The sequence below is a fragment of the Phycisphaerae bacterium genome (assembly GCA_018003015.1).
Lineage (GTDB): Bacteria > Planctomycetota > Phycisphaerae > UBA1845 > PWPN01 > JAGNEZ01.
Window position 1 is genome coordinate 1 of sequence record JAGNEZ010000056.1, and the last position, 41,462, is coordinate 41,462.

General features: G+C 63.6%; 28 protein-coding genes. 20 read left to right on the forward strand and 8 right to left on the reverse strand.

The annotated features are described in order from the left end of the window. Positions 1-430: 430 nt before the first annotated feature. The 4 genes from KA354_19385 (at position 431) to KA354_19400 (ending at position 8,152) form a co-directional block, all read left to right on the forward strand. Positions 431-5,200, forward strand: a complete 4,770-nt coding sequence (locus KA354_19385; GenBank protein MBP7936810.1) for a lamin tail domain-containing protein — start codon at positions 431-433, stop codon at positions 5,198-5,200. A gap of 329 nt (positions 5,201-5,529) precedes the next feature. Continuing rightward, positions 5,530-6,531: an energy-coupling factor ABC transporter permease gene (locus tag KA354_19390; GenBank protein MBP7936811.1), complete on the forward strand. Its 1,002-nt coding sequence runs from the start codon at positions 5,530-5,532 to the stop codon at positions 6,529-6,531. Between the two features lie 72 nt (positions 6,532-6,603). Continuing rightward, positions 6,604-7,350 (forward strand): cobalt ECF transporter T component CbiQ, encoded by a 747-nt coding sequence (gene cbiQ / locus KA354_19395; protein ID MBP7936812.1) that lies wholly within the window; start codon positions 6,604-6,606, stop codon positions 7,348-7,350. A 79-nt stretch (positions 7,351-7,429) separates the two neighbouring features. Next, positions 7,430-8,152 (forward strand): ABC transporter ATP-binding protein, encoded by a 723-nt coding sequence (locus KA354_19400; GenBank protein MBP7936813.1) that lies wholly within the window; start codon positions 7,430-7,432, stop codon positions 8,150-8,152. A 33-nt stretch (positions 8,153-8,185) separates the two neighbouring features. Here KA354_19400 and KA354_19405 read toward each other — a convergent pair whose 3' ends face one another. The 4 genes from KA354_19405 to KA354_19420 all read right to left on the reverse strand — a co-directional run bounded on the left by KA354_19405 (position 8,186) and on the right by KA354_19420 (position 16,121). Next, positions 8,186-11,716, reverse strand: a complete 3,531-nt coding sequence (locus tag KA354_19405; GenBank protein MBP7936814.1) for a response regulator — start codon at positions 11,714-11,716, stop codon at positions 8,186-8,188. A 451-nt stretch (positions 11,717-12,167) separates the two neighbouring features. Beyond that, a complete protein-coding gene (locus KA354_19410; GenBank protein MBP7936815.1) occupies positions 12,168-12,674 on the reverse strand; it encodes a cytochrome c in 507 nt (168 codons plus the stop codon). Between the two features lie 150 nt (positions 12,675-12,824). Next, positions 12,825-14,405: a DUF1080 domain-containing protein gene (locus tag KA354_19415; protein ID MBP7936816.1), complete on the reverse strand. Its 1,581-nt coding sequence runs from the start codon at positions 14,403-14,405 to the stop codon at positions 12,825-12,827. Between the two features lie 633 nt (positions 14,406-15,038). After that, a complete protein-coding gene (locus KA354_19420) occupies positions 15,039-16,121 on the reverse strand; it encodes an alpha/beta hydrolase (protein ID MBP7936817.1) in 1,083 nt (360 codons plus the stop codon). A gap of 324 nt (positions 16,122-16,445) precedes the next feature. Here KA354_19420 and KA354_19425 point away from each other — a divergent pair, with 324 nt between their 5' ends. Continuing rightward, positions 16,446-18,047 (forward strand): amino acid permease, encoded by a 1,602-nt coding sequence (locus KA354_19425; GenBank protein ID MBP7936818.1) that lies wholly within the window; start codon positions 16,446-16,448, stop codon positions 18,045-18,047. A 65-nt stretch (positions 18,048-18,112) separates the two neighbouring features. Here KA354_19425 and KA354_19430 read toward each other — a convergent pair whose 3' ends face one another. Further along, positions 18,113-19,120, reverse strand: coding sequence for a TerC family protein (locus tag KA354_19430; protein ID MBP7936819.1), 1,008 nt, complete (start codon positions 19,118-19,120; stop codon positions 18,113-18,115). 433 nt (positions 19,121-19,553) lie between these two features. Here KA354_19430 and groL (KA354_19435) point away from each other — a divergent pair, with 433 nt between their 5' ends. The 11 genes from groL (KA354_19435) to KA354_19485 all read left to right on the forward strand — a co-directional run bounded on the left by groL (KA354_19435) (position 19,554) and on the right by KA354_19485 (position 31,641). Continuing rightward, positions 19,554-21,221 carry a chaperonin GroEL gene (gene groL / locus KA354_19435; protein ID MBP7936820.1) on the forward strand — a complete coding sequence of 556 codons (1,668 nt, stop codon included), beginning with the start codon at positions 19,554-19,556 and terminating at the stop codon, positions 21,219-21,221. Positions 21,222-21,309: 88 nt separating this feature from the next. After that, on the forward strand, positions 21,310-21,609 hold the full coding sequence (gene groES / locus KA354_19440; GenBank protein MBP7936821.1) for a co-chaperone GroES: 300 nt from the start codon (positions 21,310-21,312) through the stop codon (positions 21,607-21,609). 54 nt (positions 21,610-21,663) lie between these two features. Beyond that, positions 21,664-23,277, forward strand: a complete 1,614-nt coding sequence (gene groL / locus KA354_19445; GenBank protein MBP7936822.1) for a chaperonin GroEL — start codon at positions 21,664-21,666, stop codon at positions 23,275-23,277. Positions 23,278-23,479: 202 nt separating this feature from the next. Next, positions 23,480-24,634 carry a molecular chaperone DnaJ gene (dnaJ, locus tag KA354_19450; protein MBP7936823.1) on the forward strand — a complete coding sequence of 385 codons (1,155 nt, stop codon included), beginning with the start codon at positions 23,480-23,482 and terminating at the stop codon, positions 24,632-24,634. 6 nt (positions 24,635-24,640) lie between these two features. After that, complete coding sequence (grpE, locus tag KA354_19455) at positions 24,641-25,273, forward strand: nucleotide exchange factor GrpE (GenBank protein MBP7936824.1); 633 nt, start codon at positions 24,641-24,643, stop codon at positions 25,271-25,273. A gap of 10 nt (positions 25,274-25,283) precedes the next feature. After that, positions 25,284-25,619, forward strand: coding sequence for a zinc ribbon domain-containing protein (locus tag KA354_19460; protein ID MBP7936825.1), 336 nt, complete (start codon positions 25,284-25,286; stop codon positions 25,617-25,619). 33 nt (positions 25,620-25,652) lie between these two features. Continuing rightward, complete coding sequence (gene yacG / locus KA354_19465; protein ID MBP7936826.1) at positions 25,653-25,856, forward strand: DNA gyrase inhibitor YacG; 204 nt, start codon at positions 25,653-25,655, stop codon at positions 25,854-25,856. 210 nt (positions 25,857-26,066) lie between these two features. Beyond that, positions 26,067-27,995 (forward strand): hypothetical protein, encoded by a 1,929-nt coding sequence (locus KA354_19470; protein ID MBP7936827.1) that lies wholly within the window; start codon positions 26,067-26,069, stop codon positions 27,993-27,995. Positions 27,996-28,134: 139 nt separating this feature from the next. Further along, a complete protein-coding gene (locus KA354_19475; protein MBP7936828.1) occupies positions 28,135-28,824 on the forward strand; it encodes a hypothetical protein in 690 nt (229 codons plus the stop codon). Then, positions 28,811-29,734 (forward strand): hypothetical protein, encoded by a 924-nt coding sequence (locus KA354_19480; GenBank protein MBP7936829.1) that lies wholly within the window; start codon positions 28,811-28,813, stop codon positions 29,732-29,734. Before KA354_19475 ends, KA354_19480 begins: the two co-directional genes overlap by 14 nt. A gap of 35 nt (positions 29,735-29,769) precedes the next feature. Continuing rightward, positions 29,770-31,641 carry an RDD family protein gene (locus tag KA354_19485; GenBank protein ID MBP7936830.1) on the forward strand — a complete coding sequence of 624 codons (1,872 nt, stop codon included), beginning with the start codon at positions 29,770-29,772 and terminating at the stop codon, positions 31,639-31,641. A 185-nt stretch (positions 31,642-31,826) separates the two neighbouring features. Here the strand turns inward: KA354_19485 and KA354_19490 are convergent, their stop codons facing one another. Beyond that, positions 31,827-32,822, reverse strand: coding sequence for an N-acetylmuramoyl-L-alanine amidase (locus KA354_19490; GenBank protein MBP7936831.1), 996 nt, complete (start codon positions 32,820-32,822; stop codon positions 31,827-31,829). Between the two features lie 159 nt (positions 32,823-32,981). On the opposite strand from KA354_19490, the gene KA354_19495 reads away from it, so the two are divergent. Further along, the gene (locus KA354_19495) at positions 32,982-35,168 is read left to right on the forward strand and encodes a PQQ-binding-like beta-propeller repeat protein (GenBank protein MBP7936832.1); all 2,187 of its coding nucleotides are present in this window, start codon (positions 32,982-32,984) and stop codon (positions 35,166-35,168) included. 47 nt (positions 35,169-35,215) lie between these two features. Next, positions 35,216-36,055 (forward strand): sugar phosphate isomerase/epimerase, encoded by an 840-nt coding sequence (locus tag KA354_19500; GenBank protein ID MBP7936833.1) that lies wholly within the window; start codon positions 35,216-35,218, stop codon positions 36,053-36,055. A 171-nt stretch (positions 36,056-36,226) separates the two neighbouring features. Here the strand turns inward: KA354_19500 and KA354_19505 are convergent, their stop codons facing one another. Further along, complete coding sequence (locus KA354_19505) at positions 36,227-37,066, reverse strand: ABC transporter substrate-binding protein (protein ID MBP7936834.1); 840 nt, start codon at positions 37,064-37,066, stop codon at positions 36,227-36,229. Positions 37,067-37,135: 69 nt separating this feature from the next. Next, the gene (gene acpS / locus KA354_19510; GenBank protein MBP7936835.1) at positions 37,136-37,540 is read right to left on the reverse strand and encodes a holo-ACP synthase; all 405 of its coding nucleotides are present in this window, start codon (positions 37,538-37,540) and stop codon (positions 37,136-37,138) included. Positions 37,541-38,326: 786 nt separating this feature from the next. On the opposite strand from acpS, the gene KA354_19515 reads away from it, so the two are divergent. Then, a complete protein-coding gene (locus KA354_19515) occupies positions 38,327-40,459 on the forward strand; it encodes a UvrD-helicase domain-containing protein (protein MBP7936836.1) in 2,133 nt (710 codons plus the stop codon). A 3-nt stretch (positions 40,460-40,462) separates the two neighbouring features. After that, positions 40,463-41,443: a hypothetical protein gene (locus tag KA354_19520; protein MBP7936837.1), complete on the forward strand. Its 981-nt coding sequence runs from the start codon at positions 40,463-40,465 to the stop codon at positions 41,441-41,443. Positions 41,444-41,462 lie beyond the last annotated feature (19 nt).

The following is a 41,462-nucleotide window of genomic DNA, read 5'->3' on the forward strand; positions in this document are numbered from 1 at the left end:
TATGGTGAAATACTCGCTGTTGAGTCTAGTGCACTACTAACAGACGGAAGGCGCCGACCCTGTCGGGCGTGTGGAATCTCCGCCGCGGGTGTTAAGCCCGCAGGGTTCCGTGGGAATCAAGGCTAGTCTGATAATGAAGATGGACCGATCGTGAGTTCGGGCAGGCAGTTGATTTGCCGATACTATCCCAGGCCTGCAATGGTCCCCCGGGCCCTTCATCACGGTCCCGCAGGTGGTTATAATAACAGTGGTGCGGGGGGTCGGCTTGCCGGCCCGGCCGCTCAGGGCTACCTCAACAGAGTCGCGGGTGGCGCCTCTCGGCGGGGAACGGACTGAATGGCAGTTATCCAGTACCTGACCACCGCGCTGGTCGCCCCGTTCAAAAAGCGTTCGAATACCTCAGATCCGTCCGAGGGAAGGAGTTGTCACCGTGGTGCATTCGTCAAACTGGGTGAGATGGGGGATGGCCGTGCTGCTCGCCTTGTGCGGCTACGCTCCCTCGCGGGTCCAGGCTGAGTCCTGTGGGTGTCGCGCCAGTGACTTCGATGACGACTTGGACGTGGACCAATCCGACTTCGCCCATCTCCAGATGTGCCTGACGGGCTATTCGGTTCTCAGCGACTCCGCTTGTGCCGACGCCGATTTGGATGGCAACAACTTGGTCAATGCCGAGGATCTGCGGGCCTTCATCGCGTGCATGAGCGGGCCAGGGGTCGTACCCCAGGGTGGCGCCCTCGACAATTTCTTCATCAGTGAGTTTATTGCCTCCAACGGAACCGGTCTTGTGGACGAAGACGGGGAGCATTCCGACTGGATCGAGATCTACAATCCCTGCATTCCTGGCGCCAACCTTGAGGGCTGGTATCTGACCGACGACGCCACGAATCTGACCAAGTGGCGGTTTCCCTCCGTGATTGTGGGCAAGAACAAGTTCCTGATTATCTTCGCTTCGGGGAAGAACCGAAAAGACCCAAACGGCAAGCTGCATACGAACTTCAAACTGGCCAACGAGGGGGAATATCTGGCCCTCGTCGCCCCCGACGGCGAGACCGTGGTGCAGGCATTCCAGCCAACCTATCCGGAGCAGTTGCCCAACGTCGCCTACGGCCTGGCCCAGGCCGCTTCGAAGTCGATTCAGAGCCGGTCCGAAGTAAAATACCATGTTCCGACCTCCGGCGACTCGAGCCTTGGAACCAGCTGGACCTCGCCCGATTTCGTTGACTCGACGTGGCAGGACGGAATCTCCGGCCTGGGCTTCAGCTCCGTGGCTCCTGCATTCAAGGTTGATGTCTACAAGGCGAACATCTCGACCTGCGACATGGCCACGGCCAAAGGCGTGATCACCAATACCTCGCAGCAGGAATGGGCCGCGACCGGCACCTCCCCGATCATCGATTTCTTCAACAGCGGCGGCGCCGGGAACTACAGCAATAACCTCGCCTTCCCGGGCATGGAGAACGGCGCCGACGTGGAAAACTACGTCGTGCAGGTCACCGGCACCATCGTTATTCCGTCCATGGGTGAGTGGACCTTCGGCGTCAACAGTGACGATGGGTTCGAACTGACCCTGACCCGGGCGGGCACCGTCTTCGAGACCTCCTTCCCCGAGCCGCGATCCACTAGCGATACACTCGCGGTCTTCGAGATTACCGAGGTGGGGACCTACAACGTGAACCTGGTCTTCTACGAATGCGGGGGCGGTTCGGCCCTGGAGTTCTTCGCTGCCCCGGGCTCCTATGAGAGCTTCAACGCCGAAGCCTTCGATCTCGTGGGCGATACGGCCAGCGGCGGCCTGGCGGTCGGCGTTCTCGGCGGCGACATTGCGACTGACATCGGCGCGGAGATGCGCGACGTCAATTCGTCGGTCTGGGTCCGGGTCCCGTTCCAGGTCGACTCTCCGACGTCATACGAGTTCATGGCCTTGAGAATGAAGTACGAGGATGGCTACGTGGCCTACCTGAACGGGAGGGAGATTGCCCGCCGAAACAGCCCCGGCACTTTGGCGTGGAACTCGGCTGCCGCTTCCGACCGGTCCATCACCGAAGCGGCCGAGTACGAGGAGATCGACGTCACCACCTTCATGCGCCATCTGGTCCCAGGACAGAACCTGCTGGCGGTTCATGGACTCAATGATGCGGCCAACGACCCCGACTTCCTCGTGCTGCCCGAACTGGTCTTGGGCAACAACGTACTGTTGGCCCAGTATCTCTCCCCCCCGACGCCGGGAACATTCAACGTCGCCGGAGACGTCGATTTTGTCCGCTCGCTCGCGTTCAGCACGGAACACGGTTTCTTCAACACCCCGTTCCAGCTGGCCATCACTACACCGACGCCCGACGTGGAAATCCGCTACACGCTCGACGGTTCCACACCCACCGAGTCCAACGGCACAGTCTACACCGGCCCGATCACGATCAGCCAGACCAGCGTGGTCCGGGCGGCCGGCTTCAAGCTGGGCTACATCACCTCCCGGGTCACGACCCGGACCTACCTGTTCCTCGCCGACGTGGTCCAGCAATCGCCGAGCGAGCAGGCGCCCGGTCCAAACTGGCCGGCGCCGGGAAGCTCAGTCAACGGCCAGGACATGGACTACGGCATGGATCCGACGATCCTGAATGACGCTCGTTACGCGAACCTGGTCGATGACGCCCTCCTGGCTATTCCGACCATTTCCATGGTCACGGATCTGGCCAATCTGTTCAGTTCCACCAAGGGGATCTACGTCAACGCCGGCGGTGACGGGCAGGCCTGGGAGCGCCCGGCCTCGCTCGAGCTGATCCATCCCGACGGTACCGAGGGCTTCCAGATCGATGCCGGGGTGCGCATCCGCGGCGGCTACAGCCGAAGCGGTAGCAACCCCAAGCATGCCTTCCGGTTCTTCTTCCGTTCCGAGTACGGATCGGGCAAGCTGGCCTATCCGCTCTTCGGGGACGAAGGCGCTGCTGAGTTCGACAAGATCGACCTGGCTACGGCCCAGAACTACTCGTGGAGCTTTGAGTACGGCACCAAGAACACGTTCCTGAGGGATTTCTTCTCCCGAGATACCCAGCGCGACATGGGCAAGCCCTACGCCCGCGGGCGCTACTATCACTTGTATATCAACGGCGTCTACTGGGGACTTTTCTACACCGACGAGCGCTGCGAGGCCGATTACGCGGCCACCTATTTCGGCGGCACCGACAACGATTACGACGTGATCAAGGTCGCGCCCGACAATGGTTACACCATCTATGCGACCGACGGCGATGTGAACGCCTACCACGAACTCTGGCTGATGTGCGGAGAAACCGGATCGAGCTCAGGTTACTACCCCACGGTCTCCAACGAGACGTACCAGCAGATTCGCGGCTGCAATCCTGACGGCACACGCAACCCCGCGTACAAGGTCCGGGTCGACATTGACAACCTCATCGATTACATCCTGTGCACGATCTTCGTGGCCGATCCGGACGGGCCGGCCGCCTGGGGCGGTGATTTCCCGAACAACTTCTTCGCCATCGGGGATCGCGCCGGGCTGATGGGCTTCCGATTCTTCCGTCACGACGCCGAGCATTCGATGGGGTGCTCGACCGGCGATCCGAACGAGCAGCGTACAGGTCCCTATATCGCCGGTTGGACGTTTGATCGCTTCAACCCGTGGCGCATTCACCAGGACCTGATCACTTGCACGGACTACCGCATCCGGTTCTCCGATCGCGTCTACCAGACGATGTTCGACAACGGCCCTCTGACCACCCAGAACAACCTCAATCGCCTCATCGCCCGTCGCGACCAGATCGATCTGGCGGTCGTCGCGGAATCGGCCCGCTGGGGCGATTCCAAGGGTGAACCGCCGCGCAACAGGATCGATACCTGGCTCCCGGCAGTCAACTGGATCCTGAACAACTACCTCCCGAACCGTACCAGCGTCGTTGCCCAGCAACTTCGCAACAAGGGCTGGTTCAAGGATCCGCCAACGACGAGCGTTGCCGGCGGGAGCATACCCGTCGGTACCGAGGTCGTCCTTTCGAACACGAGTAGCCCGGGAACGATCTACTATACGCTCGATGGCATCGATCCTCGGCTGCCCGGTGGGGCGGTCGCACCAACCGCGCGCACCTATCAGCCAACGACGACTTCGGTCACACTCGTCCCGAAAGGTGCCCGGTGGAAATACCTGGACAACGGCTCTGACCAGGGCACGGCGTGGTACGCGAAGACGTTCGACGACAGCGCGTGGAAAGGACCACAGGCCGCTCGCCTGGGCTACGGAAACGACGGCGAGACCTCGCCCAAGCTCTCCTATGGACCGAGCGCCAGTAACAAGTACATGACCTACTACTTCCGAAGTACATTCGCCGTGGGCGACACGTCGAACATCACCGAGCTCAAGCTGAGACTGCTTCGCGATGATGGAGCGATGGTCTACATCAACGGCACCAGAGTCCCGACCCCGCACTCGGTGGACAATATGCCCGATACCTGGAACTATCTGACCAGGGCCTCCTCCGCCGGCGAGGAGCAGACCTACTACGAGGCCAGTGTCAGCCCGACAATGCTCATTCCGAACACCACCAACACCATCGCGGTCGAGGTCCACCAGGTTGACCCTACGAGCACGGATCTCGGCTTCGACCTCGAACTCGTCGCCACCAAGGTCAGCACCACCTCGGACAAGATCATCATCAACACCAACACGCGGCTGATCGCCCGCGTCCTCAACGGTGCGGAATGGAGCGCCGCCAAGGTGGCCGATTACATGGTCGGGCCCGCCAACCTCTACATCAACGAGCTCATGGCCGACAACAAGGTCACGCTTGAGGATCCCGACGAAGCCGGGGAGTTCCCCGACTGGTTCGAGGTCTATAATCCCAACCCCTTCCCAGTGAGCATGGGCGGTATGTATGTGACCGATATGCTCGGGTCACCGACCATGTGGAAGCTCCCGAATGATGTCATCATCCAGCCGGGCGAGTTCCTCGTCTTCTACGCGGATGAGGACACGGCCCAGGGGTCCACCCACGTCGGCTTCAAGCTGAGCAACAACGGTGAAGCGGTTGGCCTGTATGACCGCGACGGCGTGACCCCCATCGATACCGTCAGCTTCGGCGTTCAGCTCAAGGACGTGTCCTACGGCCGCTATCCCGATGCGACCGGCGGCTGGGGGAAGATGGCCACACCGACGCCCTGGGGCCCCAACTCGACCCTCGTGGGCCAGTGATCAGAACCGGGGTCGCCGTCCGTCGCCCAGTCGCGCGGGCCTGAAGTCAATCCTGGACAACCCCTCGCCCCGGTTGGGGGAGAAGGGCTGTTTTGTCGGCGCTTGTCGTGCGACCGCGAGTGGGGTCGGGGAACACACACCGGCCAGGCGAGTGACGGTTCGGCCGTTCACGAGTTTTTGGAGTGTGCGAGCGCTGCGGGGCGGGAGCGTTCGCAGCGTTGCCGGTTCGGCGAACGAACGGTCTCCCGAGGACCACACGCCGGTTTTGCCTGCTGGCCGGCTTGTGTATTACAATGCTGCCGGTCGTAATACGACCTGGAGCGACCCCGATGCTGGCAATGCACATGGCCAATGAGCTGCTGACGCCCGGGGTGGCCCTGCTATTCATGGTCGTCTCGGCGGGCGTGCTCATGCTGGCATCGGCTCGCGTGGGGGCGTCCGTTCAGCAGGACAGGATCCCGCTGATGGGCGTGCTCGGAGCGTTCGTTTTCGCCGCCCAGATGATCAACTTCCCGATCCTCCCGGGCACCAGCGGACATTTTGGCGGCGGCGTGCTCCTGGCCATTCTCCTTGGTCCGCATGCGGCCACGCTGGTCATGACCTCCATTCTCATCGTGCAGTGCCTCATCTTCCAGGACGGCGGTCTGCTGGCCCTGGGAACGAATGTCTTCAACCTCGGGATCGCGCCTGCCTACCTCGGCTATGCCCTGTTCCACCTGCTGGCCGGTCCGCGGCCCTCCGGCGGCCGACTCTACGCGAGCGTCTTTGTCGCCACGCTGGTCGGTATGGTGGCCGGCGCGGCCATGGTGCCGGTCGAGGTTCGACTCAGCGGTCTCTTCGTGGCTCCAATGCACGAGTTCCTGTTGGCGATGATCGGGCTGCACCTGCTGGTCGGCTTGGGAGAGGCGATCATCACCTTCCTGGTCATCGGCTATGTGGTACGCGTACGACCCGGATTGCTCGGCCCGGTGGCCGATCGCGTCTCGGCCGCCACCGGCAAGATCGGTCTGAAGGGGGTGCTGGCATCGTTCGTCGTGGTGGCCCTCCTGTTGGGTGGCGTGGTGGCCCACTGGGCGAGCGAGGCACCGGATGCCCTCGAGTCCATCACCGCGGCCGGAGGCCACCGGTCGGCGATGGTGGCGGCGAATGAGAACGAGACGATATCCAGGGCGACCGCGTGGCAGGAAAGGACCGCCCCGCTGCCCGACTACCGGTGGACAAGCCTGAGTGGGGTCGCAGGAACGGCGGTGACGCTGGCCATGGTGTGGCTCGTTGGACGAGGGCTGGCGCGGCGGAGGAAAGAGGCTGAGGGAGTTGCAAGTCGTGAGTGATGGGTGTCGTGCTGAGTTGAAGGTGCTGGGTGCTGGTTGCTGAGTGCCGACCGCTGACCGCTTCTATCATCCATGCATCACCACTACATAGACCGGTTCGCCTACCAGGACTCGCCGATCCACCGGCTGGACGCCCGCGCCAAGATCCTGGCCGTGCTGGTTTACAGCACGGTTCTGATCTCGCTGCCCCGGTATGTGATCCCGTCGGCGTGGTACGCCGTGTTGCCATTTGCCATGCTGGTTTGGGCGGGCGTGCCGCTGCGCTTCGTGGCCAAGCACACCCTCCTGGTGTCGCCTTTCGTGGTTTGCCTGGTGGCGTTCGCCCCGGTTTTCGACCGCTCCCCGGTGCGACTCGACGGAACATGGACGGTGGCCGGCGGTTGGGTGGCGGCCGCATCCATCCTGGTGCGGTTCGTGTTGGGCATGGCGGCGCTGATCGCCCTGGCGAGTACGACACGGTTCCCCGATTTGCTCCGCGGTCTGCGCCGGCTGGGTGTTCCGCACATCCTCGTTCTGCAACTGCAGTTCCTGTACCGCTACCTGTTCCTGCTGCTGGACCAGGCCATGCACCTGCGACAAGCTCGAACGGCCCGCGATGCGGGAAAGGGACCGCTCGCCTGGCGATGGCGAGGCGGCGCCGGGCAGATCGGCATGCTCTTTGTCCGTACCCTTGAACAGGCCGACCGGACGCACATGGCCATGCTCGCCCGGGGCTATGACGGGACGATCCAGATGGTCCGGCCGGGGCGCTGGCGACAGCATGACTGGGCCTTCCTGCTGGCGACGATCGTGTATGTCACGGTGCTGCGTTGGTGGTGATGGACCCGTTCACCCCCGAGCGGAGAACCGGAATGGAGGAAGTTGTCGTTGAGCTGCAGCTTCGGCGGGGAGGCCGGTGATGCCTGAGTATCTGCTCGCGGCGGAGAGCCTGTCCTACCGCTATGATGACGGCACCTGCGCCTTGGACCGGGTCGATCTCGGCATTGCTCCGGGCGAGAAGCTCGGACTGATCGGACCCAACGGTTCGGGCAAGAGCACCCTGCTGCTTTGCTTGGGCGGGCTGCTCACCGGTCAGGGAGCGGTGAAACTGGACGGCCGTCCACTGACCCGCTCGGATTTCAAGGCCTCCCGCGGGCGAATCGGGCTGATCTTCCAGAGCCCCGACGACCAGCTCTTCATGCCGACGTTGGAGGAGGATCTGGCGTTCGGACCGATCAATCAGGGGCTTGACCAACACGCCGCCCACGAACGCGTCCATCAGGTAGCCGACCGGATGGGCCTGGACGCCATGCTCGGGAGGGCCCCGCACCACTTGTCCATGGGTCAGAAGCGAAACGCCGCCATCGCGGCCGTCCTGGCCATGAGACCCGCGATCCTGCTGATGGATGAACCATCCAGCAATCTGGACCCTCGATCGCGGCGAAGACTGATCGAAGTCCTGGCCGATCTCGATACGGCCATGTTGATCGCCTCCCACGATCTGGCCCTGGTGGGCCGCCTCTGCCGGAAAGTCATGCTCATCGACGAGGGCCGGATGGTAGCTGACGGCTCGACGACCGAGATCCTCGGCAACGCCGAACTGATGGAAAGCCATGGATTGGAGCGGTGGACGACGCGGTAGGCGGTTGGCCGGTCGTGGATCTCGGCCTGGTGGTCATCCTCTTCGTGCGGCACTGGAAAGCTCCCCTTGGCCGGGGCGGGGACCGTCTCCCCTGGCCGCGACGGCCTGCCGCCAGAGTATCGCGGTCTTCTCAATCAGCTTGACCCGGTCGATCGGCTTGCTGACGTAGTCGTTGCAGCCGGCACGGATGCACTTCTCCCGGTCGGTGGCCATAGCGTGAGCGGTGAGGGCGATGATCGGTCCGGTGTGCCCGTGATCGCGCAGCCGGTGAGTGGCTTCGTAGCCGTCCATGATCGGCATCTGCATGTCCATGAGAACCACGTCGAACGGCTTGCCGCTGTTCCCGGCTGCGAGAGCCGCATCAATCGCCAGCCGCCCGTTCTCGACTACGGTGGTACTGGCCCCCGCCTTGTGGAGGATGTGGGAGATCAGGCGTTGGTTGTCCGGGCCGTCCTCGGCGATGAGAATCCTGCAGTCTCGCAGCGAATGGCTCCGGGCTTCATACTGGGCCCGTCGCTCCTCGGCGGTGACCACCGTGGCCGAGGCCGGATCGGCGATCATCCGGACCCCCTCGAGCGGACCCGTGGCAACACTGACCCGAAACTGAGTCCCAACCCCAGGCTGGCTTTCGACCACGACCAGGTCGCCGCCGAGCATCTCAGCCAGACGTTTGCTGATCGTCAGCCCCAGTCCGGTACCCCCGTACCGCCGCGTGGTCGAACTGTCCGCCTGCGTGAAGGGGTGAAACAGCCGGCTGACCTCCTCGGCGGACATGCCGATGCCGGTGTCGAACAAGTCGAACTGCAGCAGGGGAACAGTGTGTTCGCTGTCCATGCCGATGACCAGCCGCACGTGGCCGAACTCGGTGAATTTGATGGCGTTGCCCGCAATGTTGATCAGGATCTGACGCAGACGGATGGGGTCGGTCTGGATCATCTCCGGGATCGCACCGGCAAACTCGACCTCGAGCGAGAGCCCCTTGGCATTGGCCCTGACCCGCAGCAGCGAGATGACCTCGGCGACGATCTGGCAAGGCGAGCAAGACGCGTACTCAATACTCATCTTCCCGGCCTCGATCTTCGACAGATCCAGGATGTCGTTGATGACGCCGAGCAGATACTCACCGTTGCGGCGGATTGTCTTGAGGGCCTCGACCCGCTCCGGCGGCGCATCGGCCAGACTCCCGTTGTCCAGCAGGATTTCTGTGAAGCCGAGAATGGACGTCATCGGCGTACGTATCTCGTGGCTCATATTGGCCAGGAAATCACTCTTGGAACGACTGGCCGCCTCCGCCTCTCGGGTGGCCCGCTGGAGGTCGGCCTCGGTTCGCTTCCGCTCGGCATTGGTCAGAACCTGGGCGATCTGGTCGGCCATGACCCCCACGAAGACCGTCTCGTCACTGTGCCATTGGCGCTTCGGCCCGGTATGCCCGCACACCAGCGCCCCAACCGCCTTGCCTCCGGCACGGATGGCCCCACTGAGAAGCGACGTGATCCCGTGAGGAATCAGAATCGCCTCAGCGAGTTCCCGGGTCCGAGAGTCCATCAGCGCGTCGACCGCGTCAATCGCCCGGGCGGAACGGAGCACATCGACCATGCGCCTGTATTGATCCGCGCGCAATTCCTCGCCTTTCAGGTGGGCGCGGTGATCACGATCGAACAGATCGTGACATACGATTCGCTTCTGATCGTCGCTCAGAATCCAGACGCTCACACGGGAGACGCTGAGGGTGTCAGCGGTCAGCTCGGTGATCGCCTGGACGGCACCCGCGAAGTCGCCCCTGGTGACCGCTGCATGATTGACGATCCGAACAGTCGCGGCCTGCTGGGCTTGGATCCGGTCCAGCCGTGCGGCCTGTTCATCCTCGGCTTGCTTGCGAAGCGTGATGTTCGTCGCGATGCCAACGAACTGACTGATCGGCTGGTCGTCATGGCGGACGGGACTGAGGACGATCTGCCAGACCGTCCCGTTCCCGTCCGGCTGCACATACCCGGCCTCGAGAGAGACTCTCTCGCCGAGCAGGACTCGTCGAACGCCCTCCTCGACCACCGGCCGGGAGCGCTCGGCCCACAGGCCGGCGAACGGTCTGCCCAGCGTCTCGGCTTCCACCAGGCCCAGGGCAGTCAGACCGTTCCCGTTGATCGTCAGACACTGTCCCTGGCCGTCGACCAGGAAGACACCGTTGGGCGAGCCCTCCACCAGGCTTCGGTGGCGGCGATCCGAAGCCCCAACCGCCAGTGCGGTATCCCGCGCATGCTGCTGGGCAACAAAGCGGCCGACTAACATGATCGCGATCAACAAGGTCGCGCCCATTGGAGTCAACCGGCCCTTGATGACGCTCCCTTGCCATGCACGAGCGTCCCAGTTGATTTCCACGACGAACGGCTCAGGCCCGCCATCGGTCCAGTCGGAGAAAGGCACCCACGCGGTCGCCCAAACGCCCTCTCGGCCCGGTACGGGCTCGACGACGGACGGTTGATGCGATTCAAACGTACCCTCGAGTTGAGCGGATGCGGGTGAACAGACGCTTCCGGCCGGGCAACCACCTTCCGCAGAAGCCGGCTCAGAGTCAGCCAAGACCACGACCCGGCCACCCCTTCGCGAGAGCAGGCGAATCAAAGGGCAGCCGGAACTCGCTTCACGCAACAGCGCCAGCTGCTGCTTGGCAACGGCGAAGTCCGGGAGTGCGAAATCGGCGGGAGTGCCGGTGAGATGGCGGATCTTGCCGCGGTCAAGTGCGGCCGCCACCAGTCTCCCCCGGTTGACTATGTCGTCGCACATCGATTGGCGGATTCGGATCTCCACGAGATGCGCACCGATCCAGCCGGCGACCAGGATCAGACTCAGTTCCAGGCCAAGCCAGGATCGACAAGCTCGCCCGATCCGGTCACGCGGCGCATCCTGGTCCATACAACGCAGATAGTGCCGCCAGATCGCCGCGACGACCAGAACGGCCAGCATGGCCCTCACCGCCTGAATCGGTATCCCCACCGTCTCCAGAAACGCAGCTTCGTTGAGGACGGTGGCGGGCAGGAATCCGACCCGGGGCGTCGCGAGAACCGAGGTGATGGCCAACGCACCTACGCCCAATCCGGCACCGGCCAGCCAACGACTTCGGGCACCGGCCCTGCCGGTCTCCTGGGCAAGTGCCAGGGCAGCCCACAGCCCGCCAATCATGTCGAGGGCGTAGCGGGTGGAACAACGCAGACCCGCCGGGCCAGCCACAACGCCAGAGAGGGCCAAGGCAATCAGGGGGATGAGCACCCACTGTCCCGGACGGCGGCCGGTCGAGGTCGCCCAGGACGCTCGGCCAAACTCGGTCAGCGACAGACCCGCAGCCAGTGACGTCACCACGACGACGAGCAGGAGCGACGCATTCCTGTCCGCCCCAAAGATCAGCAACTCACTCCAATGCTGCAGCCCGGTGGCCAGGCCGTACACGGCCAGCCAGATCCAGGCCAGACCGGAGGCAGCCCGGCGGTGCAAGGCCAGGCAAAGGCACGCCAGCAGCATCTGGGACAGGCCGTGGACAAAGTGGATGTAATCCAGCTCTGTCGTGAACACCCGCGACATCCTCCAGTCACCTTGAAGCCAAAACGCTCGATGGGGAATTTGCACCCCGACGTTCTGTGATCGGTCAGTTCGCAGCCTCCATTGACGATTACCGCCCGCGATTTCATGGCTGCAAACGCGAGACGGCAACGGGCCGGGACGGGACGCGGTCTGGTAACCGAGCAACGCCCGATATAGCCGGCTTGGCTGGAGTGACTCGTCAGGGGGGTGGCCATACGGCTGGTCAAAGACCCATGCCTTCATCCGCAGCAAATATGCTCTCGGCGAGCCGTGGCCGTACTCGTCGGGCGGAGGAATATGACCGGCACAGCGGCCTGGTAGCTGCCGCTCGCTGCGGGGACGATAACTGTGATTCCCCGGCCGACCGGCACCGAGTGGCAATCATGCCGGCCCCAGATGGATAGCCAGGTTGGGACGCAACATCTGGCAGCGTTCCGCTGGCTCAAGGACGGAACAGCGTGTGGCAGGCGTTGCAGGTGGACTGCACGCGCTCGAGAGAACGCTTGGCCTCCGGGAAGTTCTTGTGCTTGGCCGCCTCCCCGACCGCGTTGGCCTGATCACGGAACTTGTCGACCAGACTCAAGTAAGTGGCCCGATCATTGGCGCTCAGGTTCAGGTCCTTACTGATCTCGGCCATACCGGAACTGGCCTGGGCCATGTTCGTTGCGACCTCGGAGAGCTGATCGGCGCGCCGCTGCTCTTCAACCGCACCCTGCTCAGATTCGGAGAGCGGATCGAAGGTGAGCTTGTGCATGAGATCCTTCAGCCGCTGGTTCTGTATGGCGTGCATGGCCGGCTTGCCGGTGTCCGCCAGACGCCGCTGATACCGTTGCTCCGCAGTCGGCCCGCATGAGGCGAGCGCCAGCACGATCAGCGCAAAACCGCCAACGCCGGCGGTAATCAGGGTGCGGCGGATGATCCGACGGGGAGACGGGAAGACCTCACGCATGATCTGCTCCTCCAACCTGAGTCCCTAGAGATGACCCTGCCTGGCAACGACGCCAAGTTCCGTGTGGGCAGGTTATTCCATCCATCCTCAGGATTCAAGCGGTTCCCGGCTCCGGGCGTCGAATTCTGCTTGCCTGAAGCCATGCCGGGATCAGCGAGATCGCCACCGGTCAAGCAACTTGCTGACCGAATTCTTGTCGAAGTCCTTGGGCTGCGGCTTGTCGAGCCCGGCCTCAAGCTGCTCGAAGGTCGGCGTCTTGGACGGTACTCCGTCGGCGGGGACTTCCAGACCCGCGACCCAGGCAACCGCGTTGAGCACGATCTTGCGGTAGTCGTCGTTCGCCCAGTTCCAATGGATATGCCCGCCGGTGAAGCCGAATCCCCGCCCACCGCCGGGTCGTTCGAAGACCCATGCCGTGTGCTCGGGCATGCCCTTGCGGGCTCGGACGTGCTGGTTTCCGCTGTGAAAGCCATCTGGCCGCTCGCGGGTGGCGTCCGGTGGAAGGGCCGTGAGAATCGGAGTGACCTCTTTCATGTCCTCCGGAAACCGCATGTGATAGTACCACTCGTCATCGATCGCGAACGGCCGGACACCGCGGGCGACGGGATGTCTTGGAAACTCCTTGTACTCGGCCGTCCAGAAGGGATTGACCGACCAGAAACCTTCGAAGTAGCCCCCGATCCACTTGAGAAAGCGGTCCCCGGCTTCGCCCTTGGGGACCTCGACCGCGTAGTGAAGACAGGCGAGGTTGACGCCCTTGTCGATCAGTGCCTGGACCTCCTTGAGATGAGGGATGATGGGTTGCCCGCCGCCACCGTCGGCGTAGATGACCACAGCGTTGGCATTGTCGAAAGCCGTCGGCTCTTTGGGCCAACCGTTGTGGTAGACCGTGGCCAGGATGCCAGGCATGTTCTCGTTGAGCAGCTTGGCCAACAACGCGCAGCCGGCGTTGTGTTCGTGTTCGCCATAGCCGTGACTGGACGGGCCGGCGACGAAAACGACTTTCCTCCTACCCTCCAGGGGAAGCCGTTTCAGCAAAACCTTGCGGAACTGGACTTTCATTGGCGGACCGGCGTGGAGCTGCAGAGCGATGATGCCGCTGAACCTCCTCATCTCTCTGTCCTCGTCGGTGGTATCGGACATGACCTGTCCGTTGATCTCGTGGATGAGCCGGTTGCCGCAGGCCACGATCCGGTAGAGGTTCCAGTCCTCCTTCTTGATCCGTTCACCGAGTTTGGCCCGGTCACCGACTTGGCCAGTGACCTTCGGTTTGTGGTCTGCGCCGATCACGACCTTGTCGCCCCGCGGGGCGATGATGCCGCGGTCGCGCTCGGCGTAGTGGGCCCCCGTCCATTCATTGGCTGCGTCCACGTCCGCCTGGTAGCCGCCGACCACCCACTTGCCGACCTGGGGCATCTCGAAACTGCGATACTGGACGCCGCTGTTCCCGCCGAAGATGCGGAACTCGAGCCTGAGTTCGAAGTCATCAACCAGGCCACCTCGCCAGATGAGGAAGGTGTTCAGCTTGATCGGCTTGTCGGCCGTGGTCTGCCCCGTGATGGCTTCGTCCTCAACCCGCCAGAGGTCGGGATCACCATCCCAGCCGGCTAGTGTCTTGCCGTCGAAGATCGGCTTGAAGCCGTCATCCCCCGCCGCAGCTGCTGGGGCAGGGAATACGCTCAGCACGACGAGGCCGCAAAGTACTTTCAGGGCGAGAATCCTTGGGGACATCCGACACCTCCCTCGGGGTATTGGGGGACACACGACCGATATCGCACCATAAGCGTAGCGTCCGCCTGGTGAGGACGCAAAGAAGTGTTTTGGGGAAACCACGCCTTCACGATGCCATGACGACGAAGCCCTGAGTTGACCTTAAGTCATTTATTTGAAGTGTTTTACATGTTCTTGATGCGGCCGTCGCCCATCCCTCCCCTTCGTCCGGCAGCACGACGGACGCCTGCAATATCGGGCGGACAGGGTGGGTGGCCCCCCGATTCGCGCGGCTCGGCCAATGACCACCGAGAAAACGCCGGACGACGAGGATAGGATTGATTAAGTCGCCGATGGGGGGGGGAAAGATGAGTCGTTTCATTCCATCAAATGTCATTGCTCACGCCGTCTGCCAGGCCGTCCGAATGACTCCCGAAGACCCCATGCCCACGGATCCCGCTGTCCACCTGTTTCGTCTCACCTATGGACTCACCGAATACGAACGCCTCGAAGTCATGCGCATGGTACGGTGCATGATGGCATCCAGTAGATCCTCCAAGATCTGACCAACAGACAGACCGCGACGACCGGCTGCTCCGAGACGAATTTCGGTGGCTGGTTTTCTCTACCTTACCTCACAGTCCCCGGCATCGATCAAGGTTCTGCCGCCCGGCTCTCGGGAGCTGTCGTGTTCGACTCGCCGGGTCGGCCGGTTTCCTCCGCCGGAGCCGTGGCCCCCGCCGGGAGCGGGAGATGCCGGGCAAGAAACTGATCGATCTTGTACCAGCAGTAATCGCTCACGCTCTGAGCAAGATCCATGGTGTGCGGCCATCCCGCGAGACGCACATATTCACAGGGAACATCGAGCTCCTTCAGCCTTGTCGCCAGGGCGTCGGCTTGCTCGATGGGCACGGTATCGTCGATCGTGCCGTGCAGAATGAGCGTCGGCGGAGCATCCCTGGTCAGGTGGGTGAGCGGCGACGCTTGCCGGTACATCGCCTGAGCCTCCTGGTATTGCCTGCCGCCCATGAAGCTGACAACCACGGGCTGCGAGCGGGCGAACGGAGTGGTCAGGTCAGTGGGCCCGTAGAAGTTGATCACTGCTTGGACCCGACTGCTCGCTCGGGAATTCTCCCCGTCGCCTTCCAGCTCTGCGACCTTGGGTGAGTAACCCAGCATCATGGCCAAATGCCCCCCGGCCGATCCGCCCATGGCTGCAATCCTGTCCGGATCCACGTGCAGGACGTTCGCGTTGGCCCGCAACCAGCGCACCGCGCACTTGACGTCGTGCACGGCCGCCGGGTAGGGGGCCTGGCCCGAGAGCCGATAGGAGACAGTCGCGGCCACGTAGCCTCGCTCCGCAAGCTTGATGCAGTAGGGTCGATAGACGGAACGATGCCCGCTCTTCCAGGCCCCGCCGTGGATCAGCAGAATCGCGGGTACATTCCTCTCCAGTTTCCGTGGTTGGTAGAGATCGAGCTTCAACGAAATGTCGCCGACGCGGCCGTACTCCACGTCGGGCTTGACGACGACGTTGGCCGGCGTCAGCGCCAAGAGGTTGATGAGTCTGACTTCCCCGCGCCCGATGGCCGCCTTCACCTCTTCGGTCGAGGCATAGCCCTTGGGAGGCGCCGGAGCCGATGTGGTCAGGGGGCGAGCCACCAGGCAGGTGGAGCCGGCAAGAACGATCCAACTGACCAAGCACAAACGCCGTGAAAGAGGCCGAGACGCGAGCATGGTGGCGATCCTCCTCGCTGGACTCCGTCTGGGAGACACAGCTACCCATACGCGAGAAAGGGCCACCCGTCCAGCGGCGCAGGCCTTCCGCTCTGACGTTTGGATGCACGCCGCAGGACCCAGTCGTTCCGGCACAGTCCTCCCCATGAGCAAGATCCTCCCATCCTGCCCAATCGAGTCACGCCCGGAACAGGCCACCAGCCGGGTGAACAGCAGGCCGCCGAGCACCCTTCCGGCCATGACCCGATTCGTGGATGCCCACGATTCTCGATTGGGCCGCAACCACCACTTGCATTCCAACCCACCAGGGCCCAAGATGTCGCCATGAGCCAGTTCTTTGCCAGGAAACCGCTTCAGATGCTGATGGACGAGATGGCCGGCGAACACCGCCTCCGGCGAGTGTTGGGCCCCATTCAGCTCACTTTCCTGGGTATCGGCTGTATCATCGGGACCGGCATCTTCGTGCTGACCGGCGTGGCCGCTCATGATAAAGCCGGACCGGCCCTGATGCTGTCCTTCGCCGTGGCGGGAATGGCCTGCATCTTCGCGGCACTGTGCTATGCGGAATTCGCCTCCATGATCCCGGTAGCCGGCTCCGCGTACACCTACGCCTACGCTACCCTCGGCGAACTGCTGGCCTGGATCATCGGCTGGGACCTGATCCTGGAGTACGGAGTGGCCTCGGCCGCCGTGGCCAACGGATGGTCGCATTACTTCCAGCAGTTCATCGGGATGTTCGGCCTCCATCTCCCATCTTTCCTGACCGTCGCTCCCTTTGATTTCAGTCCGGAGACCGGTCTGCCCCAGATGACCCGCAGCCTCATCGATTTCCCCGCCATGTTCATCGTGGTGGCCATGACGATCCTCCTGGTCATCGGGATCCGGGAAAGCGCGGGTTTCAACGCGATCATGGTGATCATCAAGCTGGCGGTTGTTCTTCTGGTCATTGTGGTTGGCTGGTCTTTCGTGAAACCGGAGAACTGGCAGCCATTCGCTCCGTACGGCTACGGCGGACTGAGCTTCTTCGGTACCACGGTCTGGGGCGACGTGAGCAGGGGCGGCGAGCCGATGGGGATGATGGCCGGAGCCGCAACCATCTTCTTCGCCTACATCGGCTTCGACGCGGTCTCGACGCAGGCGGAGGAGGCCCGTAATCCGCGGCGAGATGTCCCCATCGGCATCATCGCCTCGCTGATCGTGTGTACCGTCTTGTACATCGGGGTGGCCGCCGTGCTGACCGGCATGGTGCGCTACGACCAGATCGAGATCAACGCCCCGGTGGCGGCGGCTTTCAAGCACGTCGGGTTGCGCTGGGCGGAGTTCGTGATCTCGCTCGGCGCCCTGGCCGGCATCACCTCGGTCTTGCTGGTGCTCATGCTCAGTCAGCCGCGGGTGCTGCTGGCCATGGCCCGCGATCGGCTCCTGCCGCCGGCCTTCTTCGCGGCGGTGCATCCCCGGTTCCGGACGCCGTGGAAATCCAGCATCGTCACCGGCATCTTCGTCGGACTGATGGCCGCCGTTCTGCCCCTGCGGATTCTGGCTGAACTGGTCAATATCGGGACGCTTCTGGCCTTCACCATCGTGTGTGCGGCCGTTCTGATCATGCGCAAGACCCAGCCGAACGCCGAGCGGCCGTTTCGAGTGCCGTTCGCCCCCGTCGTCCCTGTGCTGGGCATGATCATGTGCCTGCTGCTGATGTTCTCGCTGCCTTGGCAGAATTGGGTGCGGTTGGGCGTCTGGCTGGCGGTTGGCTTCATCATCTACTTCGGATACGGCCGCTACCGCAGTGTCCTCGCGCCCAACCTCGAGCGGCTCATCGGAACACAGGGGGTCTCAGGTAGCGGTTTCCCGGTCGCCGAGATCGAGCAGCCAACCGAAGATCCTCCCCCCGGCCCCGCAGATGGCCCCCAGCCCCCACAAGCATGATCAGGGTCGTCGCCCGGGTACCTTCCCCAGGTCCCGATCAACCCTGGTGATGCCCGCACGTGACCTCAGACATGGGTGCCGGGGTCGTCCGAGCCCTGGTGACCCAAAGGCAATGGGGCCGGCCGCTGCTCGCTCAGCAGCGAAGCGGCAATCCCCACGACCAGGGCTCCACCGATGATCGCCAGCGAAGCCCCGGTCGGGATCTCGTACAGATCGGTCAGCAGCATCTTCACGCCGATGTAGGCCAGCAGAAACACCAGACTGCTCTTGAGATACCGGAACTTGTGCATCAGGCCCGCCAGGGCGAAGTACAGCGACCGCAGGCACAGGATCGCAAAGATATTCGAGGTGAAGACGATGAACGGGTCTCGGGTGATCGCGAAGATCGCGGGGATCGAGTCGATCGCGAAGAGAACGTCCGTGCTCTCGATGACCAGCAGGCAAACGAACATCGGAGTGATGGCCCGCTTCCCGTCGAGGTGGGTGAAGAACCGCTGGCCCTCCATCTTCTTGGTCACCGGATACAACCGTCGGGCCAGACGCACAAGAATGTTGCGGTCCGGCTCAACCTTCTCCTCACCGGCGAACATCATCTTCACGGCGGTGGCCAGCAGGAGCACGCCGAAGACGTAGATGATCCAGTGAAACCTGGAGATCAGGGCGGCGCCGGCCAGGATCATGACGCCGCGCATCACCAGGGCTCCCATGATGCCCCAGAACAGCACGCGGTGCTGATGCACCGCAGGCACGCCAAAATAAGCGAAGATCAAGGCGATGACGAAGATGTTGTCCATACTCAGCGATTGCTCGACAATGTAGCCGGTGAAGAAGTCGAGGGCCGCCTGCCGGCCAGTGGTGACCACACCGTTGTGCTCCGCCATGCCCAGCCAGTTGTGTTGGTAGATGAAGTACACCGCCACGTTGAAGGCCAGCGCCAGGAACGCACACAGACTCGCCCAGCGAAGGGCCTCCCACGTGCCAATCGTGTGGGCCTTGCGGTTCAGCACGCCCAGATCAAGGGCGAGCATGACCAATACAAACAGAACGAAGCCGATCCAAAGCCAAATCGCCATCGCTTACCTCGCGCGGGAATTGTCGTCGATGGCTTCCTTTCACGCCACCCGCTCCGACGCCGGAAAACCAGCCCCGCCGGCAACTCGAACCGGCCGATTCCTACCTGCACCGCCGACCGGCGAAACCCGGCTCGTTGGGACTCGCGATCGCAGGGCGGATCGGCCCACAGCCCGGGCCTGCGCGTCTGCCAGTATGGCACAACCAGCCCGTCGCCTGCCTCGCTGGCACGAGATCCAAAGGGGGTTGGGAAGCCCGCCGCCTCGTGTAACATCATGATAAAAAATGGTTTACGATCAATGGTCTTATACCCTGCCCTTCTGGCATCGAGCGTGCAGCACTCCAGTTAAACATCGGGGGACTCCCTGTCATAAGTGCAGGGCCGTCCCGCCAGCATGGATCCCGCTTGGTTGAGCTTTGAGGAGACTAAATGATATGGCAGTGAAACAACTGGCGTTTGGAGAGGAGGCGCGCAACAGCCTGCTGGTCGGCGTGGAAAAGCTGGCCCGGGCGGTCAAGAGCACGCTGGGACCTCGCGGGCGTAACGCGGTCATCGACAAGGGCTGGGGCGCTCCCAGCGTCACCAAGGACGGCGTGACCGTGGCCGAGGAGGTCGATCTCGTCGACAAGTACGAGAACATGGGGGCCTTGCTGGTCAAGGAGGCGGCCAGCAAGACCAGCGACATCGCCGGTGACGGCACCACCACCGCCACCGTCCTGACCGAGGCCATCTACAAGGAAGGCCTCAAGAACGTGATCGCCGGGGCCGACAACATGGCTCTGTGCCGCGGGATCAAGCAGGGCGTCGACGTGGCCGTCGAGCAGCTCGCCAAGTTGGCCAAACCGGTCAAGGTGACCGCTAAGTCCGACTTGGTCAGCGTGGGCAGCATCTCGGCCAACAATGACCGGGCGATCGGCGAGCTCCTTGCCGAGTGCTTCGAGAAGGTCGGCAAGGACGGCGTGATCACGGTCGAGGAAGGCAAGAGCGCCGACACCTACTACGACCTGGTCGAGGGGATGCAGTTCGACCGCGGTTTCCTCAGCCCCCACTTCATCACCGACCAGGACGCGATGGAGTGCGTGGCGGAAAAAGCCTATCTGCTGATCCACGAAGACAAGATCTCCAGCGTGACCAAGTTGGTGCCGCTGCTCGAGAAGGTCGCCAAGACCAAGCGCCCGCTCCTGATCATCGCCGAGGACGTCGAGGGCGAGGCCCTGGCCACGCTGGTGGTCAACAAGCTGCGCGGAATTGTGAGTGTCTGTGCGGTCAAGGCCCCCGGCTACGGCGATCGCCGCAAGGCTATGCTGCAGGACATCGCCATTCTCACCGGCGGCAAGTGCATCATGAAGGACCTGGGCATCGATCTGGACAGCGTGGCCATCTCCGACCTGGGCCAAGCCAAGAAGATCATCGTCGATAACGACAATACCACGATCATCGAAGGCGCCGGCAGCACCAAGGAAATCCAAGCCCGCATCGCTCAGATCCGCAAGGAAATCGACATCACCACCAGCGACTACGATCGGGAGAAACTCCAGGAACGCCTGGCGAAACTGTCCGGCGGCGTGGCCCAGATCAACGTCGGGGCGGCCACCGAGACGGAGTTGAAGGAAAAGAAGGCCCGCATCGAGGACGCCATGCACGCGACCCGGGCGGCCCTGGAGGAAGGGATCGTCCCCGGCGGCGGCGTCGCCCTGGTACGGTGCGTCGAGGCGGTCGAGGCGGTCAAGGCCGATGGCGACGAGCGAACTGGCGTCGAGATCGTGGCCAAGTCGCTGTCAGCCCCGCTCCGTCAGATCGCGGAGAACGCCGGGCGCGAGGGCGGCGTGGTTCTCGCCAAGGTGCAGGCGAAGAGCGGCCCATTCGGCTACAACGCCGACACCGATGCCTACGGCGATTTGGTCAAAGACGGGGTCATCGACCCGGCCAAGGTGGTTCGCGTGGCCCTTCAGAACGCCAGCAGCGTGGCTCGCATCCTGCTCAGCACCGACTGCATCATTACCGAGAAGCCCAAGAAGGCCGACGACAATGGCCACGGACACGGACATGGCGGCGGCATGGGTGGCATGGGTGGCATGGGCGGCATGGACGACATGATGTAAGCCCGCCCAGCTCTGTGAACGTGAATGAATGACCTGTTGACACACGAGGCCCGGTGCGACGGGCCGTCTGACTCAGGAGAATGAGACGATGGCAAAGGTGAATGTGAAACCTCTCGATGACCGTGTTCTGGTGTCCCAATGCGAGGCCGAAGAGAAAACCGCGGGCGGCATCGTTCTGCCCGATACCGCCAAAGAGAAGCCGCAGCGAGGGAAGATTGTGGCGACCGGGCCCGGTAAACTGCTCGACAGCGGCGAGCGCGGCAAGATGAGCGTGAGCACCGGCGATGAGGTCTTCTACGGCAAGTACGCCGGCTCCGACGTCGAGATCGACGGCACGAAATACGTTATTCTTAAGGAAACCGATATCCTGGCGATCATCGATCGCTGACCGGCTCGTGGCAGACGCTGACAGAACAAGGGACATCGCGAGGAGCGAAACGAAATGGCTAAACAGATGATGTACGAAGACGTCGCCCGCCAGAGGATCCTGCAAGGGGTCTCGAAACTGGCCGCGACAGTCAAGGTGACGCTGGGTCCAACGGGCCGGAACGTGATTCTCCAGAAATCGTTCGGACTGCCCCGCGTGACCAAGGACGGCGTGACGGTCAGCAAGGAGATCGAGCTGCCCGATCCGTTCGAGAACATGGGCGCCAAGATGGTCAACGAGGTCGCCAGTAAGACCAGCGATGTGGCCGGCGACGGAACCACCACGGCCACGGTCTTCGCCGAAGCGATCTACCGCGAGGGACTCAAGAACGTGACCGCGGGGGCCAATCCGATGGCCCTCAAGCGAGGCATCGACGGCGCGGTCGCGGTTGCGATCGAGAGCATCAAGAGCCAGTCGGTGAAGGTCAAGGGCGACGACATCACCAAGGTCGGCGCGATCAGCGCAAACGGCGACGCCGAGGTGGGCAAGCTGCTCGCTCAGGCCCTCGACGAGGTCGGCACGGAAGGCATCATCGAGATCGAGGAAGGCAAGAGCCTCGAGACCGAGAAGGAAGTGGTCGAAGGCATGCAGTTCGACAAGGGCTACATCTCCCCCTATTTCATGACCAATCCGAACACGCTTGAGTGCGTGCTGGAAGATGCCTACATCCTCATTCACGAGAAGAAGCTCAACAGCCTGCGCGATCTGGTGCCGCTGCTCGAGAAGCTCGTGACCACCGGAAAGCCCCTGCTGATCATCGCCGAAGACGTCGAAGGCGAAGCCCTCGCCGCCTTGGTGGTGAACAAGCTGCGCGGCGTACTGCAGGTGTGCGCCGTCAAGGCTCCCGGCTTCGGTGATCGACGCAAGGCCCTGCTGGGTGATCTGGCCATCCTGACCAACGGCAAGATGATCAGCGAGGACCTGGGCGTGAAACTCGAAAACGTCCAGATCTCCGATCTGGGGCAGGCCAAGAAGATCGTGGTCGACAAGGACGCCACGACCATTATCGAGGGCGCCGGCAAGAAGGCGGAAATCAAGTCGCGCTGTGACCAGCTCCGCTCGATGATCGAGAAGACCACCAGCGACTACGACCGCGAGAAGCTCCAGGAGCGGCTGGCCAAGTTGACCGGCGGCGTGGCCATCATTCGCGTCGGCGGAGCGACCGAGGCCGAGGTCAAGGAACGCAAAGACCTCGTCGAGGACGCGTTCCACGCTACCCGTGCGGCCGTCGAAGAGGGCGTCGTGCCCGGCGGCGGGTTGGTCTTCCTGAAGGCCATCGCCGCAGTCAAGAAGGCCGGTGACAAGGCCATCGGCGACGAGAAGGTCGGTTACGACATCATCGCCCGCGTCTTGGAGGCCCCGGCCCGCCAAATTGCCGATAACTCAGGTATCGATGGCGGCGTGGTCGTGGCCGAGATCCTCGAGAACGGCTGCAAGACCGGCTACGATGCCCGAAACGCGGAATTCGTTGACATGCTTAAGGCCGGCATCATCGACCCGACCAAGGTCGCCCGCTCGGCCCTGGAAAACGCGGCCAGCGTCGCCGGCCTGATGCTGACCACCCAGGTTCTCCTCACCAGTCTGAAGGACGAGGACAAGGAGAAAGAACTGGCCGGGGCAGTTCGGTAAGTCCGCGAGTTCAGGCCCTGCCCCAGTCGGCTCGCCGCCGACTGGATGCTCGGCATTGGTATGCTCGGGCTCCTGCAGAGCCCCGAACGCAGACGACGGACGGATCGAAAAGACCGAGACCAGCTGCCGTCCTTCGCGCTCCGGGCTCTGACTCCTGCGCCCCGGAGCAGGGGCCGTTCCAGATCAGGGCATGGTTGTTGAGATGTCGTCGGTGGCCGAAAAACGCGATTACTACGAGGTCCTCGGGGTGGCACGAGACGCCAGCCCCGACCAGGTCAAGAAGGCCTACCGACAGGCGGCACTCAAATACCACCCCGACCGCAACCGCGAGGACCCCCAGGCCGAGTGCAAGTTCAAAGAGGCGGCCGAAGCCTACGAGGTCCTCTCCGATCCAGAGAAACGCCAACGCTATGACCGCTATGGCCACCAGGGGCTCGACCGCCAGGCCGTCCATGACTTCAGCGGAATGGGTGTCGATGACATCTTCTCCATGTTCAACGACATCTTCGGCGGCTCGATCTTCGGCGGCGGCTCCGAGCGAAGGGGCGGGGTCGACCTCGAACTCCAGGTCAGCTTGACGCTGGAGGAAATCGCCCAGGGGACGGAAAAAACCATCGAGTTCGAGCGGCACGACGTCTGCGAGCATTGCAGTGGCAGCGGCTCGGAGCCAGGCTCGCCGAAACGAAACTGCCCGACCTGCGGCGGATACGGGCAGGTGGAGCAGTCCACCGGTTTTGGGGCCTTGTTCGGGCGGGTCGTGACCGCATGTCCGGCCTGCCGCGGGCGGGGGATGGTCATCGCGACCCCGTGTCGCCGCTGCCGTGGGAGCGGCCGGGAGCGGAAACACCGGGTGCTCGCGGTTCAGATCCCGGCCGGAATCCAGGATGGCCAGGGTGTCCGCGTGGCCGGCGAAGGCGAACCAGGGGAGTCGGGCGGCCGGGGCAACCTGCACGTGTACGTCCGCCAGGAGCAGCACCCGTTCTTCGAGCGACGAGGCGACGACTTGGTCTGCCGCGTGCCAATCAGCTTCCCACAGGCCGCCCTGGGAGCCAAGGTCGAGGTCCCTTCGCTCGACGGGCGGATCGAGCTGCGAATCCCGCCGGGGACACAGCACGGCCAGCTGTTCCGGCTGGCGGGCAAGGGCTTGCCCAGCCTGCGCGGACGGCGACCCGGCGACGAGATCGTTCAGGTCTGGATCGAGGTGCCCAAGACACTCAACAAACGCCAGGAAGAGCTGCTCCGCCAATACGCCGCCAGCGAAGACCAGTCGGTGCTCCCGGAGTCAAAGGGCTTCTTCGACAAGCTGGCCGACTTCTTCTCAAGTGGTAAGGAGAATCGTGAACAGAAGGGTGACTGATCGGCCATGGGTAAGAAGGACAGCAAGATCGTGATTCCCAGCGAGGACGAGCTGAAGGCCTATGCGGGCAAGCTCGACGCCGGACCGCAGACTGCCCCCGCGCACACCACTCCCGAGCCGGCCGCCGCCGCGACGGGGGCGGTGGACGCCGCGACACCGCCGCCTGCGGGTGAGGAAGAACTCGCCCAGGCGGGCCCTCAATCCGAAGTCGAGCAGTGGAAGGACAAGTACCTGCGGTCCAAGGCCGAACTGGCCAACTACCAGCGCCGCTCGGAGAAGGACCGGGCGGAGGCCCTCCGCTACGCCAACGCCAGCTTCGCCAAGTCACTGCTGCCCACCATCGACAACCTCGAGCGAGTCCTGGAGGCGGGGCAAACCCACAAGGACAATACCGACGCCATTCTGGACGGCGTCAGGATGACACTTCAAGACCTGCTCAAGGTACTGGCCGAACATCAGGTCGAACGCATCGAGGCGGAAGGGCTGCCGTTCGATCCCATGGTACACCAGGCCATGGTGCAACAACCCTCCGCGGATTGTCCCGACAAGACGGTACTGAAGGAGCTTGCGAAAGGCTATCGCCTTCTCGAGCGGGTGCTGCGGCCCGCCAAGGTGATCGTCTCCAAGGCCCCGGAATAGGGGAGAATACATGCCGACCTATGATTACACCTGTTCGTCCTGCGAGCATGCCTGGGAACTGTTCCAGTCAATCACCGCTAAACCGATCCGCAAATGCCCTCAGTGCGGCCGCCAAACAGCCCGGCGAATGATCGGCACAGGAGCGGGCATCCTCTTCAAGGGCTCCGGCTTTTACTGCACCGATTACCGCAGCGAGGGGTACGAAAAGGCGGCGAAATCGGAGTCGGATTCCTCGGCCGGCAAAAGCAAGGGCGAGTCCGGTGGTTCCGGGGCAAAGGCGACTACCGAGTCAAAGTCCACGCCGACGCCTGAATCCAAGCCATCGAAGAAACCGGATGACAAGTAGCCGGCCGGAGATCGACCGGGAGGGTGGCTGGTTATGCCTACGCTGCAATGTCCCATCTGTCAGCGACAGATTCGCTACTCCTCGCTCGAGGAAGTACCCTATCGTCCGTTCTGCGGCCAGCGCTGCAAGCTGATCGACCTCGGCAAGTGGCTGAACGAGGAATACCGCATCAGCGAGGAAGTGCCCGACGGGCATCGCCATCCACCGCAGGACAGAGCCCAGGCCCAGAAGGAGTAATACCCGACGATCAGCCATCGGCCGGCGGCAACCCGCCGGGACTGGTCCCGTTGGCGTTTCTCCGTCTGGTCGACGTCCCTTCCAGGCCTCTCCGCCGCCGCCCCCTTTGTGCCTGCCCCCTACGTATTGGCCTCGCCATGGCCGCGGCTTATAATGCGGCCGGTCAATGACGGGCGATTTCTTTGGCGGCATGCATGGGAGGATGCTTTCATGTCTGAACAAGTCAACGAGCTTCGCCGAATCAACTGGTCGGAGTGTTTCCCGTTCACCCGGATCTTCCGCACCTTCGGGATGGCCAAGTCTCCCGGCAAGCTGGCGATGGCCCTGGCCGCGGTCCTGCTCACCTGCCTGTGGGGCGGGATCCTGGACGGCCTGTGGTCATCCAAGCATCAGCCGTTGAGAAACGAAGTCGGGGCATTCAGTCAGGTCGCATCGCTTGATCAGTGGCGAGAAGGGAACCGCAAGGCGACCGTCCAGGCCCTTCGCCGCGTCTGCAACGAGGTTGGCGCAACCCTGCCGGTCAAGCTCGAAGAGGAATTCGCCCGGCAGCCGTCCAAAGTGATCAGCGATGTCCTCAAGGACATCAAGGCCAGGCACAAGAAGACGGTCGACGACTTGGCCGATCAGCTGGGCAAGGAGAAGAACCTGACCCAACAGCAGAAGCGGGAACGAACCGCCGAGAAGACCAAACCCTTGGTGACTGCCTATGCTCAAGTGAGAAACCTGCGGCCTCGCGGCGTGTTCTGCGGTTTCGCAAGCTACGAGTGCCAGGTCGGGCGGCAGTTGATGTACGCCGCTCGGACGCTCAACTTCACCGGCGGTCTGCAAGCAGCCTTGTCGCCACGCGGGTCCGGATCGAGTGGTCCGGCGTACCGGGACGTGGTGCCAGGAATGGCCAACGCCGCATTCGACCTCGCCCTGAACGCCGCCGACCGACCTCGAGAGCCGACCGCTGGCGGCTTCTTCACAGGGGTCCTCGATGACCAGGTGTTGGCCCGTGGCGAGGTCGGTGCCGTTCCGGCGGGCTATGGCGTCCTCCCGTGTGTGATTCTCGCCTTGCGCGGCGTTCAGTGGATGTGGTTGGAGCACACCCTGTACTTCTTCCTGTTCTGGATTCCTGCCCTGGTGATCTGGTCGCTGTTCGGCGGCGCCTTGAGTCGGATGGCGGCCCTGGATCTCGCTCGCGATGAGCAGATCTCGCCCAAGGCAGCCTTGTGCTTTGCCTGGCGAAAGCTGCTCGGATTCGTGTCCGCTCCGCTGGTCCCGATTGTCTTCATCGTCGCGATCGGCTTGGTCCACTTGCTGGGCGGCGCGTTCGGCTTCATTCCTTGGATCGGCGAGTTCATCGGCGGCATCATCGCTGGCTTGGCCCTGGTGGGCGGCGGCCTCATGGCCCTTCTGGCGATCGGAGCGGTGGCCGGCGGCGGGCTGATGTGGCCAACGATCGCGGCCGAGGGCTCGGATGGCTTCGATGCCATGAGCCGCAGCTACAGTTACATCTTCACTCGGCCTTGGCACGCGGCCTTCTACGCCGTGATCGCGGCTGTTTACGGGGCGATCTGCTATCTGTTTGTCAGGTTCTTCCTCTTCCTGGCCCTTCGGCTGGCCAGGGCATTTGTCGGGATGGGTATGGGCGTGTTCGCGGGCCTCCTGCAGTTCTGCGGTGCCGACGGAGCTGGCGATCGCTCAGCGGCCGGCGCGGCCTGGGCCCAGAAAGTGGATGTGATCTGGCCTGCGCCAACCTTCGCCAATCTGGCACCGGCCCGGATGCCATTAGGCGCCGATGGTTTGATGGAATCGGGCATGGCCTGGATGTTCCACATGTGGATGCTCCTGGTCGTGGCCTTGCTGTTCGCTTTCATGGTCTCGTTCTTCATGTCCGGCTCGACGGTGATCTACTTCCTGTTACGCCGGCACGTGGATGCCACGGATATCGACGACGTGTTTGTGGAGGAGGGCGAAGAGGGTGGCCAGCCATCGGCGAGCGGGTGCGCGAGCACCGCAACCGGGGGATCCGTCGCGGAACCGTCAAGCGGACCGGTCCCGAGCTCGGTGGAGTCGACCGGAACGCCAGGTCCGTCGACATCGACGGAACCGAAGCCGCCTGCCTCGGAACCGCCCGCCTCACCGCTGCCTTAGCTGGGCCGGTGACCGGCGGGTGCGGAGTCGGGCTTCAGGACGCGAGACCGGCAACTGGGGGAAACTCGATTGGGTTTGACCAGGTTCGATCCCGCCGCCGGGGGGACCGGCTGTGGATTTGATGGGGTGACGATTGGCAATGGATTATGAAATCGCCAGGGGGAGCGGCAGGTGCACGGCAACGGCACGTGAATTGGCCGAAGGCGAGGTGTACTACGCGGTGCTGTTCGAGACGAATGAGGGATTCGAGCGGCGGGATTTCGCCTCCGATGCCTGGACTGGCCCGCCGGAAGGGCATTTCTGCTACTGGCGGGCCAAGGTGCCGCCTCGGCATCGAAAGCCCAGCACGGTGGTTGTCGATCATGCCCTCCTGACCAGCTTCTTCTGTCGGCTCGAGGACCACAAGTCGGAGCTGCGTCAGCAGTTCCGCTTCGTGCTCGCGCTGCTCCTGATGCGCAAGCGGATTCTCAAGCTCGACGGCACGGTGCGAGAAGGCGACCGGGAGTCCTGGCGTCTCCGCCTGGTGGCCGATCAGAGTGAGCATCTGGTGCTCAATCCGCGGCTCAGCGACGAGCAGATCGAGCGGCTCAGCGCCCAGTTGACCGCGATTCTGAGCGGCGATGCCATGATGATTGAATCGTTGGTCAACGAGGAGGAACTTGGGCCGGCGGACTCGAACGGCGCGCTGCCGGTTGTCGCCGGTGAGGGCTCGGTCCCCGGTCCGAAAGCGGCTGCCGGTGGTGCAGATCGCCCGGATGAACCGGCCACGTCGCTCGATGCCGAGACCGACGTCGCTCCTGAAAGCGAGGACCCCGTTGCGCGCACATAGGCTGGTCGGCGGAATCCTGCTCCTGGCCGGAGGCATCGCTGGGTGCCCCCCACGCGAGGTCATGCGCCCCACCCTGGCCCCGGATGCTCCCAAGGCCACGGTCATCGCTCGGGTCAATGAGAATGCCGACGCGATGGACTTCCTGCTGCGGGCCGGCGGCGTCTCCGCCACGGGCGAGTTCCTGCGCGAGGGTCATCGCGAGAGCTTCCACCTCACCGGTACGCTGCTCTATCGCAAGCCCATGAGTCTGTACCTCAAGCTGGAGCACATCGGCGGCAGTATCGAGGCCGGCTCTAACGAACAGGAGTTCTGGTTTTGGGAGAAGGTGGATTCTCCACGATACTCGTGGGGCATGCATGAGTATATGCCTGACGACGCGGACACCGATATCCCCCTCCGCCCCGATCTGCTCGTCGAGGTGCTCGGTTTCGGCGGCTTGCCCGAGGATACCACCGGCCCCCAGGGCCCGCTTTTCTGGGTCGGCCCGCAGCATTGCGAGCTGATCTTCATGGATCGCGGCGAGGACGATCAGCTCTACATCACCAAGACGATCGACCTGGACCGCAACGAGCCTTTCTTGGTACGCTCCGTGGTGTTCTTCCGCTCAAATGGACGGCCGTGGATGCAGGCCAAACTGTCGGACTACCGCAAGGTCGAGGGTGGTGGCATCGTGATGGCCCCGCACAAGATCCGGATGGACTGGCTGCCCGATCGTGGCTGGCTTGAGCTCAAGTTCGACAACACCAAGCGGTTCGATAACGCCGCCGCCGAGAAGCGGTTCCGTTCGCCGCGCCAGCTCGGCTACGATTTGGGGCGGGAAGTCAGGGTGGATGGTCCTCGCGTGCTGCCCCGTCGGCCCGCGCCGGCGCCGGCCGCTACCCCTGCTCCTGAAGAGGCTGAGTCGTCCTGATGCCTTTGCCTGTGCTGCCATCGGTTCCTTCACGCATGGATCGGCTTGCTGCCGCATGCGCCCTTTCGGCACTTCTGGGCATGGCCGTCGGAGCCTCCGGCGCGGAGAAGACTCCCGCAACGAAGCTTATCGCGGCGGGCAATGACCGTGTCCTCTGGCTGGCCGTCGGTCAGTGGGACTCACAGGACAGAACCTACGTCTATCGCTTCGCCTTGCTGGATGAACTCGTGACCCCCATCCGCTCGGTGAGCAATCTAGCGCCGCAGCGAGGTCGCATCGATCGGTGGGCGGTGGCGGGCAAACGCCTTCACGTGTTCTACGGCAGAGATGCGGTGTTCAGGGCCGACGGCGCTCACTACAGCATCGAGTGGAGCGGCACTTCAGGACGATCGCAACAGTTCTCCGAGGCTGACCGGGAGCGTCCGTTGCCGGGTCCGGTGATGCCGGCCGCGGTGGCGGGTGAGTCCGCGGCCCGAGCCCCGCGCCTCTGGGCCCTGGTGACCGCCGAAACCGCCGCCGCGGTGGAAACCGGATGGATGCGGGATCAAGGTGGGGCGACTTCCCGGGCGGCGGAACAACCGGATCACGAGTCGCTTTCTCCGCCGCTGGCGGATTCCGCACCGACTCGAGAGAAGAGCAGTGAGGCCTTCTACCACCTGGTCCAGTATGACGGCACTGAGTGGCGGCCCGGCTTCGCGGCGACGCCGCAGTGTCCCACCAGCGAGCGGGTGTGGCTGACACTGGTCGAGGATCGGTTCTACCTCCTGTGGCAGCGGCGGACCAGCGACCGCGTGATTCACTCCGCCTACTGTGAGCAGGATCGCTCGCGGTCGGGTGTGCCGCGATGGATTCAGGGACCCACCCTCTCGCTCGGACAGACGATCGTGAACGGCACGGCCCTGGTGATCAACCGCCGGCTGGTCTTTGAAGCGATGGTCGCTGCGGGCGAGGGAACCGACCGCCTGGTGTGCCGGGGTTGGTTGTGGCAGCCGTCCGCTGACGGCACGGGTGGTTGGACTCCGTTGCCCGCGCTGTCAGAACCTGCCGAGGTGAAATCCGAAGGTGGTGAAAGGAGTTCTAAGGTTCCTGAAAGCAAGCCCGGCGAGCTGCGGTTGCCACCCGGCTCGACGGTGAGCGGCAGCCGGGATCAGCTGGCCGTCGTTCGCCCGGTTGAGCAGGAAGCCGAGGTGGCTTTCTTCTCGCCTACTGCAGGCGGGCCGCCGAGTTCGGCCTTCAGGAGAGTACCCTTGGCCGCGGCGAATCCGGCCACTGCTGCCCGCCGCGGCCTGTATGACCTCATGGCCACCATGGTCGTTGTGGCCCTGCTCGCCCTGGTTTTCTGGCGGAGGCAGGAAAGCCTGGCCGTGCCGGTGCCCTTGCCGGTGGGCACCCTGGTGGCCGGACCCGGGAAGCGGGCCCTGGCCGCGGCCATCGACATGATCCCTGCGGCGGTCGTCGTGGCCGTGTTCTGGCGAGAGGACCTTTTCCCGCACCTGAGGCAATTGTGGGCCGCCTCGGCGGCCTACGTCGCGGGCCAGCACGATACCCTCGAAGCCCTGGTCACTCCGGACTCCCTGGTATGGGCCTGGGTGTGGTTCCGCCTCCTCTACGTGGGCTACTGCATCGCCTGCGAGATCATCATGCAGGGTACGCCGGGCAAGAAACTGCTCAGCTGCCGCCTGCTGACTGAAGACCTCGGAAGCCCGAACGGCGTCCAGGTGGTGATCCGCAATATCACCAAGCTGATCGAGCTGGAGCCGACTCTCCAGATCTGGCCTTTCATGCTGGTCATCTTCTTCACCCGCAACCGCCAGCGGTTGGGCGATCTGCTCGCTCGCACCATCGTCGTCGATCAGCAGTACGAGAGCCTCGAACCTCCCGAACAGGATCGCGAGGACGAGGGATGACGATCGCGGGGCCGAGCCCGTCGGCCGGAGAGCAGAATCCTCCCCCCTGGCGATCGCCCGGCCGATCGACGTCGCTGCCGGGGCGGAGAGCGCCACCTGGCGGACGACGTCGGGCCAGGATCACCGGTGCCGGCTGATCGGTTTGACCGGCCTGCTCGCCTGGTCGACGGTCACCTGCCCGCCAGTCAGCCTGGCCAGAGCAGTTCCCGACGGGCCCCGCGAAACACTCCCTCCCAGTCGAAGGCCGGGCCGGGATCGACCTTGCCCTTGGATTCATGCCAGTGACCCATGAATCCGGAAAACGCGGCCTGCTCCTCGTTGGTGAACACGTCCATCCGAATGCTGCCGTCCGGATTCCGCGGCGCGTCGAGGGTCATCTTGGGAAAGATGCGGCGCATGGTCGCGACCAGCTTGATGAGGGCCGCGTACTGCTCGGGTGTATAGTCGTATTGCCAGACCTCGCGGCCGTTGATCGTGCCCTTGAGCAGTTCCTTGCGAGCGGGCCTGCCGACGAAGCTTGGCGTGCGAATGCCGGTCTCCTTGACCTCGGGCGGGAAGGTTGCCACCGGCCAGCCGTCGGCGCCGAGGCTGTACCATTTGTCGAGCGTGGTCTTGGACTTCTCCCCGTAGGCCCCGATGTTGGCGATCTCGACGCCGACGCTCCGGTCATTGGCCGTGCCGGCATGCCATGCCCGCTCCTTCAGGTCGAGCGTCTGGTAGAGCGTTCCGTCCAGGTCGAGCAGGAAGTGCACGGAGAGCCCGCGCATGTCCTGTAGAACCTGAAAACACCTTCGAGAGGTTCCACAGACGTCGTAATGGAACACGAACTGGTCGACCTGCTCCTGGAGATTGGCCAGCGTCCAGCCCTCCCTGGCGACCTTGGCCTGGAGTTCGGCGGGCAGGTTTCGCCGGTCGCCGAAGCGGCTGGGGCTGTCCTTGTCGACCGGGTTGGTGGGCATGATCTTGTCCGGCTCGAAATGGCGATGGGCTTCGTAGGCATCATAGCCGCCGGGATCCAGCCACAGCACCACCGGGGTACCGGCGTGGAAGAGCTGGCCGCAGACCACGATCTCGTCGCCGTGACGGTTGAGGTGGTCGCCGGGACGGATGCAGCCGGTGGCCGCGGTGAGCAGAAGCGTCATCCCTGCGATACCGACACCGTGACTCAGTCCTAGACGCATGGTCAGCCTCCTCGGCGCCAAACCCACGGTCTCTTTCGGGCGCGCCGGTTGTATTTCAACCGCTCGGGGCCGTGATCGCAAGTCGGGCGACTTGTGATTGGGGAGGCCGCCGCCTATGATGGGCCCGAAGTCGTCGTTCATTCGGGGAGGATCTCGGTCATGACCAGTCTGCTCAAGTGGGGCCGACAGGGGTTCGTCCTGGCGGTCATGGTGTCCATGGGGTGGGCTTGGACGCCGACGGCCACGGTCGGCGCGGCGGTTGCGGATTTCGCTTTTCTGCAGATCAGCGATATCCACGTTTCGCCTCGGCCGGCAGGGGCTCGCAACGTGGCGGAGCCGGATCTCAGCGCGGAAGGATTGGCCTGGTTCGCCGAGCAGGCCGTCAGACCGCAGGTGCTCACCGCTCAGGGAATCACCACCCCGCCGCCCGCTTTTGTGCTGGCCACCGGTGACATCTGCGAGTACGGGGCCATCGCGGGGACTTGGGACGTCGTCGAGCGGTACTTCGCCGCGGTGAAGCTGCCCATCTACCTCACCGCCGGCAACCATGACTACACCTGGGCGGGCATCATGCCGATCATCGCCAAGGCCTATGGCTACGATCATTACTCCTTCGACGAGTTCGGATGCCATTTCGTGTGCATCGAGACAGCCACGCCCCAGGAGCCGCTGCCGTGCATCGATCAGCGAACGGTTGCCTGGTTGGCCAAGGACCTCAAGCCGGTGTCTGCCCATATGCCGGTGATCGTGTTCTGCCATCATCCGCCCTCCACGACGGAGTTTCCCCAGCCGCAGGATCCCGTGCGGCTGCAGGAAGCGCTGAGCGGGCACAACGTCGTTTTGCTGCTCATGGGCCACGGGCACGGCGTCCGTCACGAGAAGCTCGGTCCGATCGACTGCGTGATGGGCGGATCGACCTACGGCCCCAACACCGGCTATGGGATCGTGGCGGTGACCGACGGCGTGCTCCGCGTGGCATACAGGTTCAAGGATGCGGCCAAACCGATGCAGACGCTGGTGGAGAAATCCCTTGCGGCTCCGAGACTCCCATCGGTTGAGATCGTGGATCCCGGACCGCAGACTCTCATCACCGGCCCGGCAATCGATATCTGCGCGCGTGCGCCGGTGGGCGGAGAACTCCGACTGACTGCCGCTCTCAATAATAACCACACGCAAGCCGTTCCGCTGGTACCGGCGGAATCCGTTTTCCGGGCCAGGTTGGCGGTGGGTGACCTGCTGCCCGGGGCCCACGTCGTACACCTCCAGGTCACGGCCGGTGCTCTCAAGCTGGATCGCCTGGCGTCGTTTGTCTATGCGCCGTCCGATTCGCCTGTGGGTGAGTGCCGAATCCAGCTTGACTCCGGCAGCAAGGCCCGGCCGCTTGCCGTCGGCGACGAGGTCATTGTCGCGGGCACCGATGGACGAATCGTGGCCGTCCGCGCGGGGGATCCGGCAGGTGGTCCGCGGATCGTCTTTGACGGCAAATCGTCGATCTTGCACGAGCCGGCTCTGGCGGATGGCGTGCTGTACTTCGGCGCATCCGACCGGATGGTCCATGCCGTGAGTCTGGCCGGCAAGCACCTGTGGAAGACACCGGTCAAGGGCTGCGCCCTTGGGACGCCGGTCGTTGAGGGCGGCGTGGTGTACGTCGGAGATCTGGAAGGTGGTGTGACCGCGATCGATCGCCAAGGCGGGGAGGTGAGATGGTCTAAGCCGCTGGCGGTGTTCAGTATTGAGATGCCGCTGAGGCTCCATGGCGGCGTGCTCTACTTTGGTGCCTGGGATGGTCATGTTTACGCGGTCGACGCCGCCACCGGCGTGCTCAAGTGGAAGGCGATTGGCCCGGCGGGCCAGAACCATCCCAAGCAGAAGAATCGATACTACAGCCCGGCCGATTGCCCCGGCATTGTTGTCGGCGACCGGGTGTTCTTCACCGACCGGGCTTACCAGCTCGGCAGCTACTTGCTGGACGGCAAGTACTTGGGAGACATCGCCGAGGATGTGGCCGCCATCGGACCCACCGAGGACGGCAAGGGTTTCTACGCTCGCGGGCTGGCCAAGGGATTGACCCGATACGACGGGGCGGGTAAGCAAGTGTGGACTGAATCGGTGCCGATGGGCCGTTTTCCCTGCCCGCCGACGGAGGTGGGCGGCGTGGTCTACGCATGCTCCAATGTTGGCGTGCTCCGGGCTCATGATGGCGCGACCGGCCGGCTGCTCTGGGAGTATCAGGCCACGCCCGGCACTTACGTGATGGCCCCGGTGGCGGTCGATGACCAGGGACGAGCGATCGTGATCGGCATGGACGGTACACTGGTCCGTGTTGCGCCGGTCAAGCCACGATAGCGGTGATTGAAACGGAAGTTCCATGAGTTGATTCAAGGAGAACGACGATGCGAATTGGTGTGAACCTGATGCTCTGGACCGGATGCTACACGCCCAAGGACGTCAAACTCGTCGATAAGGTGGGGAAGCTGGGCTTCGATGGCGTCGAGTTCCCGATGTTCGACGCTGCCCAGGTGGACATAAAGGGTACCAAGAAGGCTCTGGAAGGAAACGGCCTGGGCGGCACGGTGTGCACCGTGCTGGTGACCGGTTCGTTCATCAGCTCGCGGACGGCCGATCGCAAGAAGGCCGTAGACCACGTCACCAAGGTGCTCAAGGTCAGCAAGGCAGTCGGCATGGAATCGGTGGCCGGCCCGTTGTACTCGCCGGTCGGCTATCTCACCGATCGCGGCCCGAATGCCGCCGAGTGGAAGAATGCGGTCAAGTGTCTCAAGCAGGTTGCCAAGGTGGCGGAGGATCTCGATCTGCCCATCGGCATCGAGGCGATCAACCGGTTCGAGACCTACTTCCTCAATACCCAGGCCGACGCGACCAAGCTGTGCAAGGAGATCGGCAGCGACTACGTCGGGGTGCACTACGACACCTTCCACGCCAATATTGAGGAGCGCGATCCGGTTGCAGCCCTCAAGGCTATCGGCTCCACGTGGCTCAAGCACGTGCACGCCTCGGAGAACGATCGCGGTGTCCCGGGCACCGGCCACGTGCCCTGGGATGAGACCTTCAAGACGCTCAAGGCTCTCAAGTACGATGGTTGGATCAACATCGAGAGCTTCCTGCCGGCCATCAAGGAACTTGCCCGGGCCGCGAGTATCTGGCGTCCGCTGGCCAGGAGCGGCGATGACCTGGCCACCCGCGGCCTCAAGTTCCTCCGCAAGTACGTGAACTAGTCCCTGCGGAGGCGGGATACCGGGAGAAGCAGCGGGGGCGCGACAGCATCGAAGGCAGGCGGGTGTCGTTCGAGGACGGGGCCCGCCTGCTTGGTCGTTTTGGCTGTCTGGTTCGAGACTCTACAGATTCAGGGGCGGGACGTTGGCTCCACGGTTCTTTCGAGAGGGCGGTCAGATGAACTCGATGGGCCCGGTGTCGGGGACGAGGCCGGCTTGGTGGCCGCGGGAGAGTAGCTCGCGGATTGCCGCCCGACCGCGGTCGCCGTAGTCGAGCGTCCAGGCGTTGACATACATACCCACGAACCGGTCGGCGAGATCGTGACCCATGTCGCGGGCGTATTGCAGAGCGTGATCGACGGCCTCGCGGCGATGGTCGAGTGAGTACTGGATGCTGTTCTTCAGGATGGTCGCGATTTCCCGCATGGCCGGTCCGCCCAGGTCGCGGCGGATGACGTTGCCGCCGAGCGGCAGTGGATAGCCGGTCTGCTCCTGCCACCAGACGCCCAGATCCACCAGGCAGTGCAGCTTCTGGTTTGGGTAGGTGAGCTGGCCCTCGTGGATGACCAGTCCCGCGTCGGCCTTACCGGCAGCCACGTGGTCGAGGATCTGGTCGAACACGACCAGTTCGTATTCGAAGCGGCCCTTGCCCAGGAGTAGATTGAGGGCGAGGAACGCGGTGGTCATGGTGCCGGGCACCGCGATGCGCTTGCCCTTGAGCGTTTGCCAGTCGCCCGGTTGGCGGGCCACAAGCATGGGACCGTACCCGTCACCCATGCTCGAGCCGCAGTTGAGCAGGGCATATTGGCCCGCCACGTAGGGATACGCATGAATACTGATCGCGGTGACATGCAGTTCGCCGCGCAAGGCGCGCTCGTTGAGGGTCTGGATATCCTGCAGAATGTGCTCGAACCGCCACCGTCCGGCATCGACGAGGCCCTTGGCGAGCCCGTAGAACATGAACGCGTCATCCGGGTCGGGACTGTGGCCGAGAAGTAATTCATGGTTCCGCATGGTATTAGGCAGCAGTCAGCGATCAGCGGTCGGCACGGGACAGCCTCAACGTGGTTTTGTCGCCTTTGGTCATGAGCCGTCGCATCCTTCCTTTTCTCGGATTCCGATGGCCGTTGCGGCCGCGTAGTGTTCGGTGTGGGTGATGGAGACCAGGATGCGGACGATTCCCAGTCCGGCGGCCACACGTCCGCATTCGCCGGTCAGCGTGACCTGCGGCTGGCCGGCACGGTCGTTGAGGATCTCCATATCCCGCCAGGCGATCTTACCGCGCCAGCCGGTGCCGAGCACCTTGAGGATGGCTTCCTTGGCGGCGAATCGCCCGGCCACGGAGGGCACCGCGTTCTTATATTGATGAACATACCTGGTTTCGGCGGGGGTGAGCAGGCGGTCGAGAAACCGGTCTCCGTACCGCTGCCAGATCCCCTGGATCCGCTCGCATTCCACCAGGTCGATACCTTGGGCGACGATCGTCATGGCCGCCCTAGTCTAACCTGACGCTGGTTGCCTGTCAGGTAGCGGCCGCGGTCGCCCGATCCAAGCCCATTTCGGAGGGGACACATGGTTGAGGGTCATGGTGTGATGATCGAGATACGGCGTCCCTCTTGCAGTCATCAGCTAGGGTTTCCCGCGACGGCGGTCGGGAAGAAGGCTCGCTGTCCTTCCTGAGGGCTCTTCACTTTTCAAACGGCGGCAGTTGTCGGTGAGCTGTGAGCGTCCGGGCGTCAGCGTTGGGCCGGGCAAGCCAGGCGCTGATGGCTGAATGGGTTTCTCAAACGAACCCATTGTCGCGGCTGCTGAACCGCGTTTTCAGCCCTGCCAGGGGCTTTTGCCCGGTCGTTCTCCCGGATTGCGGGGCGCCAAACGAAGCCATTGGCGCAGCCGGAAGGTTCCGACAATGACCTACTCAAGAACACCTCGTGTGTCCCGCGGATGGTCGGAGAATTGGGGCGGCGTAATCCTTCGCCTTCTTGGAGCGGGGTGGTGGAGCGGTGCGGTGGCGGGCATCAGTTGTTTAGTTTGGCTGAAGGAACGACGAATGACGCCGACCCCAAGTCTGGCCTGGATTTCCGTCCGCGTGGAGCTGGCGGGCTTGCGGAGGGCGTTTGATCCACTATCATGCAGACCGGTCGCGTCAGGGTTGCGCACGGCCGCGGTGCAGGAATCCGGACGGCGTAGACGGCCGGCCGTCACGACGTTGGAATCTCCACAAGGTCATGAAATGGCGGGGTTTGCGTGTCGCCGGACGAGCTACTGGAAGGATTGACCGAGCCACAGCGGCGGGCCGTGACTCACGGTAACGGACCGCTCCTGGTCCTGGCCGGGCCCGGCAGCGGCAAGACCCGGGTGATTACTCACCGGGCGGCTTACCTTGCCCAGACCGCCACGGATGCGTATCACCTTTTGGCCATCACCTTCACCAACAAGGCGGCCAACGAAATGGCCTCGCGGCTTGACCGGCTTGGGGTCGGGGCGGGGATGACCTGCTCGACGTTTCACTCGCTCTGCGCCCGGCTTTTGCGGATGTACCACGATCGGGCGGGGCTCCAGCCGAACTTCACCATCTTCGACACTGCCGACCAGACGGCCGCCATGAAGGACGCCATCGGTCGGGCCAACCTCTCCACGGACCACTACCCGGCCGCCGGCATCCTAAGCATCATCAGTCGGGCCAAGAACGACATGGTGACCGCTGACGAGATGCGGGTCAACGCGCGTGGATTCCGCGACGAGGTGTTTGCCGACCTTTACGTTGGGTACGACCAGATCCTGGCCGAGCAGAACGCCCTGGATTTCGACGATCTGCTGATCAGGGCAGCCCGCCTGCTGAGCGAGCACCCCGACCTCCGCGACCAGCTTGAGGACCGCTATCGGTACGTGCTGGTGGACGAGTACCAGGATACCAACCGTGCCCAGTATCTGATCGCCCGGGGTTTGGCCCTCAAGGGCGCGAACCTGTGCGTGACCGGTGACCCCGACCAATCGATCTACAGTTGGCGCGGGGCTGACATCCACAACATCCTGCAGTTCGAGGGAGACTTCCCCAACGCGACGGTCGTCCGGCTGGAGCAGAACTACCGCTCGACACCGCGGATCCTCGCCGCCGCGGACGCGCTCATCGCGAACAACCACAAGCGTAAGGAGAAGGCCCTGTGGACGGAGAACGCCGATGGTCCGGCGGTCCGCGTGGGCGAGTGCGAAGACCAGCATGCCGAAGCCGGCTTCATTGCCAGGGAGATCCGTCGGCACGTTGAGGAAGGCGGGCGGTTCGGCGATGTGGCCATTTTCTACCGTATCAACGCGCTCTCGCGCAACCTGGAGATGGCCCTGCGCGGTGCACAGATACCCTACCAGATTGCCCGCGGGGTGGCATTCTACCAGCGGAGGGAAATCAAGGACGTCCTGGCCTATCTGCGGGTGGCAGCCAACCCGCGTGACCAGGTGTCGCTCCTGCGAATCATCAACGTGCCTACTCGGGGTATCGGCAAGACCACGGTTGACCATCTGGTGGCGGCGGCTACCCGCACTGGCCAGACCGTGCTTGAGGTTCTGGCCAAGCCCGATCAGGTGCCCGGCGTCTCCCGTGCCGAACGGCACCTGAAGTCGTTTGCCGTGTTGATGAGCGACCTGGCGACGACTGTCCGTCACGGTTTGCTCAAGGATGCCGTGGAGTTCGTGGTTCGGAACAGTGGCCTGATTGCGATGTGGGACAAGGGCGAGGACAATGATGCCCTGGCCAACGTCGAGGAACTGATCAACGCGGCGGCCGAGTACGACCAGCAGCATCTCGACGGCAGCGGCTCGCTGACCGACTGGCTTCAGGGGATCAGCCTGGTGAGCGACGTGGACGCGATCGACGAGGAGAGCGGGGCGGTAACCATGATGACCCTGCACGCCGCCAAGGGGCTGGAGTTTGACACGGTGTTCCTGACCGGCCTGGAGCAGGGTCTGCTGCCTCATGAACGTAGTGCGATGGACTTGTTTGAGCTGGAGGAGGAACGCCGCCTGTGCTTTGTGGGCATGACCCGGGCCAGGCGCCGCCTGACCCTGACCCACGCCAGGTGGCGTGATTTTCGGGGGATGAGTGAGCGCCGGGCGAAGTCCCAGTTTCTCCACGAACTGCCCAAGCGCGGGATCGAGAAGCTGCGGATCGACATCTCTGGTGCCGGGGCTGGGGAGGACGAAGAGCCGGACATGCCGGCGTCGTCGGTCGACTATCTGGCGTGGCGCAAGGGGCAACTGGTTCGGTCGGCGCGGTACGGCATTGGCCGGCTGCTCTGGATCCAGCCCCGCAACCGCCAGACGTATGCCGGGGTAAAGTTTACGTCGTTCGGCGAGAAGACACTGGTGTTGGAATACGCGAACCTGGAACTGGTGGAAGAAGAAGCGGACTAGATCATGAACATGAAAGAGGCTTTGCGGTTGGACACTCCGTATGTTCTGGACGACCGTCTTGGCGACCATCGCCTGACCCGGGCGGATCTGACCGACCTGGAACCGCAGGTGCGGACCATCCTGAAGGAGATTGCCTCCGAGCGCAAGCATGGCAAGCATCGTTTTCGCGATTTGCCGCAGCTCAGGCTTCAGGTGGAGGAGATCAAGGCGCTCGTCACCGACTACCGCCCCAGCACGGACAACATGCTCGTGCTGGGCATCGGCGGGTCGGCCCTAGGCAACATTGCCCTGCAGACCGCCCTCAACTCGCCGATCTACAACCTGCTGCCCGACGACCGGCGTCGCGGTCCCCGGCTGTTTGTGCTCGACAACGTCGACCCCATAGCTTGCGAGGCGGTATTCCAGTATGCCGGTTGGGATTGGTCGCGCACCCTGGTCAACGTGATCAGCAAGTCGGGTGAGACGGCTGAGACGTCGGCCCAGTTTCTCATCGTTCGCGACCGGCTGATCAAGGCCCTTGGCGAGAAGGCCGCTCGTGAGCGGATCGTGGTGACGACCGACGCCGCCCAAGGCACGATGCGCTCGATTGTAGAACGGGAGAAATACCGGTCATTGACCGTTCCTGACGGCGTCGGCGGGCGATTCAGCGTGCTCTCGCCGGTGGGGCTGTTTTCCGCGGCCATGTGCGGCATCGACATTGAAGCCCTCTTGGCCGGGGCCGCTTCGATGGATGAACCGGTCAGTGATACCCACCCGGCCGAGAACATCGCCGCCCGGATCGCCATGATTCACTATCTTTACGAGCAGCGCGGCAAACCCATGCACGTCATGATGTCCTACAGCCAGCAGCTCAAGGATTTGGCCGACTGGTACCGCCAGCTTTACGCCCAGAGCCTGGGCAAGATCCGGCCCAACGCCGGCCAGTGCGTTCTCCCGGCGCACGTGCCGCCGTTGGGCCGGATACTGACGAGGCTCTCGGCGTAAAGCTGGCGGTACCAGTCGG

What these genes read in the sequence shown, in the direction of transcription:
- KA354_19475 (MBP7936828.1), top strand. Translation starts at nt 28,135, where the DNA reads ATGGATTATGAAATCGCCAGGGGGAGCGGCAGGTGCACGGCAACGGCA.
- KA354_19400 (MBP7936813.1), top strand. Translation starts at nt 7,430, where the DNA reads ATGCCTGAGTATCTGCTCGCGGCGGAGAGCCTGTCCTACCGCTATGAT.
- KA354_19520 (MBP7936837.1), top strand. Translation starts at nt 40,463, where the DNA reads ATGAACATGAAAGAGGCTTTGCGGTTGGACACTCCGTATGTTCTGGAC.
- KA354_19500 (MBP7936833.1), top strand. Translation starts at nt 35,216, where the DNA reads ATGCGAATTGGTGTGAACCTGATGCTCTGGACCGGATGCTACACGCCC.
- groL (MBP7936820.1), top strand. Translation starts at nt 19,554, where the DNA reads ATGGCAGTGAAACAACTGGCGTTTGGAGAGGAGGCGCGCAACAGCCTG.
- cbiQ (MBP7936812.1), top strand. Translation starts at nt 6,604, where the DNA reads ATGCATCACCACTACATAGACCGGTTCGCCTACCAGGACTCGCCGATC.
- KA354_19495 (MBP7936832.1), top strand. Translation starts at nt 32,982, where the DNA reads ATGACCAGTCTGCTCAAGTGGGGCCGACAGGGGTTCGTCCTGGCGGTC.
- grpE (MBP7936824.1), top strand. Translation starts at nt 24,641, where the DNA reads ATGGGTAAGAAGGACAGCAAGATCGTGATTCCCAGCGAGGACGAGCTG.
- KA354_19430 (MBP7936819.1), bottom strand. Translation starts at nt 19,120, where the DNA reads ATGGCGATTTGGCTTTGGATCGGCTTCGTTCTGTTTGTATTGGTCATG.
- KA354_19425 (MBP7936818.1), top strand. Translation starts at nt 16,446, where the DNA reads ATGAGCCAGTTCTTTGCCAGGAAACCGCTTCAGATGCTGATGGACGAG.
- KA354_19505 (MBP7936834.1), bottom strand. Translation starts at nt 37,066, where the DNA reads ATGCGGAACCATGAATTACTTCTCGGCCACAGTCCCGACCCGGATGAC.
- KA354_19460 (MBP7936825.1), top strand. Translation starts at nt 25,284, where the DNA reads ATGCCGACCTATGATTACACCTGTTCGTCCTGCGAGCATGCCTGGGAA.
- dnaJ (MBP7936823.1), top strand. Translation starts at nt 23,480, where the DNA reads ATGTCGTCGGTGGCCGAAAAACGCGATTACTACGAGGTCCTCGGGGTG.
- acpS (MBP7936835.1), bottom strand. Translation starts at nt 37,540, where the DNA reads ATGACGATCGTCGCCCAAGGTATCGACCTGGTGGAATGCGAGCGGATC.
- KA354_19485 (MBP7936830.1), top strand. Translation starts at nt 29,770, where the DNA reads ATGGATCGGCTTGCTGCCGCATGCGCCCTTTCGGCACTTCTGGGCATG.
- KA354_19390 (MBP7936811.1), top strand. Translation starts at nt 5,530, where the DNA reads ATGCTGGCAATGCACATGGCCAATGAGCTGCTGACGCCCGGGGTGGCC.
- KA354_19410 (MBP7936815.1), bottom strand. Translation starts at nt 12,674, where the DNA reads ATGCGTGAGGTCTTCCCGTCTCCCCGTCGGATCATCCGCCGCACCCTG.
- groL (MBP7936822.1), top strand. Translation starts at nt 21,664, where the DNA reads ATGGCTAAACAGATGATGTACGAAGACGTCGCCCGCCAGAGGATCCTG.
- groES (MBP7936821.1), top strand. Translation starts at nt 21,310, where the DNA reads ATGGCAAAGGTGAATGTGAAACCTCTCGATGACCGTGTTCTGGTGTCC.
- KA354_19420 (MBP7936817.1), bottom strand. Translation starts at nt 16,121, where the DNA reads ATGCTCGCGTCTCGGCCTCTTTCACGGCGTTTGTGCTTGGTCAGTTGG.
- yacG (MBP7936826.1), top strand. Translation starts at nt 25,653, where the DNA reads ATGCCTACGCTGCAATGTCCCATCTGTCAGCGACAGATTCGCTACTCC.
- KA354_19490 (MBP7936831.1), bottom strand. Translation starts at nt 32,822, where the DNA reads ATGCGTCTAGGACTGAGTCACGGTGTCGGTATCGCAGGGATGACGCTT.
- KA354_19470 (MBP7936827.1), top strand. Translation starts at nt 26,067, where the DNA reads ATGTCTGAACAAGTCAACGAGCTTCGCCGAATCAACTGGTCGGAGTGT.
- KA354_19415 (MBP7936816.1), bottom strand. Translation starts at nt 14,405, where the DNA reads ATGTCCCCAAGGATTCTCGCCCTGAAAGTACTTTGCGGCCTCGTCGTG.